Origin of the sequence: Acinetobacter sp. NIPH 284, assembly GCF_000369425.1 — a bacterium.
Lineage (GTDB): Bacteria > Pseudomonadota > Gammaproteobacteria > Pseudomonadales > Moraxellaceae > Acinetobacter.
On the sequence record NZ_KB850011.1, the window covers coordinates 115,220 to 172,890 of the forward strand.

Here is a 57,671-nt window from a genome sequence, read left to right on the forward strand (position 1 = left end):
CATTTTGATCTGTCGCATACAAGGTAATGAGATTAATACCCTTGACGGATCGGTGGTGTTTGCCTGACCAAAAATAGCTAACTAAGTCCATATGTTGACTATATGGTTTATCTAAAACAGTATCATCAATACTGACTATAAGTTTTTTATTATCAATATGTTGAATTGCTTCTTGATATAGGTCGTGAGGTGTGTAGTCTTCACGCTCCAGAAAGCGATTTACACTATCATGCGAGATATTATAAGTCTCGGCAAGTTGTGTGCAGCTAATAGAGTTCGGTTCTGTCATGAGAAAGCCCATATAAATGGGTAATGTACAAGTTGCTGTAGAAGCATGTTTAGTTCGTCTGATCACAGATACTTTATAAACTATTTTACTCTGTACACGACAAATTTCACAGAACTCTTATCCTATCAGGCATCTGCCTTCTTAAAATTGCCAGAATTTCCTTAAACTCTTCTTTTTTCCCAAAACCAATTAAATGCTGAATCGCCATTTGAACATAGTCTAAACCATAGCGAAATAAACTCATTGAGAGTCGTCCATGCTTCTTTATTTTTATCGCTTTTTTTTGATTATGTTGCCATTCACCCGTTAAGTAACACCAACAGAAGCTTATAGCTAACACCGCAATCAATTTTTTCACTCGTCTAGGGTCTGTCAAGCGCGTATTTTCAAGATTGAATCCTCGTCCTTTGAGACAACTGAATAAGGTTTCAATTTCCCAGCGTAATGCATAATCCTGAATAGCATTGGCATTAAACTGAGGAGAAACGACGAGTAAAAGCTCTCCATTTTCTAACTGTAGTGCACTTATATATAGTTTCACCCGACCAACCAAAATCCGTCGTTTACGACATTCAATTTGACCAACTTTAAGATGGCGAAATAAATCACTAATTTTATGATTCTTTCCTAAATGATTGGTGACAATGAAGTTTTTTTTACACGAATGCAGAAGTTGATGTCTTGTTCAATTAACCATGTAAACCACTGCTCACCGATAAACTCTCTGTCTGCGAACACATTCACAATACGGTCTTTACCAAAAATGGCTATAAAGCGTTGAATCAAAGCAATACGCTCTTTCGTATCTGAATTTCCACGTTTATTAAGCAATGTCCAAAGGATAGGTATCGCTATTCCACGATAAACGATTGCGAGCATCAGGATATTAATATTTCGTTTTCCCCATTTCCAATTGGTTCTATCTAAAGTCAGTTGCACTTTGTCGAATGAAAACATATTGAAAATCAACTGAGAAATTTGACGATAATCAAAATACTGACCTGCAAAGAAGCGCTGCATACGCCGATAAAATGATTGTGGTAAGCACTTGATGGGCAAGGCTTTAGATGCAGAAGAAAGATTGCACGTTTGCTTTAAAATGATCGCAAGCATGATGAGCGAAAAGCACTTTAAATGTGACTTGTTCCATTTTAGAGATTTGTTTAAGATAAGATATAACTCATTGAGATGTGTCATAGTATTCGTCGTTAGAAAACAATTATTGTGACATTATTTCAATGAGTTATCTATTTTTGTCGTGTACAGAGACTATTTTAATACTTTTTTGAATCCGTCAATGCGTAAGTCCTAATTAATGTTAAATATGTTTTAAAAATTGTAAATTACGTGATATATTTCACACAATTATATGTGGCTGCTTCATTAGGGCTAATTAAAACCTTAATTAGGTCAAAAATAAAGGTCAGATTGAAGTTATTCACTTTCATTATTGATGAAAAATGTCCCACCGATGGAGGAGAATTTTTGTGATAAAAGTTAATAAAATCTTTTATTTATTTATTTGTGCTATTGTTTTCTTATATACATCTATTTTACATGCTGCTGTTGATATTGTTGTCAATGAGAATGATAGTCCTGACCCAATCGCAGCAGGTGGGACATTAACTTATACTCTGAATGTAGCTAATAATGGTCCTGATGATTCGACAGGGGTTAGTTTGACGGCGGCGTTACCTGCAACAGTAAGTTTGCAAAGTGTCGTTTCTTCGCAGGGGACATGTACAGGTACAACAACAATTACTTGTAGTCTGGGTAATATTGATAATAATGCGGCAGTCAATATTGTGATTAAGGTGACTGTACCCACCACACCAGGGACATTAACCAGTACCTTCACAGGTTCAAGTGGTCAAATTGATACTAATTTAACCAATAATAGTAAGATTGAAACAACAACAGTGGTACAAAGTGCTGATTTGCAAATCACAAAAACGGATAGTGCTGATCCAGTATCAGAGGGGGCGACTTATAATTATGTGCTGGCGATTAAGAATTTAGGGCCTTTTGCTCATACTACAGCAGATACAGTGACTGTAACAGATAATATTCCATCCAGTATGCGTCTACAAAGTCTACCCAGTGGTACTAATTGGACTTGTAGTAGTTCTGGTGGTACAACATTTCCCCAAAATGGACCAGTTGTTGTAACGTGTCAGAGAAATATACAAGCCAATAATGCATTGGCAGTCAATGCAAGTTTTCAGAATATTACAGTACCCGTCAAGGCATTGGCTTATGGGACGGTAACCAATGAAGCCAGCGTGAGTTCAACGATGGCTGATAAAAACACTGCCAATAATACGGTTACAGAAAATACTTCGGTAAATCAGGCGGTTGATTTAAGTGTGGCAAAGGTACTTACCAATACGTCAAATACTACCATTGGGACGAGTACACAGATCGGTGCAGGTGCGACTTATCGGTATCGTCTAACACCGTCTTTAGTCATTGGGGATACAGCAGATGCAACGGTTCGAGTCACGGATCCATTACCGAATAATATACAGGTCACTACTTCACCAACAGTATCTGGTAATTCAGGGGTATGGAGTTGTGATTATAGTCCAAGCCAGACTTTACCTTTTACGGTATCAGCCAGTAACCCTGTGAGTGTCATTTGTGACTCTTCAACACCCTATGTGAATACCAGTACGACAACACAAAGTCTGGGGATTATCCAGTTTGATTTTATCCCAACTCAAGGGGGTACATTGACTAATGCGGCAACAGTAGGTTCTGTGGGTAATATCTTAACTGATATTGCAACCAGCAATAATACAGCTTCAGTGACACATACAGTGAACGGAAATGCCGATCTGAGAATTACTAAAACTGTCAATGGTTCTGGTGCTGTACGTGCTTTAAACTCTACAGCAACTTACACGCTTGCTTATCGTAATGCGGGTACATCTCCCATCCCTGCTGGAACAACAGTAACGATTACTGATACGTTGCCTAGTGGTGTTCAAATTACGGCGATTACTGCGCCAGCTGGCTGGAGTTGTCCAACTGCAAGCACAGCTTCTCCCATTAATGGACCTACAACCATTACATGTACACTGACCAATGGTCTGGTGGTATCAAGTAGTAATAATGGTAGCATCACACTGTCTGCAAAATTTACCAGTACTGGGGTGAAGCAAAATATTGGCAATATTAGCTCTGTCATATCCGATCCTGATCTGAGTAATAACCAGTCAGACAATACGCTGACGATTGTAGATACATCAGGAGGTGGTACTTATAGTGATTTGTCAATTGTTAAGGACGATACCGTATCAGGCAATACTACTTATGGACCTGATCCTGTGGCAGTAACAGGTAATGTACGCTATCGCTTGCGTGTAACCAATAATGGACCATCTAATATGCCAACGGGTCGTACAGTGACAGTAACGGATACCATTCCTGTCAATTCTACCATTGTGAGCTATGCACCCACTGTATCTACCCAAGGCTGGAGTTGTAGTGATACTGGCACGGTGATTACCTGTACCCGCACTGTGAGCGCTTCATCTACCTGGACGGTAAATACAACCAATGATATTGATGTGGTATTAAAAGCCAATAACGGCACAACAATGACTAACTACTCACAAGTAGTGACCACAAACGATCCAATAGGCAGCAATGATACTGCCCAACAGCAAACCACTATTCTGGATGATGCCAATTTAAAACTGGTTAAAACAGTGTCAGCCACTAGTGTTTATATGGGACAGAGCTATACCTATACTTTTGTGGTGACGAATCAGGGGCGAACTGCTGTACCAGTGGGAGCGTCAAATGCTATTCGTTTGGTTGATAGTATGAATCCTGATCCAGGGGCAACACTGGTGTCTACGACAGCGACAGCCAATGGCTGGACTTGTACCACAGCAGGAACAGGAAATGTCACTCCCTTGACTTGTGATTATGCAGGTGGTCTGGCAGTGGGGGCGAGTACTTCATTTACTGTGACTGTGACACCTAGGACGGTTGGGATGGCACGTTCAAATACAGCCAGTATCAGTTTTGTCAGTACTGCTGTTGTTGCTGATCCAGATTTTACAGATAATAGCAGTACTGTGACCTTAGATGTACTGCCAAGTGCTGATTTGCAGATCGGCAAAAGTGCTTCCTTAACAACGGTTGCTGCTGGTCAGAACCTGACCTATATTTTAACCGCCAGAAATAATGGTCCTAGTGTTGCTACCAATGTTACTGTTATTGATACTTTGCCGAGTAATGTGACAGTGATGTCAATCACACCAACAGGCGCTGGTACTTGTCAGCAGGACGTACCTACCGCAGGAAAAATTCAGTGCCAATGGGCAAGTTTAGCCAATAATACTACGCAATCAGTGACAGTTGTGGTGCGTCCCCAACAGGCAGCAGCAGGTACAAACATCATAAATACCGCCACTATTAGTTCCGATATTTATGATGCTGTGAGTACCAACAACACATCTTCAGTGTCTACAACAGTAACTTCTGCTGTCATTGATCTGGTGATCAATAAATCAGATCTGGTTGATCCTGTTGCGCAAAACGGCACTGTGGTTTATACGGTAACAGTAAATAATCTGGGGCCTTCGGTTGCAACCAATGTGATAGTCACTGAAAACTTGCCTTATACTTATCTTGAATTTATAGATGCCACTCCTCAGCAGGGAAGTTGCACAACACCAAATAGCAGTCATCAAATGCTCTGTAATCTGGGAAGTGTAGAGGCGGGTCAAACAATAACGATTACTATCCGTATGTTGGCAAAGTATATTGGTACCGATGTCAATCAGGTCAGTGTTCAGGCAAGTGAAACAGATAGTTTAACGACCAATAATAGTGATAGTGAAAATACCACAGTGCAACTTGGAACAGATGTTCAGGTCACCAAATTGGTCGATAGTACAAATATTTATGTTAATCAATCTTTTTGGTATACCATTAATATTTTCAATGAGGGGCCTGCAAACAGCAATGTGACTCTCACAGATACTATTCCTGTAGGAATTGATTATGTTTCCTATACCATAACAGGGGGAAGTTGTACTTACAATAGTAGCAATAAGACCCTGACTTGCAACATGGGGTTAATGACTCCAGCTACAACTAAGCAAGTCAGAGTACAGGCAGTTTCCAGACAATTAGGGACGATTATCAATACAGCAAATGTAAGTGGTTCGACACCTGAGCTTATTTTGGATAATAACCAGTCTAGCGTGAGTGTTAACTCACAACTGATTGTTTCAGGAAGGGTATTTAATGATAATGGCGGCACAGTAAATAATATTTTTGCTAATGCCTATAATGGTGTACAAGATACTGGCGAGAATGGGATTGCTGGTGCGAGGATTCAACTGACCAATTGTATTAGTAGTATTATTGCAGAAACCACAACCAATGCAGCAGGTGATTATCAGTTTATTCGTAATGCAAATCTGCCAAGTCCCTATTGTATTATAGAAACTAATACGCAAAATTTTACCTCAGTTAGCGGTGTTGCCAATTACACACGTAGTACCGATACCATTAGCGTGGCAAATAGTACTGTAGCCAGCTATACCACAGGAAATTTTGGCGATGCTAATCTGAGCGTGATACTCATAGAAGATGGGCAACATACCATTAAAGCAGGAGAAGTGGCTGACTATCCACATCGACTGATCAGCTACGCGCCTGTGAGCATTACCCAGATGGTACAAAATCTGGCACAACAGCCAGCTTCCAGTACAGATCAGGTATGGCAGGCTATTATCTATCAGGATATTAACTGTAATGGCAAAGTGGACGCGGGGGAAAGTGTATTTAACCCCACCACAGGTAGCCCAATCCTGTTACAGCCAGCAACCGACATCTGTCTGGTACAGCGTGTCCTGTCGCCAAGTAATGCCTATGCAGGCGCACAGCAAATGACCCGACTACAGGCCAGCTATCAGATTAGCCTGAGTAATCCATCGCAAACGATCACAGGACAAAGCAACCAGCGACAGGATACCACCCTGATTGGCAGTGCAGGACTTGATTTGCAGAAACGAGTACGTACCGTTGCCACGTGCCCATCAACAGTGAGTGACAGCACTTCTTTTGCGATCAACAATCAGGCGACCAGCCAACAAAAACTGGAGTATGAGATCACCTATAAGAACAATAGTGTGAAAGTGTTGCAAAATGTAAAGCTGAAAGACAGTGTGCCATTGGATACAACGTTTGGTAGCATCAATTGCCAGTCTACCCCTTCAGGCATTACAGGTTGTACAGCAACCCATAACAATGGCCAGCTAGAGTGGGTGTTGACAGGTAATCTGCCACCTTCTGCTACGGGTACAGTGAGGTTCTGTGTTTCACCGTGATGGGGTGGTTATTGCAAAATGCTCAGGAAGTCTGGCTGTTAGCTACTTGCTGGGTGTTTTGATAGGGGGAGGAGTTCTGAATTCTCAATTAAAGGATTCATATTGATGTCATAAAAGTGAAAGATTATTTATAGGATTTTAAGATGATAGGACTTACGCATTGACGGATTCAAAAAAGTATTAAAATAGTTTATAAAGTATCTGTGATCAGACGAACTAAACATGCTTCTACAGCAACTTGTACATTACCCATTTATATGGGCTTTCTCATGACAGAACCGAACTCTATTAGCTGCACACAACTTGCCGAGACTTATAATATCTCGCATGATAGTGTAAATCGCTTTCTGGAGCGTGAAGACTACACACCTCACGACCTATATCAAGAAGCAATTCAACATATTGATAATAATAAACTTATAGTCAGTATTGATGATACTGTTTTAGATAAACCATATAGTCAACATATGGACTTGGTTAGCTATTTTTGGTCAGGCAAACACCACCGATCCGTCAAGGGGATTAATCTCATTACCCTGTATGCGACAGATCAGAATGGTCAAAATATTCCAATTAATTTCCGAATTTATGACAAATCTGAGGGTAAAACCAAGAATGATTACTTTATGGATATGTTAAGTGAAGTACTTAGTTGGGGTGCAAAGATTCAATTTATTACAGGTGATAGTTGGTATTCATCGACTGGAAATCTAAAAACCATAAGAAAATATGGTATTCGATTTATGTTTGGTATCGACTGTAACCGTAAGGTTTCCCCAGAAAAAGGACAATGGTTTCAACTGCGTTTATTGCCAGATTTTCATCAGGGTCAAGTGGTCTGGCTCAAAGATTTTGGCTTTGTACAATTATTTAAGACTCAGTTAAAAGAACAGCAGAGGTTTTATATTGTGCATCAAGATGAAGATGATTTATTGTCCTTTGAGGGTTTTCATGAATTACATTCAAGTCATTGGAAAATAGAGCAATATCACCGAGTGATTAAACAGGTTTGTCATATTGAAAAGTTTCAAGTAAGACGATCTAAACTGATTTTGAATCATATTTTTGCAGCCTTGATGGCCTACGTCGAGATACAAAAGAACCAGTTTGAGCGGATCTTTGAAAATGTATATCGTTGGCAGAAGAAATTATTTAGACCAATCATCAAAGACTTCATTGATGACTTTATTCTCGATAAAAATCATCTCCTACCACAGAGAATCTATAAATAATAGTGCGTAAGTCCTATAAAAAAAGGTTCAATTACTTTACTGAATATTTAGGGTCTGTTGACACTTACTGTTCATAATTAACCCTATAAAGGTAGCCATAAAAATATACAGGCTATAGCAACAGAACTTTGATAATTTCTTTTGCTTTAGCTTGCATATACATTTGGTTACCAGGATGAAATGTCAATAGACCCTAATCATTTCATAAGTATTATTTATAAATAACAGGCATCTACAGGTTTTTTTACAAATGATAGTCTGTAAGAAAAAAATCACCTTTTTGTTAATTTGCGTGTTCAAGTCGATATTTTTGTAGTATTCTTTCGTGAAGATTGTCAATAAAACCGTACAATTTATCAATAAAAAATCAATTTTACATTTTTTGTGGGTTCTGAAACATGATAAGCCGATTCAAGAAAAGTGCTGTCTCAAAAACTTCATTTATCGCTTTATTAGGCTTATTTATTGGATTTCATAGTTCTATTGCATTTGCTCAACCGAAAGCAGGAAGTAACATCACAAACATTGCCAGTGGTGATTTTGAAGATGAACAGGGCAATCTACAAACCATTAACTCTAACCCTGTGATTCTGACCGTTCAGGCGATTTATTCACTGAGTCTACAAAGCAATCAGCAAAATATTGGTACGATTGGCAGTAAATTAAATTTTCCTCATGTGCTGACCAATACGGGGAATATTGCAGATAACTACAAGCTTGCTTTGACACAACTCACAAATGACCAATTTGATCTGGAAAATATCGCAGTTTATGTAGATCGGGATCAAAATGGTGAACCTGATGATAATAACAATTTACTGAATAATGCTGTTCTGCATGTGGAAGCAGAGGAGTCAGTTGCTTTGGTGGTCGTGGGAAGTATTCCCAAGAATGTTAGCACAGGAAATATAGCGAACTTTAGTCTAACTTCAACCAGCCAACTTGACCCAAATCACGTTTCTGCGACGGTTTCAGATGTTGCAAAAGTGGTTGATGATGCGGTTATTCAGGTCACAAAATCTCAAAATATCAGTACTGGTAAAACAGGCACAGAAATTACCTATACGTTCACCTATAGCAATACAGGAACTGCACTAGGTCAGTTACTGGTTCATGATACTTTACCGAGCGGTGTTAGCTACCAGACAGGAACAGCCGAATGGAGTAGTGGGACAGGTCCACTCACCGAAGCAGATAGTAATAATGAGGCTGGCAGTACCACTGATACCGTGTTGACCTATAAATATGCAACTGGTGAAGTTGAATTTGGACTAACAGGGATTGCAGCATTAAGTAAAGGAACAGTGAGTTTTAAGGTAAAAGTTAATCCAAATGCAGCGGAAAAGATCAATAACACTGCGAACTATAAACAGTATAAAAACAATACAACTACTTTATTGAAAGACACCAACACCAATACTGTTATTTTTAATGTAGAACAAACTCTGGGTGTTATTCTAAATAAAATGGCAACGAGTACTGCTGATGGAGGCACGAATGACTTGTTCTCCAAACCAAACACATTTACTGGTACTGCCAAAGAGGTTCAGTTTGAAAATTATGTCTGGAATACGGGGCAGGCAACAGATAGCTATAATCTTACAATTGATAAAAGTGTAAATGTGCCAAGTTGTGCGATAACCCGTTTATATCACTCTGATGGAAAAACTTTGCTGACCGATAGTAATGCTGACGGTGTGGTAGATACAGGTTCGATGGCAGCAGGCGCATCGAAAAAAATTGTGCTTGGTGTTTATTTTCCTGCGAATTGTGTCACTACAGAGACGTTGAATTTTGACATCACAGCAATTTCTACTACAGATACGGCAATTAAGAATACGACTCGTGATCAATTAACCAATACTAATTCTGTCGGTTCTAGCGACTTGTACAATAATGACGGTTCAGGAAATGGTATAGGTGCTGTTACATCAGCTGGTGGACAGGCATGGGTAAATAAATCAGCAGTTAGGGGGGGAACAGCCGTATTTCCTTTGGTTGTAGAGAATAAGAGTACGGTAACCAATAGCTATAATTTATATGCTTCGGCTGCTGAAATTGATGTCAATAGTATCAATACCAGTTTGCCTGCCCAGTGGACAGTGAAATTCTATGATACGAGTAATGATTGCCAAACCCTAGGGAATGTAATCAGCAGTACTGGCAATGTAGCAGCAGGTGCAACCAAAAAATATTGTGCTGTGGTCAGTGTTCCCACTAATACAGACTTGGCCAATCTTCCTATTTGGTTTGCGATAAAATCACCAATGAATGCACAGGCGGATAGTATTAAGGACCAAGTTGATATTATTCAGAGACAAATGACACTGGCAAATGATCGGCAGGGTCGGGTCAATATTGGTGGGACAGTTGTCTATTTACATACCTTAAAGAATACAGGGACTGTGGTTGAGGGGAATGCAGCAGGCCAGATCACGTTTAGTGTTATTCCGCAAAACCCAAATGATACCTTTACTTATACTTTGTATCATGATGCCAATAATAATGGCGTGATTGATGCGACTGATCCAATGATCAATGATTTATCCATCATTACAGGTGGCTTGGCACCCCAAGCCTCAATTCAACTTCTCTTAAAAGTTCAGGCACCAACAACGGCAACCAATGGTATGTCTAGTGTGGCGAATATTGTGGTGAAAGCAAACAATACCATTCAGGGGTTGGCCTTGGCTGATATACAAAATACTGATTTAACTACAGTTGATCCAACACAACTACGCTTAACAAAAGAACAAACTAAAGATGAAAATTGTGCCTTAACTTCGGTAACTGTAATAAATGCAGTGTATGGAAGTACGCCGCTTCAAGTAAAACCAAATCAGTGTGTGACCTACCGTTTAACCCTTAAAAATGAAGGGGCAACTTCTGCCAGCAATGTCGTAATCAATGACGTTGTGCCTGCTTATAGCAATTTACGTACAGGTTTACCTCCTTCAATCACGCAGGGGACAGTGACTGTAAATACAGATCAAATTGCAGGGAATGTGGGTACGCTTGCACCGCAGGGGCAGGCTGCCATGTATTTCTCCATTCGGGTAAGCCCATAAAACAGAGCGGATATTAGAGCATGAAGATGATCAATACACTCAATCATAACCGCCCAAAACTGTTTAATTGGGTCTTGACCTTGCTGTGCATGTTGATGATCCAGCAATCGGCTTGGGCTGCAACCAACTCGATCATCAGTAACATGGCAGTTGGTGAGTACAGCGAAGAGGGTTCAACAGTTGTACAGGTAGCACGTTCCAACTTGGTGCAAACCACAATTTTACCTGTGTACTCATTAAATTTGGAGGCGGCAAATAATAAGAAAGCTGTAGCTGGGCAAACGATTTATTTTAATCATATTCTAACCAACACCAGTAATGAGACAGACCAATATACTTTCGCTGTAAACAATAACCTCACTGGTGATGATTTTGATTTTGTGAGTAGTAGCTTGACTGTTTATTTGGATGCCAATAATGATGGTGTCCCAGATGGATCGCCAATTACAGGTTATACATTGGGTGCAGGTCAGTCCGTTGGACTGGTTGTTGCAGCAAGCATACCGAATACGATTGCCACAGAAAAATTTGCAAATTTAACTTTGGCGGTGACATCTGCGAATGGTGCGAGTGGAACAAATAGCAATGTTGACAAGGCAACTGTAACTGACCAGTCAACTCTGGTGGTGCGTAAAAAATTCTCTCAAATCACTGCTGCAAATGGTGATGTGGTCACTATACGTCTGGATTATCAAAATCCAAGTAATGTTGCTACAGGTAATATCACTTTAACGGATACTCTGGATTCAACCTTAACGTATCAATCCAATAGTGGTGAAAACTGGAATGGCACAACCGTCGACCCTGCAACAGGAGCAAATGATCCTACTGGTATTAATTATTATGTAAGTTCTAATGTTGTGACTGCTGTATTGACCAGTATTCCTGCAAATTCGATTGGTTATATTGAATTTAAGGTAAAAATTAATAAAAGTATTGCAGGAAAGATTGAGAATTTTGTCAATGTGACAGGAACAACGACCGACAAAACAAATACTGCAATTGTAAATGTTGCTCCAGTCTATGCGGTCACAATCAATGGTAACGTTAGTAATATTAATGATAGTAATCCTGTGACTGCAAGCACTGTTCAAGGCGGTGAACTTAAATTTACCAACTATGTCTGGAATACAGGGAATACCGCAGATCGTTTTAATCTGACTTTGACCAATAATAATTTTCCAGTTGGAAGCCAAATTGAGTTATATCGTGCCGATGGTGTGACACCATTATTAGACAGTAATGGTGATGGTATTCCTGACACGGGCCTGTTGGCAGCTAATACCAGTATCCCAGTTGTGGTCAAAGTTCGTTTCCCAAGTAGTTATACGGTAAGCACACCTACAGCCTTTGCGGTTTCTCCTCGAGCACAATCTGTAGGTGATGGTAGTAAAACCAGTACCATTCAAGATCAGGGTACTTTAACACCTGTTTCACAATTGGTGGATTTAACCAATAGTCCTGAAAATACAGGTTTGGGTAATGGTGCAGTTGAGAATAATAATGGTTCTGCATGGAAAACAATACTTGCTGTGAAATCCAGTAGTAATTCTGTTGCAGGTGGACAGGCAATTTTCCCATTAAAAATCAGCCATACAGGTGTTGGAACAGAATATTTACTCAGTGCCAATGCTAGCAGTGATTTTTCCAGTCTAACTTTACCCGCTGGTGTTAATCGTGTGCGTTTTTATACGTCAAGCAATGGAACAGATTGTAGTGTTTTAGGCAATGAAATTGGCAAAACCCGTTACTTAAATGATGGGGAAACCCAACTGGTTTGTGCGGTTGTTGAAGTGGATAAAGTCAATAAAGACGTGACTGTACCAATTTATTTTCGTGTGATCTCAACCAGCTTTGTTGGTACGGATAACCCTGCTCAGGATACAATCAAAAACGCAGTGGAGATTCAAAGTGTAAATGCCAAGCCTCAATTGGAATTTACACCAGATTTACATGGTCAGGTCGCACCATTAGGCACTGTGGTCTATCGTCATTTACTAACGAACCCTGCTGCTACAGACTTTACGGGGAGCTATGGTTTTATCATCAACAATAGTGAGTCTAGCTTTAACAGTGTACTATTTCTGGATGTCGATGGGGATGGTAAGTTCAGCAGTGGGGATTTAAATATTCGTACATTGGCGGACTTACCTAATGGCAAAGTGGCAGCTCATGAGCAAATTCAACTCTTACTACAGGTCACGAATGTTGTAAATAACAATGTCAATCAGGCGAATACAACGGTTGTGAACTTAACAGATAGTAGCAATCAGGTTATTGCTTCTATTAAAGATGTGACCACAGTCAAGCAGTCACAATTAACCCTGACAAAATTGCAGGCACGAGATTTTAATTGTGATGGTACAGCCGATGAAACATACACAACAAATGCTTTAACTATTGGTAAGCAAAGCAATGGTCAAGGCCAATGTGTCTTATACAAGGTTATTTTAAATAATTCAGGCGCCACAGTGAATAACTCGTTTACCTTTAGGGATATGACACCAGCGTATACCGTGTTATCAAAAGTTCCAACCTGTACAGCATGTAGTGGCACAACAGCTCCTGCTTTAAATAATGCAGGTGAGCTAACAGGAACTTTAAATAGTGTGGTGGGCGGTCAAAGTTACGAATTCAGTTTCGGGGTGCGCTATGTGGGGCAGTAATTCAATGGAAAAATTCAAGATGATGAAACTGGCTAATCATGCTGTTCTAAAACTTTTGATTTTGTTTTTTTCACTGGTCAGTAGCATCAGTATTGCTCAGGCTGCTTATCAGCGTAGTTTTATTAACCTGAGTTTTGAAAGTCCTAAGATTGCAAATACGGGTAACGCCTGTCGTGTTTATATTGACAGTACCAAAGTTCCTGGTTGGTTAACCACACATCCTTATTATCAAGAAGAAGTCAATGGAACATGTACTTATACTGCAAGTGGTAGTGGTCAGATTATGGAACTGTGGTCAGGACCTCGGGGTATTGGGGGGGGAGGCACAGGCAACCTGGTTGCTAAAGAAGGAACGCAGTTCGCTGAATTAAATGCCGAACGTCTTTCAGAAATATCCCAAAATATTTGTTTGGTCAATGGCGAGCAAGTCAATTGGAGATTTAGCCATAATGGACGAAATACCAATCCTGATACCATGAATTTTCGTGCAGGTACGCAACCAGTAGTATCAGTCGCAACTGGTACAACAGGGACGGGTAATATAACGTCATGTAGTGCTGGTACATGTAATCCTGTGCAAAGTAATACTGTACCTGTGGGAAGTACAACTCGATGGGCCGATTATAGCGGAAGCTTTATTTATACTGGTGCAACAGGACAAACAACCATTGGTTTTCAGTCCACTTCGGGTTCAGGAACCTCAGGGAATTTTTTGGATGGTATCCAGATTGAAGTCAAGCCGATTATTGAATTTACATCTGCTAATTATTCTGTACCCGAAAATGGCGGTAATGTTCAGCCCATACAGGTAATTGTGGTTGGAACTGTGCCACCAGCAGGCATTCCACTGGCCTTTACAGTTAATGATGGTACAGCACAGCTAGGTACAGACTATAAAATTAATGGTGGGGTGGCCAATACTTTTACCATCACAATACCCGCAGGTAACTATGGAAGTGGTACACCTTATATCCTGAATGTCCCTGTAGAGATTATCAGTGATACCGTTCCTGAGCCTGATGAAACTTTTACAGTTACAATCAATCAAAGTAATGCATACCATGTCATGTCTTCAAGTGGTTGTGGTGCATCAGGTAATGGCACGGCAACCTATAAAATTATTGATGATGATGAACCTCAGGATGTGGATGTAAAAATTGAAAAAACTCAGCGTAAAGGAACGAGTGGATCATTTCAATCACAACCTCTAATGGTAAAAACTAATGATACAGTTCAGTATCAGTTAGTGATTACCAATAAAGGAGAACGTGCAATTAGTTCTACAGGGGTAGCTAATTTTCAGGATGTCGTTCCAAATAATTTTAATTCAGTTTCTATTGCTGTAGCTGCCACTAAAGGTGGAACAGCAACTGCTTCTGATAAATGTACAGCAAGTTTATCAGGAAACACCTTGTCAGGTACTTTTAGTGGTCCTAAAGGAGCGACTTGTAGCGTTACTATCTCTGCAACAGCAGTGTCAGGCGTTGCCACAAACACGGCAACAGTGGAAGCTACTGCAAATAATGATATTTTTCGTGACGACAACACCAGTAGTGTACAAACTACCATTGCCAGAGCTTTGATTTATTTAACTAAATCTAGTGTGGGGGGGACAGGTTCATTTGATTTTTCTTTAACAGGCACAAATAAAACCAGTGCGACCGTTGTTACACAAACACCAATTGATCAATATCAGGTTGACGGTGGAACAATATTTACAGGTCAGCCTTTTGCAGTCACCTCGTCATCAGAGGGTGTAAATATTTCAGAAACAAATGTGGCTGGTTGGTCATTACTGGGTGCAACATGTCGTGTTCGAAATGATGATGGCACGTCTGGTGCGCTTGTTGGCACTCCACCAAGCTCAGGAACGGGTACAAAAACTTATTCCTTTACCTCCAATCAAATTAACAATAACCCAAATATAAACTGCAATTTTACCAATATTAAAGTGCCAATTGTCAAGATTGCAAAAGAATCTCGTGGTGGTATAGGTACATTTACTTTTACCAATAGTAATTTATCCAGTGCATCGACAAATGTGGCAACCTCCTCCTCAAGTTCTTCCACTAATATTGGTAAAGGTACTTCTGCTGCTTTAACGGTGAATGACACCTTTTCAAATGTGACGATTAGTGAACCAACTGTATTGACGGGTTATGTATTAAAGGATGCGAAATGTACTGATGCCAATAGCTCTATTACAGGAAATATTGGTGAGTTTGGGGATTTAAGCGGGTCAACGCTGACCATTTCATCTGGTCGACTAATTACTGGTGGAGCAGATATTACCTGTACATTTGTTAATAGTACGCCAAGTTTAACAATTAAAAAAATTAGCCGTGGTGGGGTTGGGAAATTTGATTTTACTGCAACTGCAAATAGTGGCATCTTAAATCACTCCGTGACCACAACAGTTCCAGAAGCTGCCACATCAGGTACAACCCAATATTTTTCTCCAAGTTTATCAACTGATGTGGTTCTAACTGAATCGAATATGCCGACAGGATATCGGTTGACCGATGCTGTATGTACGGGTATAGGAGCAAGTTCAGTCACTGTTAATAAAACAAATGGGACAGTCACTTTATCCAGAACGGGAATTGCAGCAGGGGCAGATATTGTATGTACTTTAACCAATACCCTTACGACGCTCACTTTAATCAAAAAATGGGAGAATGCCTTAGCTGGTGATAGTGCAACCGTGAACAGTGTTGGCTTTACCACAAATGCAACAACAGGACTCTCAGTTGCGGATGCCACGGGAGCAAACTCTACAGCAGGTGCACCAATTATTGTTCCGCTGGGCATGCTTGGAACAACAGGAAGTATCATTGAGGCATTTAGCAAAGGCGATGAAAATGAGTATGTGGGGAATCTCGTCTGTACTGGCAACACTACGCCTTTAAATGGCAATAAATTAACGATTAATACAAACGATGCAGCCATTATTTGTACCTTAACCAATAGCCGTAAAGACTTGGTTCTAATATCAGGCAAAGTCTTTAATGATAATGGCGGCAGCGTCAGCAATATATTAAGCAATGCCTATAATGGAATCATTGATGCAAATGAGCAGGGCATTGCTGGCAGTTCGCTTAAACTTGCCAATTGTTCTGGTGTTGACCTCAATGTTGTATCAATAAGCAATGACAATGGGGATTATCGTTTTAAAGTTGAGAAAACTGTTCTAAGTAACCCATTCTGCATTGTGCAAACCAATTTACCTGAATACACCTCAGTTAGCGGGGTAAGTCCAACAGGAACGTACAGTCGCAATACGGATACGATTACTGTTCCAAAAACCACAGCCACAAGTTATCCAAACAATAATTTTGGTGATGCCAATCTCAATGTGGTTTTAACAGAAGATGGACAACATACCATTACCGCAGGTGAAGTGACTGATTATCCACACCGTTTAAGTACCCAGGCCCCTGTTTGGGTAACACAGTTGAAACAAACCCAACCAAGCTCAAACAATGATCAACCTTGGCAGGCATTGGTTTATCGAGATACGAACTGTAATGGTACTGTTGATGCTGGTGAGACAGTATTTGATCCAACACCATCTGGCACTGTTTTATTACAACCAAATACCGATATCTGTCTTGTTCAACGAGTACTTTCGCCAACTAATATTTTTGCTGGTGCACAGCATATTGGAACACTACAGGCAAGCTATGCAGTGGCTGCATTAAGTCTAACAGATCAAAAAACCCAACAGCGTCAGGATGTGACACTAATTGGCAGTGCAGGCCTTACATTGACAAAAAAAGTACGTGCAGTAAGCAGTTGTTCATCAACTCCGTCTGATTCTTTAGGCTTTTTAGTGAATAATCAGGCCACAAAACAGCAAAATCTGGAGTATGAGATCACCTATAAAAATAATAGTGTGAAGAACCTACAGAATGTCAAAGTAAAAGATAGTTTACCAACTGGTACTAATTTTGGCAGTGTAAGTTGCCGCCTAACACCAAGTGGAAATACTTGTAATGCAACACGTTCTGGAGAAGTTCTTGAATGGACTTTAACAGGTTTGCTAAAACCATCAGCCACAGGAACTTTAAGATTTTGTGTTAGTCAGTAAGCAGAACCTATCACAGATCGGTAGGTTGAAAAACATGCAAAGGTCTTGGGTGAGGAAAGATGGTATGGAAGTTGCTTTGGCTTGAGGTAATGTAATGTTTTTTGTAAAAGTGTGAAATAAATCAAATAAATTTGTTGATTATTGATATACTTTCATAGAAATGGTTAACGTTTTTTTTGGATGGTAAATGTACTGTTCAAAAATAAAAAAAAGACGAGGAATAATTGAATGTCGTATTTGAACAATATGTACAAGAAATGTTTGCTTGGTACTGCGGTTCTTGTTTTGGCTGGAAGTGTATTCGCTGAGACTAAAACAACAAAAGAGCCCGTTTCAGTAGAACTCAAAACTTTCCTGATCAGTGCAGGCACTGATGGGAAACCAACCTCAAAGCTGGTGACCAAGGTAAAACCCAATGATGTGATTGAGTATCGGGCAACCTATACCAATAACACCACTGGAAAAATCAAGAATCTGGCAGCGACTTTACCGATACCTGTAGAAACTCAATTTTTGGCAAAGTCTCAGCCAGAAAATGCTGAAGCAAGTACTGATGGTACACATTTTGCCCCAATGCCTTTAAAACGCAAAGAGGGTAATCAAATGGTGAATGTACCACTGAAAGATTATCGTGCATTGCGTTGGACCATTGCGGAACTTCCAGCTGGAAAGTCTGTAACGGTTTCGGCTCAAACACGCGTAAATAGTGAAAAAACTAACTAATTGGCATTTTACATATAAGGGGTAAAATAATGTCAAACCGTCTACAACTTACACAACTTGCGGCTTCTATTGCTTTGGTCGCTGGTAGTGCTGCTTTCATTTCATCTGCACATGCCGCTGCACCAGCAGCAGGTACAAATATCAGTAACGTTGCATCTGCAACCTATACCGATAGTACGGGTGCAAGTAAGACAGTAAACTCAAACATTGTGACCACCACAGTTTCACCTGTTGGAAGTATCACGTTGGTTGCAAACCGTACTGCAACTGCCAATGCGAACGCCTTGGTCTCTTTATCACATACCTTAACCAACAATGGTAATAGTAGCGATACCATTACTTTAAGCGTGGCGAATATTGCTAATGGTTCTGGTGATGACTATGACTTTAGTGGCCTTAAAGTCTATCTGGATACCAATAATGATGGTACGCCTGATGGTGCACCAGTTGTCATTGGTAATGCAACGGGTACAATAACCCTGGCGGCAGGTCAGTCGGTTAACTTGATTGTTGAGGGTACCACAAGTGCAACGGCAGCCGCGAGTAACACAGGTCAATGGACGTTAAATGCGGTCAGTGGTCGGACTGATGTTGTGACTGGTGGAGCACTCACTGCCAGCAATACCGATACCGTGACTATTATCAATGGTGCTGTCATTAGCTTGACGAAATCGGCCAGTGTCAGCTTGATTGATGCAACCAAAGCTACTGCTGCTGATCGTGAAGTGACCTATACCCTGGTGTATAAAAACACGGGGAACAGTACAGCAACCAATGTTCTGGTGACTGATAAACTAGATTCTAGATTAGAATATGTGCCAGGTACTGCCAAGCTGATGAATGTTAGTCAAACAGATGCCGTTGATGATACGGCTGGTCCTGGTTTTGTTGATAACTATAAGATTGTTGGCGATACTTTAACCTTAAAGATTCCATCTTTAGCACCAAATACCACAGGTACATTGACCTTTAAAGCACGTGTGGTGCAAAACACTGATCCAGCCTTGATTAGAAACACTGCGGAAGTTGATCCTGGTACAGGAACCAAGACACCATCTAACGACAACTATGTTGAAGTTGCAAAGATTTTCAAAGGTACCATTAACGATAGTGATACCAATAACTATGCCGATGGTGCAAACCCTGGTGCTCCTTTAGATAACCAGATTACCATTGCTGATCTACTTCAGGGTCAAGTTGCTGTGTTTGGTACAGCAGCAACTGAAAAGATCGTAATCCATAACACAGGTAATTTCGCCGACGAATTTACGGTTTCAACTAGTAATGGCACCTTGCCTCCTAATAGTGTAATTACGTTGTATCAGGCAGATGGAGTAACACCATTTGTTTCAACAGGTACCCTTGCCAAAGGTGGAAAGTATGAGCTGGTGGCAAAAATCACCTTGCCTGCATCCTATGCAAACGCAGCAAATCCAAACCTTACAGCAACTTTATTGGTAAAACCGAAGTCAAACCCAGCTCAGACTGCCGATACTTTGGATTTGATTATTACCAAAGTCACCCCTGCAACTGTGGACTTACATAACGGTAATGCGACCAATCAAGATGGTTCTGGTGCAGCTGTTGGTTCAGGTAAGGATGCTAATAAATATGCGAATGAAGTATCAGTTCTACCAGGTAACTCGGTAACATTCCCATTACAGGTAGACAACCTCGGTTCAGTAAGCGATAACTTTAATTTATCCCATAACTTGCCAGCAGGTTGGGATGTGAAGTTCTATGTTGCAGATGCAGCAGGTACTGGTCCAACAGGTTCACCAATTACCAATACAGGTAATCTTGACGCCCAGACAGGTACTAAAAAACTGGTAGCTGTGATCACACCGCCATTAGGTGAAACAGCAGGCGATCAAGAGGTACTGTTAACGGTAACGTCGCCAGCAACAGGTTTGAGCGACACCATCGCAGAAAAACTGACTGTTCAGGCAGACCGTAAACTGGTTCTAAATCAGGATCGTATTGGTCAGGTTGCACCAGGGGGTACAGTTGTTTATAAACACACTTTAACCAACAATAGTAACTTGGTTGAAGGTGCAACCGCAGCGGGTATACCATTTACTTTAACTAGTTTAAATACTGACTGGGCAGCCAGTTTGTATATTGACAACAACAATGACGGCTTGATCGATGCGAATGATACGCTAGTCACAGGAGCTGCTCTTACATTCCCTGGTAATGCTGGTATTGCTAAGGGTGCTACAGTCAACTTACTCGTTAAGGTTCAGGCACCAGTCAATGCAACTGTGGGTACACAAAACCCAGTAGTCTTGACCTTTAATCCAGTTGATTACAATGGAATTAGCCATGCTGCATTGAAAAATACTGACTTGACCACAGTTACTGAGGGTCAGGTACGTTTGGTGAAAGATCAGTATCTTGCAAACTGTACAACAGGTGCTGCGGTATCTGGAACATATACACAAATGACTGTATCGGCAAAACCAGGCGAATGTGTGAAATACCGTATTGTTGCGACCAATGAAGGTAATGCGACAGTAACCAATGTTGTGATTAGCGATAATACGCCGTCATACACTACCTTGAAAGCAATCTCAGGTGTGTCTCCAAAAGCAACCAACGCAACACTTGGTGGTATTTCTGCTGATGGTGCAACAGGTACTGTTTCAGCAGCACAAGCAAGTTTTGCACCAAATGCAACAGCATCATTAGAGTTCGTAATCAAAGTTGATGAGTAATACTCATTAACATGATCTAATGTAAATCAATAATTAAAGATGTGAACATTTGCCTAGGCAGGTGTTCACCTCAAATAAATTTTAAAATTTTTTAGACTATTTAGTTGAAGGGTAAGCGCTGTGCTACAACAGAAGCAATCTAACGCATTCCATAACATGACATTCATGTTATCAACGTTGACAGTATCAATATTGTCAGCGCAGTATGGTTATGCAGCGAATATGCCTGAAGTGGGTAGCTCTATCCAAAATATCGCCTATGCAACTTATGTTGCACCCGATGGTAAATCCCAACAATCAGTTTCTAATTCAGTCGAAGTTAATGTTTCAGCTTTGTATGCTATTACTTTAACTACCCCACCAGTACTCGATGTTGAACCTAGTGTGCGAGTAATATGGGCCAATACTTTATCGAATAATAGTAATGCACCTGTTAATGTTCAGCTAGAAGCATTAACAATTAATGAATTAAATAATATTAAAATCTACATAGATAGCAACAAAGATGGTCAATTTGACACGAATGATCAACAGTTAACAACTAATGTAGCTTTACAAATTGGCCAAAGTGTCAATTTGTGGGTTGTTGCTACCACAAGTTCAAATTTAACAGAAGGTCAGCAATTTAATTTACCAATTAAAGCAACAGTTGTTGAAGATACAACAGCAATTGCAATCGCTACAGATAGTGCAATTAGCTATGGTGCAAAATTAGTTGCAACTAAAGAAGTACAACAAAAAACTTTTGAGCCTTCTGCAAGTGCAAATTATGACTTAAATTACACGCTCAATATTAGCAACGAAGGTAAGCAGCCAGCTAGACCAACCGATGTCATGGTGGATGGTCAAACAAAAAAAATGGTTTTGTTGGTTGATGATTTACCACCTAATACAACATTTAAATCTGCTTTAGTAAAAAATACTCAAGCAAAAATTTTATACAAGCTTGCCAATAATAGTTATAGCACTATTGCTCCAAGTGACATTACACAGATCAACCAGCTTGTTGTCGGTTTTCCACAAATTGCTGCAAATACATCTGAGCAAGTTGATCTTGTTGTTAGTATGAACCGCAATATTGCAAAAACCACAGTAAAAAATACTTATAAAGTTTCGTATGCTGTCACTGATAGTCAGAAAGATGTGTTATCAAACGTTGCATCTACTTTAGTTAGCGGCTCATCAGATATTACAAATAATTCGAGTGATTTTAAAAATATTTTGGCAACTGGTAGTGTAAATAAGCCACTGAATATAGAAGCTAAAAATGCAAGTTGTAATGCTGATCGTTATATTCCAGATCGTGTGAAAATTCGAATTAAATCTACAAAAACAGATGATTTAGAAGAAGTTATTGGTATTGAAACTGGACCAAATACAGGTGTATTCCACTATACATTACCAACAACTCTTTCAGATAAAGGCATTCGATATGATGCAGTTTTGCAGACACTTAAACGTGATAAAGTTGATATTAGTTTAACGGATTGTTTGGATGCGCAAGGCCAGTCAACAGGAACGATTACCGACATTAATACAAGTGTGTTAATGGATCCTTATGGTACAGTATTTGATGCTAAAACGGGTTTACCTGTAGCCGGTGCTACAGTTACTTTATTGGATCAAAATGGTCAACCAATTGGTGACAATGTAGCATTTGAAATTAATCCTCAAACAGGTGATAAGATTTCTATTCCTGCAAAACAAGTGACTAATAGTGCTGGTGAATTTATCTACCCACTGGTGAAAGCAGGTACATATAGTTTTATTGTAGACACAAACACTATCCCAGGTGACAAACGTTATACTTTTATTAGTGATCGCAAGGTATATTCAAGTTTCCCAGCAGATAAAGCAGTTGATTTAAAGTGGTCTTATGCAGGGCAATTCACATTAAATAATGGTGACCCTGCACTCAATATTGATATTCCAATTGACCCTGAAGTGGATAATACGAATTCATCTTTATTTGTAAAAAAAGTTGCTTCAAATAAAACTGCTGAAATTGGTGAATTCGAAGAATATACAGTTAATGTTGCAAATCGTGGAACGGCAGATTCAACGAATGTTTCAATTACAGATACACTTCCTCGAGGCTTTATTTATGTTCAAGGCTCAATGCGTGTTGATGGTAAAAAGGTAGAAGATCCATTAGGCGGTAAGGGACCTTATTTAACACTTGGACTAGGTACACTCACTCCAAATAAAGAAGTTAAAGTACAGTATCGCGTTTATATTGGACCAAATGCACTCAATGGTGATGGTATCAACCGTGTTCGTGCCAAAGATGCGAAAGGTGTTGAGTCTAATGAAGCATCAGCAAAAGTAGAAGTTACGCCTGGTATGATGATTTCTGACGGTTTTATTGTTGGTAAAATATTTACTGACTGTAATCGGAATGGCGTCCAAGATGCTGGTGAAATAGGTGTTCCTGGTGTTCGTATTTATCTTGAAGATGGTAGTTATGTTATTACTGATAGCGAAGGTAAGTATGATTTCTATGGAATTAGTGCAAAAACGCATGTTTTAAAAGTCGATCGTACAAGTTTACCAATTGGTTCTGAATTAGTATTAATGAATAATCGCCAAGCAGGTGATCCAAATAGTCGTTTTGTCGATTTAAAACGTGGTGAATTGCATCGTGCCGATTTTACGATAGCTGAAGGTGTTGGTCAATGTTCAGGATCTTTAATTGAACGGGTGCTAGAGCGTAAAAAACGTATTGAACAAGAGAATACAAATTTAGAGCAAATATTACGTTCTGATTTAACGATTGATCCAATTTTTTCTAAAGTTACGGATGTTCGTGGACAGCCATCGAGTGGCTGTATTTCAGCCGTTGGAGTTCAGGCGAATTGTAATCTTGATTTTTCAAAAGAACAAATTAAAGAAATCAAGCAAATACAATTTGAACCCGAAAAGTCTGGTGTTCAAGCATCTAGCGCTTTACCAAGTTCTTCAACTCTTGCTATGCCAAAGGAAGAGTCTGTAGATACTGTTAATTCTGCCAAAATGATTAATCTTGAAGCAGCTTTAGAAAAAGCTGTGAATAATCAACTAGAAATTTTAAATCTTAAAGATGGGCAAGTATTGCCTTATCCTCAGACCTTCATTCAAGTTAAAGGTGCAGCAGGCACTCAGCTTGAGCTCTGGGTAAATGGCACACAGGTTTCTGAGAAACGCATTGGTAAACGTGCAATTTTGCCTGATTTACAGGTTGCAGGTCTGGACTTTATCGGTGTCGATCTTGCTGTGGGTAAGAACAGTATTGAAGTTCGTCAAGTCGATATGATGGGCAATATTCGCGATACCAAAAAGGTCAATGTGGTTGTGCCTGACCAAATGGATAAGCTGTTACTTGAGTCAGCCAAAGTACAACCGCAAGCCAACGGTCGTGATTATTTCAATGTAACCATGAAAATTGTTGACCGTAATGGCACATTGGTTTCTAGCCGTACACCTATTACGCTGGATAGCTCGATTGGTAAAATTGGTTTGACGGACCTTGACCCGAAACAAGCTGGTATTCAGGTATTTGTTGAAGGTGGTACGCTTGTTGTTCCAATTCAAGCGCCAATTGAAGCAGGTGAAGGAACACTGTCGGTTGAAAGTGGTATTTTCCATAGCAGTACACCAATACGTTTCTTACCTGATTTACGTCCGATCATCGCAGTTGGTCTGGTTGAAGGTTCTTTTAATTTCAAAAAGTTTGACCCTAAAGAATTGAGTGGTATTAATTCAAATGATGGTTTTGAAGAAGAATTAAATGAGATTTCAGCTTCAAAAGACGGTAAGCGCAATATAACGGGTCGTGCTGCATTATTTTTGAAAGGTAAGGTAAAAGGTGAATACCTGCTTACACTTGCATATGATTCAGATAAAGATAAAAACCAAAGATTATTCCGTGATATTCGTCCAGATGAATATTACCCAGTTTATGGTGACTCTGCTGCCAAAGGCTTTGATGCTCAATCTACTAGTAAATTGTATGTTCGTGTCGATAAAGGACGTTCATATGCAATGTATGGTGACTACGTAACACGTACTGAAAATGATGAGGGCTTATCTTTAGGTCAATACAACCGTTCATTGACAGGTGTTCGTAGTACAGTAGAAGCTGATAAATATAAAGTTACTGCGTTTGCTGCACAGACAAATACACAACAAGTTGTGAATGAACAACGTGCCATGGGGATTTCGGGTCCTTATAGCATGGGCAATATCAATACCGATGATGTGCTTGCTAATAGTGAAAAAGTTGAGGTGGTTACCCGTGACCGCAATAATCCAGGCCTGATCATTTCGCGTAGCACTTTGACTCGTTTTACTGATTATGAGATTGATACTTTCAGTAATAGTATTTATTTGAAAGATCCAGTTCCAAGTGTTGATGCTGACTTAAACCCAGTATATTTACGAATTACAGTTGAATCTGATCAAGGTGGTGAAGAATATACGGTTGGTGGTGTGTCTGGTTCTGTAAAAGTCACCGATAAAGTTAAAGTAGGTGGTTCTTATGTGAAGAGTAATAACCCGCTAACTCAAGATCAGTTAGCAAGTGTGAATACTGTCGTTAAATTTGCCAATGATAAAGGTAAATTCATTGCTGAGTTTGCTCGTTCAGAGAATATTAATGATGACTTAAATTCATCGACGTCAGGAAATGTGAAACCAGATGCAACTGGTAAGTTATCGGGTGATGCTGCACGAGTTGAATTAAACTATTCTTATAAAGACTTGGAGATGAAAGTTTATCATAACCAAGCTGATAGAGAATTTTATAATACAGCGGCACCTATTACTGCTGGTCGTAAGGAAAGTGGTATAAAAGGGCGTGCGCAACTGGGTAAGATCGGTTTGGCAAAACTGGAGGCCATCCGTACTGAAGATTTGCAGAGTGGTTTCAATCAGGGTGTTTCTGCCAGTATCGAACGTGCGATCAGCCGTATTGTCGCGGTTGAGCTGGGTCTCAAGTATTACGATGAGTCTAAGAATCCAGCACTGTTGGGTGCTTCACAAACAGCGCCGTATCATGGTTTAACCGCACGTACAAAAATCACCACACAGCTTCCTTGGCAGGGTTCAAATGTTTTTGCTGAATATGAGCAGGATGTTTCCGAAGCTGAGCGCCGTATTTTTGCCTTGGGTGCGAATTACCAGATTAATTCAAAACTCCGTGCTTATGGTCGTCACGAATTAGTTTCAAGCATTGGTGGTCTTTATGATCTGAATAGTAATCAACGCCGCAATGTAACAGTATTCGGTCTTGATAGTAAATATAACAATAATGGAACAGCCTTCAGTGAATATCGTGTTCGGGATGGTATTAGTGCGAGAGAGGCTGAGGCAGCAATTGGTTTACGTAATCGATGGGAACTTGAAAAAGGTTTTTATGCCAATACGAGTTTTGAGCAAACTAAATCATTATCAAATGCCAATAACTCAAATTCTGATAGCACAGCAGCATCTTTAGGTATTGAATATTTAAAGAACCCTAACTGGAAAGCTGTTGCTCGCATTGAAGCACGTTGGACAGATCAATCAGATACGATATTGAACAATTTAGGCGTTGCTTATAAATATTCGGATGATGTGACATTATTGGCAAAAAATGTTGTTAGCCTAACAGATAGCAAAAATGAGAGTAGCGGTGATCGTTTAGTGGATCGCTTCCAATTAGGATTGGCTTATCGTGATACAGAACACAATCGTTTTGATGCACTAGCTAAAGTTGAATATCGTTATGATGATAATAAAACTGATTTAAACAATCCGTATCTTAAACATGTTTATATTTTCTCGAACCATTTAAATTATCATCCAACACGTGATTTTACCTTGTCGGGTCAATATGCGGTGAAAAATGTGCAGGCTACATTCTCTGGTTTAGAGTCTACAGGTATGACACACATGTTCAGTGCAAGAGCTATATATGACATCAATGAAAGATGGGATGCAGGAATACACACAGGTGTATTATGGTCTGATATGAGTTCAGGGCGTCGAGTTCTCGTGGGTGGTGAGGTTGGGTATCTCGTTGCAGCAAATCTATGGTTGTCAGGTGGCTATAACTTCTCAGGTTATAAAGATGATGATCTGGTAGATAGTGATACTACAATTCAGGGCGCTTATGTTCGTTTTAGATTCAAATTCGATGAGAATCTATTTGCTGGTAATAACGCTGGAATAAATGCTTCGAGAGAACCATAAACATGAAATATCTTCACAATAATTTATATAAAATGTGTTCTTATTTTTATATAGGGGTTTCTGCTAGTTTGCTTGCAGTAAGCACTTCTGTATTTGCTGAGTCTGCATCTGAGCAAATTATTGTTGGAGAGCAATCTAGTTCTTTGGTACAAGATGTCAATCAACAGAAGCCTTATAATCCTAAAGATAAGCAAGTTGCGGCATTACAAACACGTCTGATACCTTATTTAAAACCATCTGAAAATATTGCATATTATCAAGCGATAAAAGCCTTAACATGGTTAAGTTACGCTGCCCACGAAGGAAGTGAAAAGAGTCTAAGTTCTGCGAGAACTGAAGCACTTCAACAAGCAAAATATATTATTGATGCTTTAGAACAAGGACAAATTGAAAAATTTACGCTGACAACGGCTATTCTTTCTGATTCAAGTGTCATGCGCAGAGACCTTTGGGCAAATGCTGAATTATTAAAGCAAACTGAAGGTTTTTCATGTGCTCAGGCTGAGATTGCTCAAGCAGAAGTGATGTTGGTTTGGGCAGCAGCAGAGCATTGTGAACTTGGATGGAGACACTCAAGAGAACTGTTTCTATCCGCTCAAAGTTTAATTGATCAATCAAATCTTAAAGCATCGGCGTGCAAGTCTGCAACAACATTAGAATTACCTAAAATTAATTATCCATCTTTACAAGAATTGAATGGTGATGCTAAAGGTTGTCATGGAGTGAAAGGCAAGTGGCCAATTTGGTCGCCTGAACAGAAAGTTGTTACTGAACCACTGGTAGCTAAAGTTCCATCCAATGCGCCAAATGTCGTACACTTTGCTTTAGATCAATCAAACTTGTCAAAAGAATCGATTGATGTGTTAAATCAAGTTGTAACGTTCTTAAAAGACAATCCAACCTACACCTTGACTCTGTATGGTTTTACTGATGCTCGTGCAAGCGAACAGTATAATTTGAAACTTTCCATGAGACGAGCGCAGAGTGTGCTTGCATATCTTCAACAACAAGGGATTCATTTAGATCGAGTTGCTGTTGAGGCAAAAGGTAAAAATCAAACAATTAACGATGAAAATCAGAAGTTTGGTCATGCATTAAGTCGTAGAGTCGAATTAGTCTATGTTGATCCAGAAGGTAAAGAGGTATCAACTTTCAAGCAACGTCAGGATCTCCAAGTAGAAAAATAACACTCTGTTGAAAACAGTGAAAGTACGTTAAAAGAGAGCTTTAAAGCTCTTTTTTAACGTTCAGCTTTAGCTAATTCTGCGTAAGCCTCCAGTGAATCACCACTATTTTTAGTGGATCAATCCCCCGATAGTGTCCACTAACCAATAAGTGGACACCTATTTATGGATTTAAAGACAGTTATAGACAGTGCACCAACGCAAAAAAAGCCTCGCCGAACTTTCACAGCCGAATTCAAACATCAGCTTATTCAACAATGCCAGCAGCCAGACACATCAGTGGCTAACGTGGCAATGCAACATCAGATCAATGCTAATCTACTGCATAAATGGATTCGCCAGTCCGAATCAATGCCCCCTCCATTAAAAAACCTGCCTATCCCACAGACCGACTTTCTTCCTGTCATTGTTCACTCGATGCCAGTCAAACAAGAGACATCTCCATCACCTGTGCCTGAGAAGAAAGCTCCTGCTCATATCAGGATTCCACTGCATGAGGGACCAGGTTCCGAAAGAGATCAAATGATTGAAATCGAATGGCCTGTGGAATCAACAACTGAATTACTATTTCTGCTGCAAGGTTTGATCAAATGATCCGCATTGATGAAATCTGGCTCTCTACCCAACCCATGGATATGCGAGCAGGTACAGATACTGCACTTGCTCAAGTCCTGAAAGCCTTTGGTGGTGTTAAACCCCATTGCGCCTATCTGTTCTGTAATAAACGAGGCCATCGTATGAAAGTGTTGGTACATGATGGTCTAGGGATTTGGCTGTGTGCCCGACGATTGGAACAAGGGAAGTTCCACTGGGCGCAGGTTCATCAGGGTGAAACAATGAGTATCAATGCGGAACAATTACAGGCATTAATTCAAGGTTTAGCTTGGCAGAGAATTGGGCAACAGCACGTGGTCACAATGATCTAAACCAGATACCTTTATTTTACCATCCTCCAAACGACCTATTTCATCCCTAACCTGATCTCAGGCATACTGCGGTCATGAATATGCTGCCTCATTTAAGCCAACTGACCCATGAACAATTGCTGGAATTTACCCAGCAGTTGGCAATGCAGAATCAGCAACTTGTAGAAGATAAACAACAACTCGAACAATCCAATCAACACCTCGATGCCAAAGTTCAGCACCTATCTGTACTCACACAAAAATACGAGCATGAACTTGCGCTGTTTAAACGGCATAAATTTGCTCAGAAGAATGAACACCTCACTGCCAAACAAATCAGCTTGTTAGATGAAGCAGTTGAAGAAGATATCGCAGCCGTTGATTTAGAACTGGAACGACTGAATGCGGATCAACCCAAATCGGCTGAAACCAAAGCAATAAAACCGAAACGCCGACCGCTGCCAGATCATCTAGCCATCATTCGTATAGAGCATGAGCCTGCATCGACACAATGCAGTTGTGGCTGCACGCTTCGTCGTATTGGTGAAGACCTGAGCGAGAAACTCAATTTCAGACCAGCACAGTTCTACAAGGAACAGCATATCCGTGGCAAATGGGTCTGTGATCAGTGTGATACCTTGATTCAAGAACCGATGCCTGCTTATGTGATTGATAAAGGCATTGCTACACCTGAATTGCTCAGCCATGTGCTGGTTTCAAAATATGCGGATCATTTACCTTTATATCGTCAACGTCTGATCTATCAGCGTGTCGGGGTTGATCTTGCTTGCTCAACCTTATCGGAATGGGTTGGTCAATGTGGTGTACAGTTAGAACCACTAGCAGAAGCCTTAAAACAGATCATATTACAACAACAGGTGATTCATGCAGATGAAACACCAGTGACCGTGATGCAGATTGCCGAGAAGAAACCCAAGAAAGGTTATGTCTGGGCCTATGCCACCACACAGTACAACTCTATTCAGGCGGTGATCTATGACTTTCAACCGAGTCGATCAGGTCAACATGCCGAAGATTTCCTAAAAGGCTGGCAAGGTCAACTGATCTGTGATGATTACAGTGGTTATAAGGCACGTTTTGCCTCAGGTCAGATGATTGAAGTGGGTTGTATGGCCCATGCCCGTCGTAAATTCCATGAGCTGCATGTGACGGGTAAAAGTCTCATTGCCGAACAAGCTCTGCAATTGATTCAACAGCTTTACCAAATTGAGGCAGAATTACGAGAGATACCAGACTGTAGTGCCGAACAACGCCACCAGCGAAGGCAGCAGGACAGTCAACCGATCATGCGTCAACTGTATGTCTGGCTGAAAGAATATCAAGATAAAGTACCAAAGAGTTCGCCTACAGCGAAAGCAATCAATTACAGCCTAAAACGCTGGTCTGCCTTAAGCCGTTATCTGGATGATGGCAATTTGCCAATAGACAATAATTGGATAGAAAACCAGATGCGTCCGTGGGCATTAGGCAGAAAAAACTGGCTATTTGCAGGATCACTGCGTAGTGGTCAACGGGCAGCGAACATCATGACTTTAATCCAGTCAGCCAAGCTGAATGGTCTTGATCCGTATGCCTATCTCAGTGATGTGTTGAAAAGGCTGCCAACACATAAAATGAAAGATATCGAAGCGCTGCTGCCGCATAATTGGAAGCCTGCTTGAGTTCAAGTGGGCTTCACTGGATGCTTACAATTCTGCATCAATATAGCTAATGATCATGGTACTTAGACCTTTGACCATTTCATCGAAACTAATTTGTGGATTAGGCAAAATGAGATGTCGTGCCACATTAAAAATACTACTATTGATGCTGATATAGGCCGTAACACTCAAATTGCTCACTTTCAAATATTTAGGGTGGCGCATCATGTATTTCATCAGAACTTCCATCAATGCCATTTCAATTTGCCCAATATAGCGTTCATATTTAAGTTCAGTTGCATATCGTAGACAGATCAGGTAACGGTCATTGTCACGGGTCAACAAGTCACGGAACGTATAGAAAATCATTTCAAATAATGGTTCTAACTCCATTTCGACTATAATAGGTGTTAGTTCTTTAACCATGTCTAGAACTTCTTTGACAAATGATTTTGCCATTGCATCGTAGATTTCTTCTTTATTTTTAAAATATTCGTATAAAGAGCCGACGCTGACGCCTGCAATATCTGCGATGTGACGTGTTGTGGTTCCACTCGTACCATTTGTTGCAACAGCGATAAAGCCTGCTTCAATAATCGTATCTACTGTTACTTTTGATCGAGTTTGACGTGGTTTTCGAGTACCCATAAATATTGTTATATAAATCCGAACATAATGTCAGATTAGCATGCTCCACATGGAAGTAAAAGATCAGCCTACATAATCCGAACAAACAAAATTACATACTTTTGAATATCAAGTTATGCAGTGTAATAAAAATAATAATTTCTTTTATATCAATGAAACATAAAGATGACTTAAAGTATTTTAAATAAAATAAATAATTGATATATATTGCATTATTTCAAATTTAGTCAATTTGATATTTTAATTTTAAATAAAAATGTCTAACTTTTTGTGTTGATCATTACCTTATTTAATTGATTGTTTTACCCGAATTGAATCCGAACATAAGATCGGTTTACATTGTTTCTAGTAGGAAATTAGGTTCACAAAAATCTCCCGAATGTTTTTTCGTAACTCAAAGAATATGTAGCTATACAAAAAGAGATGAACCTGATTCAAAGAATGTAAAGGGCAAGTGACGCTCAAGTGAAGTAGGTAGGTGTAGCCATGATTAGCAACACATTAAAGAAAGGTTTAAGTTTATTTAAATCTAACCCGATAACTGAGCAAATTGATTTTGCAAGTAAAAAAAGTATTCCAATCCGCCATCTGGCAATTGGGTTTGAAGGCAAACAGGTTGATCTTTCGTTTTATATGAATAATCAGTTTGCGACACTTTTCTTTGCGACACTTTCAGTATTCCTGACTTATGGTGAAGATTTAGTGATTGAAACTGCACGTCACCATCGTGATTTACTCAAAGATCCTATTTTAAGACAGCGAGTGACGTCATTGATTGGTCAGGAGGCGATTCACTCAAAACTTCACAATGAGTTTAACGATGCGATTGTTGAACTGGATTATCCGGTAAAGCTCTATCGTTTTCTGGGAGAAAAATTCTTTGATCATATTTTCTTAAAGTTTCCACAACCATTGAAACTTTCATTAATGGCTGGAATTGAGCATTTTACTGCTGTGCTGGCGGAATACATGATGGCCCATGAAGAGAACTTCTATTTCTCCGATGATACCAAAACACGTGCTTTGTGGATGTGGCACATGCTGGAAGAATCTGAGCATAAAGATGTGGCTTATGACGTTTACCAAACATTGAATGGTAACTATGCATTGCGTATTGCTGGTTTCTTCCTTGCGTATTTTACCATTCTAGGCCTTATTCCAATGACCACAACATGGGTGCCTTTACTGCGTAAACCACAGGAAATGTTGACTCCAAAATTCTGGAAAGATGCGGCACGTGGCGTGAAACTGGTATTCAGTCCAAAAGATGGTGTGTTTGGTAGTACGCAAAGTCGAATTTTTGATTATTTACGTCCAGATTTCCATCCAAATGATCATGATGCGTCTGCTTATTTTGCATATTACGAAAAGAAATTATTATCAGAAGGTGGAGCACTACATCCATTTTTTGTGAAGGAATTTACGCCAAAAGTGCAAGCTGCTTAAAACAGTTTTGAGATGGAAATAAATTTGTATTGATCAATACATTGGTTAATTATGGAATTACGATGAGACTATTTGGTAAGAAAAAAAATAAACCAAGCCAACAAGCCTTTGCTGTGGTGACAGGTGCAGGCAGTGGCATTGGGCGTAGCTTTGCCCTTGAACTGGCAAAACGTGGCGGCACAGTGGTGTGTTCAGACATCAATCTGGATGCAGCAAAAGAAACGGTGGCTTTGATTGAAGCACAAGGGGAAAGGGCCTTTGCGGTGCAATGTGATGTTGCGAAAGAAGAGCAGGTTAATCATTTGGCTGAGCAAGCTGAACAATTGATGCGGAGCCCTGTTACTTTGGTGATTAATAATGCAGGTATTGGTCTTGGTGGTAAGTTTGATGAAATGTCATCAGAAGACTGGAAATGGTGTATGGATATCAACCTATGGGGGGTTATCTATGGTTGTCGTGCTTTTGTACCTAAATTCAAACAATTAGGTTATGGTGCAATCATTAATGTTGCTTCAGCAGCATCCTTTACCGCAGCACCAGAGATGACTGTTTATAACGTTTCCAAAGCGGGTGTACGTGCATTATCTGAAACGCTGTCAGCAGAACTTAAAAAGTCGAACATTAAGGTTAATGTACTTTGTCCAACGTTAGTCCCGACCAATATCATCAAAAATGGCAAAGTACCACATAAGGGTCTTTTAGATTATGCCTTGACCAATCTTGCGTTTACGACCAGTGATAAAGTCGCAAAGTTGACATTGGATCGTTTAGACAAAGGTGAGCTTTATACCATCCCACAAATTGATGCCAAATTATTCTGGTTGATGAAACGTACTGCACCAAATTTATATGCAAAATTTTTGGGCACATCGTACCGATTAATGAAGTAAATCCTATCGGGTAAAAGATTTTGATGACTGAAATAAGATTAAAGATACGCTTATTTCAGAGCAATAAATGAAAGGAAATTTTAATGACAGCTCAAGCAAAAAAATTAAATTCTGCTGACAAAAAAGCATTGCCTCCACACATTTACGATACATTTATCGTAGGTGCAGGTATTTCAGGTATTGCAACTGCAATCCGTCTTGATCAAGTGGGTTATACCAACTATAAGATTATTGAAAAAGCGACGCGTGTCGGCGGCACATGGCGTGAAAACACCTATCCAGGTTGTGGTTGTGATGTTCCATCAGCATTATATTCATACTCATTTGCGCCAAGCGCTAAATGGAGTCATTTATTTGCTCGTCAGCCTGAGATCTTAAGTTATTTAGAAGAAGTTAGCGAAAAATTCAATGTAAGTTCGAAAATTGAATTCGGTACAGAGTTGTTGGGCGCTAAATGGGACAATGAACGTAATTTATGGGTGATGGACACCAATAAAGGGCAATTCTTGTCGCGTACTGCGATTTTTGCCACAGGTCCAATTACTGAGGCACAAATTCCAAAACTGGATGGTCTGAAAACCTTTAAGGGTGAAATGTTCCATTCAGCAAAATGGAATCATGACTATGATCTAACGGGTAAACGTATTGCGGTGATTGGAACTGGCGCATCAGCCATTCAGTTTGTGCCACAAATCCAGCCAAAAGCTAAAGAACTCTATGTATTCCAACGTACTGCGCCGTGGGTCGTACCAAAGCCTGATACTGACTTGGGCGATATCAGCAAAAAATTAATTGAAAAATTTCCATTGATTCAAAAAACTTGGCGTCAAGCGGTTGCTCAATCATTGAATGCAATCAACTTTGGTTTGCGTAATCCAGCCGTATTAAAGCCTGTCGGTGAGTTAGCGAAACTGATTCTACGTTTCCAGATTGAGGATCCTGAATTACGCAAAAATGTAACGCCAAACTTTACCATTGGTTGTAAGCGTTTATTGTTCGCTAACAACTATTATCCAGCCTTACAACAACCAAATACTAAACTCATTCCACATGGATTGGTCAAGGTTGAAGACAATACTGTGGTGTCTGCCAATGGTGAACGTCATGAAGTGGATGTGATCATTTGGGGGACAGGCTTTGAAGTTTCACATCCACCTATTGGTAAGCGTGTTTCAAACGAGAAAGGTGAATGCTTGAATGATTTATGGAAAAGTAGTTCTCCAGAAGCATATTTAGGTACAAGTATTGAAAATGTACCAAACGCATTCTTGGTATTAGGTCCAAACGTACTGGTCTATGACTCATTCATTGGTTTGGCAGAAGCGCAACTGGATTATATTGTTGATGGTTTATTGAAAATCAGAGACCAAGGCATTGCCAAGTTGAACATCAAGCCTGAAGTGATCAAGCATCATAATGAGCTGGTGCAAAAACATCTTAAAACCACAGTATTTAATGCGGGTGGCTGTAAGAGTTATTATTTAGATGCAAATGGCCGTAACTTTGCTGCATGGCCGTGGTCGTTGAAGAAGTTGAAGCAACGTTTAAAACGTATGGACTTGAATGATTACCAAGTGACATACCAGACTGAAAAAACCAACTAATTTTTAAATAAATCGTGAAAGGGCAGTAAATTTTATCTTAGGATGGAATTTGCTGCTTATTTTTTGCCAAATATAAAGAACTTGGGAAAAAGATATGAAAGAAGGACAATCCAGCCGAACGGCTGAGGCTGCGGCGGCATTAAGAGCAAATCACTTTCAGAATGCTGAAAATCCAGTATTTTCTGATCCGTTTGCATTTGAGTTGACTAGTCAGGGCTGGAAAAAATTACTAACGACACCACTGACCGTTAAAGTAATGAACTCATCCACGTTTAACCGAAGCTTGGGATTGTTGACAGGGCAGGTGGTTGGGCGTTCACGTTATGCCGAAGATGCTTTGCAGCAAGCAATTCAACACGGTATTCAGCAATATGTCTTGGTTGGGGCTGGGCTGGATTCGTTTATTTTACGCCAAGCTCAACACTATCCTGATCTCAAAATTTTTGAAGTGGACCATCCTGATACTCAGGCAGCAAAACAAAAAAAGCTGAAAGAGTTTGGAGAAATCCCGACCAATGTTGAATTTGTGCCAATTGATTTTGAAAAAGAGTCTATTGATAATGCTTTAGCTCGAAGTGGCTTTCAACAAAATCAACCTGCATTTTTCTCATGGTTAGGTACAACCCATTATCTTGAACCGCAAACGATACTCCATACTTTAAAAATTATTAGCAGTATTGCTGCTGCAAAAAGTGAAGTGGTGATGGATTATTCAATTGATTATCGTGAATTATCTGGAGTAGAACGTTTTGGAAGTATGTTCGTTTCTCAATTCACACGTTTCTTAAAAGAGCCGTTAAAAGGACAATTTAGACCTAAAGCTTTACATCAAGCTGTAAATCAAATGGGCTATCAAGTGGCTGAAGATCTGTCGGGATATGGTTTAAGCGAACGATATTTTAAAAATCGGGCAGATCATATTCGTCATACCATAGCGACACATATGTTGCATTTACGTTTAAAGGTATAAGTTGGCATCACAAACTGCTTTATCATCTTTGCTAGAGCAGAGTTAGGTTATTGAAACAAAACCAATTTATTTAGTTGTCGAATTGTTGGTTGGCAAACCGGCCATCGAATAGACCGTCAATTGGTGTTTGACACATTTAATTATGTGCTTGCACCTCAATATCCAACGAATATCATGGTCCATTCAGACCAAGGCAGTCAATACTGCAGTCGTGATTTTAGAGCACTATTATTAACGAATAACTGTCTTGAAAGTATGTCGCGCAGCCTTGCGCAGTATACTGCTCATGCTGGGGTAACGCAGTAACAGAAAGTTTTTTTCATACATCAAAAGGACATGTGGTACATGACAGTGTATTTTCTACAAAAAAAGAGGCAAACTCTGTCTTGTTTGAATATATTGAAGTTTACTACAATCGCGTCAGAAGGCATTCCGCAAACGGCTGGTTAATCCCAGAAGCCTTTGAACAGAAACATTTTAAGAGTTTTGAGGGCACCGACTATCCACAATACTGTGTAGGATCAAACAAAGCCCATTTCTATTTAGGCTCTTGTCTCTGAGCAGAATTCATTTCATGTCTGACGATACTTATATTTTCGTATATTACTTTACGTAATCTATTTATCGCACCTAATGGTTTATGTTCAGGTAGAGAATGCCAAGGCGTAAATGAAAGGTTTTCACAAAATTTATTCTGATCAGGCGTACTAAAAACCTGTTGAGGAATATGAATGGTTGCAACTTTATAAAAAGGAGCCTTGTCTTCTTTCCATTCATTCATCGAAGTTTCTACAAGCATTTTATTTGATGTTCTTGGTTGTATAAGAAATTCCATACATACATCTTTCTTATTTAAGGTATTTTGTAGAGCTGCCCTCAAAAAGTTAGGATCTGATTGATTAAGCATAGTATCTGCACTTAGGGAGCAAGGTCTTGCTGAATACTTTACTGCTTGACGATCAGCACCTAATCCTAATTGATAGGGAACCATTGACCAATAGCGAGCTTGAACTGGATTCGATATTTTTGAATTGCTTGCTCCCAATGCGTTGAGTGTTCCTTTAAAACCTAATGCGAAAGGGATATGCAATTTTTTTAAAGTACTTTTGCTATTTGTATCTTCTATAAAAGATAAATAACGTAAAGGTTCATCTACGAAAAATACAGGGTGGTTGATCATGATAAAATCTTGAGTCAGCGCTTGCTCATCATTTTCCAAGATTTTTTTACCTTGGACACCTAACAATTTTATTGCCATACCACGCGCGTCTTTTGTATCATCTGCTCTTGTGGCATCACCAGAAGCATTAGAAAAACGAATCCATGCTGAATAGGTCTTATCAGGAACAAAAATTCCTTGGGCTAAGTTTTTGGGTATAGATTTTGATACATGAAACTCTGCACGTACGCAGCCATGCGCTTTTGGGTGCGCATCTCTCAATGCATTGCCAGAGGAGTATTGACTTCGAATTGATTGAACAATTTGCTCTGTAATTTGATTCGCTATTATTTCTTCATCAGGCTGTAATTTTTCACCGAGTTCTCTATCAATGGTTGGATAGGGAAGTTGATGCATATTTGTTATGGTTTTTTTTTGCTGAAGGTTGTTAGAACAACCGCTTATGTTTATCAAAATAGGAGTCATGGCAAATAACAACAAACTGAAACGTATCGATGGCATATAATTTGACATTTACTTGCTCCTTATCCCATCGCAGTTATTGTTGAGTGCGATGGATCGATACACTGTGTGGTAAAAGATGTTGTTATCGGAATTATTGCTATCCTGTATTTTAGTACATCAAAACTTGAGTAAGAATACAAGCTGTTCTTAGTTATTGATTTTATATTTAACTTTTATCGAAATGTGGGTGTTTATAGATGATGTTTATGTCTGACTTTTAAAATATGCGCCTCTGTACACGACAAATTTCATAGAGCCCTTGTCCTATCAGGCTTTTTCTTTCTTAAAATTGCGAGCACTTTCTTAAATTCTTCTTTTTTTCCAAAACCAATCAAACGTAGAATAGCCATCTGAACATAGTCTAAACCGTATCGAAATAAACTGACTGAAAGTCGTCCATGCTTCTTTATTTTTATCGCTTTTTTTCGATCATGTTGCCATTCACCTGTTAAATAGCACCAACAGAAACCGATGGCTAGCACTGCTATCAATTTCTTGACTCGTCTAGGGTCTGTTAAACGAGTATTTTCAAGATTGAATCCACGTCCTTTGAGACAACTAAATAAGGTTTCGATTTCCCAGCGTAATGCATAATCACGAATAGCAGAAGCATTAAACCTAGGAGAAACAACAAGTAAAAGTTCTCCATCTTCTAATCGTAACGCACTAATATACAGTTTCACTCGACCAACCCAAATACGTCGTTTACGACATTCTGTTTGACCAACTTGAAGATGACGAAATAAATCACTAATTTTATGATTCTTAGCTAAGTGATTGGTCACAATAAAGTTTTTTTAACACGTATACAGAAGTTAATGTCATTTTCAATTAACCATGTAAACCATTTCTCACCGATAAATTCTCTATCTGCAAACACATTCACAATACGGTCTTTACCAAAAATGGAGATAAAGCGTTGAATCAAAGCAATACGCTCTTTTGTATCTGAATTTCCACGTTTATTGAGCAATGTCCAAACAATATAGTCAACACGTCAAAAAACCAATACAATACCAATATGAGTTATCCAATACATTTTAGAAAGAAAATATTAGCCAAGCTTGAAGAAGGTCAATCTATCCGAGCGGTTGCTCAGCACTTCGAAATTAATAAAAATACAATTGTCGAATGGAAAAAGCGAATCGAAATAAAAAGAACTCGACCAAGAAAACCATCTAAAGTTGATGATGATGCCTTACGTGCAGATGTTGAGCAATATCCTGATGATTATCAATATGAACGCGCTGCTCGTTTTGGTTGTGGTACTTCTACAATTGGAGATGCGCTCAAGCGTCTAAATATCACAGTTAAAAAAAGACCTTACGGCACCCGAAAGCAAAAACAGAACTCAGAGAACAGTATTTAAAAGATTTAAACCGATTAAGGTATCAACACCAGATTATCTATCTTGATGAAAGTGGATTTAAATCTCATGAACATAGACCTCATGGTTATTCAAAACAGGGAACTCCTTGTTATGGAACATATAATTGGCAATTAAAAAATCAAACTAATGCAATAGGAGCAATCCATGAGGGTAAGTTATTTGCAGTGGGTTTATTTGATAGCAAAGTAAATTCGGATGTATTTCATTTTTGGGTAGATAAGTTTTTATTACCAGAATTACCCTCGAATAGTGTAATTGTCATGGACAATGCAGCCTTCCATAAACGACAAGATATACAAGATCTATTAGCCCAACATGGGCATCAAATACTTTGGTTACCACCTTATAGTCCTGACCTTAATCCTATTGAAAAAATGTGGGCATGGGTTAAAGCAAAAAGGAAAAAATGGTTGGTTAACTCAATAGATAAGCTTTTTAGTCGTTTCTTTAACGAGTGTATGGGTAATTAAGCGGTTTTACTATAGGTATCGCTATTCCACGATAGACGATGGCTAACATCAAGATATTGATATCTCGTTTTCCCCATTTCCAGTTGGTTCTATCCAAAGTTAATTGGACTTTATCGAATGAAAATATATTGAAAATTAACTGAGAAATTTGACGATAATCGAAGTACTGATCTGCAAAGAAGCGTTGTATACGTCGATAAAATGATTGTGGTAAGCACTTGATGGGTAAGGCTTTAGATGCAGAAGAAAGATTACATGTCTGTTTTACAATTAATGCAAGCATAATCAGTGTAAAACATTTTACACGTGACTTGTTCCACTTTAGATATTTGTTTAAGATGAGATGTAACTCATTGAAATGTGTCATCATATTCGTCGTCAGAAAACAAGTATTATGCCATTATTTCAATGAGTTGTCTTTTTTTGTCGTGTACAAAGAATATGCGCATAAAATCTTCGTTCATAACTGCATAATCAAGTTGTTTTGCTACGGTTTGATGTGCTTGCCAAAAAGGGTTGTCGGTCCACCTTTGTTCTTGCTTGTATAGGAGGTAACGACGATTTTCATAAGTATTGATAATTTTATTAGGGTGTATTGACACTTTTAGCTTAAAAAATAGCGAAGTAATAAAATCAAATCTCCAAACCCAATTTTACTATTCGCTATGCCTCGTACCATGTTGACAGATCAACATTGGCAAAAGTTGAAAGTTATTCTGCGTAATTTATCCATTCACCACAACTCAAATTTACGCAATTTTATTGAAGCTATTCTCTATAGAATTAGAACAGGCTGTCCGTGGCGAGATATTCCTTCTTGTTTTGGTCATTCAAACTCTATTTTCAAACGTTTTAATCGTTGCTCAAGCAGCTGTAAGTTACTTAGATTATTCAAATTACTAGCCTCATACCTCGATATGGAGTGGATTTTTATTGATGGCTCTCATGTACGTGCTCATCAACATTCTGCCGGCATAGCGAATCAATCTATTTCTAAAAGTGTAGGAGGTAACTCCTCAAAAATACATTTGATTGTTGATGCCCATGGCAATCCTATTGATTTCATGATTAGCGATGGAACCACACATGATGTTAAAGTTGCACCTGATTTAATATCAACATTAGATTTAAAAGAGACAAAAGTGGTATGCGCAGATAAAGGCTATGATTCAGAACCACTTAGTTGAAAATATGTTTTGTAGATTAAAGCAATTCAGAGGAATAGCTACTCGATATGACAAGCTCAAAAGAAATTATCAAAGTTCTGTTGCTTTAGACTGTATATTTTTATGGCTACCTTTATAGGGTTAATTATGAACAGTAAGTGTCAACAGACCCTACTTTTTCAGTTAGTTATTGCGCTGAATAAGTAACATATTGAATATATCATTTAAATTAAAAAGCGCAAACTGTGTCACATTTTTGTGTTTTTGCTTGATGCTAAAAATTTAGAAAAAATAACTCATTGTTTATTTTATAGTTCTTTTTTAAAACGATTTTTGTTTTGTGAATTTTAGATAAATTACGTGAAATTTAATGTCTTATTTTGTAAGTAATAATGCACTATTTGTTTATTTTTTATTCAAAATAGCCATTTTTTTATATTAATTTTTTATTACAGCTTCAAAATAACGAATGAAAAATGAGCACTAGAATTACATTCTTAACAAAAACGCCAAACTTTCTTTAAGAATTTTTTAAGGTTGAATCCTTAGTTTTTTAGTCATGATTAGATGAAAAATACATCGAAAAGAGCTACTCATGAATATGCTTTATACACATAAACCAAACTACTATTTCTTTGCTCATAAGTTTGTTCTCTTCTTGGAAAGTTATCTAAAAGCGCATCCTTTTGAACAGCAAACAAGTTTTAACTTACATACAATTTACGATTTGTTTAGTCATGATCGTGCATCCAGCACTACGAATTTAGAAGGTATTTTAAATATTGCTGATGAATATGTACTTGAAACTGATGAAGGTTCACAGCCATTGATTCGTAGCTATCATTTGCATTTGGATAATCATGTATTAACACTCGAATTTAATCCTAAAGCGGTTGGAAGCTTAAAGGCAGGTCAAATTATTGTGAGTCCTTTGGCAGCTTAATTAATCTATTATCATTTCCTCTTTTATACACTTAGCTATTAATCTCCTTTGGCTAAGTGTTTTTTTTACAAGCTGCATAAAAGCTATTGATTGTTTATGATAAATAGATCAAGCAAAGATATTTGAATAGTATGGATAAAGATTTTAAGTCAGAAACTTATAAGGTAGATGAAAGTACGACTGATACCATTCTATGGTTGATGCAGCATCAGGATATTTTTGATTCTTTCCATTTTGATGTACATACTCAAGAGTTGTCAGTCACACATGCAGCAGGTGTGGATATCATTCGTGTAGGAATGTTTTTAAATGCCAAATACGGCATTTTAGTGACATCAATTTAATATGATCGAAAAAAAGCCTTGTCAAATAACAAGGCTTTTTTTATTTATGCACTCATAGCATCTACGGAGAGTTCAGCAACAGTTGGTTTCGGTTTTTCTGCTGTTAAACCTAATTTAGCAAATAGGATTTGATCTTTACCTTCTCCAGCATTAGGCGTAGTCAATAACTTATCACCAGAGAAAAGCGAGTTTGCACCTGCCATGAATGCAAGCGCTTGATCTGAATCACTGAGTGATTCGCGTCCTGCCGATAATCGAATATAACTATGAGGCATAATAATGCGAGCAACAGCAATAGTACGAATCCATTCGGTCACATCTAACTTTTCAACTTCAGCAAGCGGTGTACCTTCGATCGGTACAAGCATATTGATTGGCACTGATTCAGGATGTACAGGCATAGTTGCAAGTTCTTGTAATAAACCAATACGGTCATTACGACTTTCACCTAAGCCAACGATACCACCACTACATACTTTCATACCCGCTTGACGTACATGATCTAATGTATCTAAACGATCATCAAAAGTACGCGTACTAATAATATGTGAATAGTATTCACGAGAGGTGTCAAGGTTATGGTTGTAATAATCTAAACCTGCATCTTTTAAGCGTTCAGCTTGTGACTGATTCAGCATACCTAAAGTCATACAAGTTTCTAAACCGAGTGCTTTTACTTCACGAACCATTTCTAATACATAGGGCATATCTCGTTCGTGTGGATTGCGCCAAGCAGCGCCCATACAGAAACGTGAAGAACCAGAATCTTTTGCTGTTTGAGCTTCACGAATGACTTTATCTACTGCAATACGCTTTTCTGCTTCTAGTTTTGAGTCGTAATGTGCAGATTGCGAGCAATACTTACAATCTTCTGGGCATTTACCTGTTTTGATTGAAAGCAGTGTGCTGACTTGAATGGTATTTGGCTGAAAATGCTCACGATGAACACTTTGTGCTTTGAATACTAAGTCTAGAAAAGGTTGATCATATAAAGCTTGGATTTCATCACGAGTCCAGTCATTACGTAAAGTCATTGTTATATCCATGATGATTGATTACAAACATTGAGATTAATCATACAGAAATCGTGCCAAAGCCAAAGGGCAAAAAACATCATTTTTCTATTCAGGTATGTTTATTTGCTGCAATTGTTGTTGAATTGCCCACTCAATATGTACATTGACAATCTCATCGTGTAGAGCTTTTGCTTCTTGCAATTGGCTCACGATTTCAGCCGAGTATGGAGCATTTCCCAAGCCGATTGCAATATTCCGTTTAAAGGATTGATAGCCTGTGCGGCGAATTGGACTACCTTCTGTTTTTGCAAGAAAAGTTACTTCATCCCATTGCCAGATCTCTAACAAGCTAATGTCATCTAAACTATGTCTTGGGTCAAAGTCTGGAATTGATGCAGTTTTAGCAAAGCTGTTCCACGGGCAAATTAGCTGACAGTCATCACAACCAAAAATACGATTACCTATACCTGAACGTAACTCTTCAGGAATGATTCCTTTATATTCAATAGTTAAGTAAGCAATACATTTCCTTGCATCCAACATATAAGGTTCAACAATCGCTTGGGTTGGGCAAATCTCGATGCAAGCAGTACATGAGCCACAATGGGCTGTTGCGGGTTGATCAAAGGGTAATTCAAGAGAAGTAAATAGTTCACCTAAAATGAAGAAAGAACCTGATTTTTTATGAATGAGTAAGGTATGTTTTCCTGTCCATCCCATGCCCGCACTTTCGGCAAGTGATTTTTCAAAAATAGGTGCTGAGTCCGCAAACGGGCGTGATTCGAAATCGCCCACTTTTTCTTTAATACGACTGGCTAAGGTTTTAAGTCGACCACGCATAACTTTATGATAGTCACGTCCACGCGCGTAGCGTGCAATAATGGCTGAATTTGGTTCAAATGGTACATAACGGGGCTTAGGTGATGCCACAAGATAATTCATTCGCACACAAATAATGCTTTTAGTTCCAGGTACAAGCAATGTTGGATCAGCACGTTTTTCTAGGTTTTCCTCTAAATAGTGCATATCAGCATGGTAACCCCGTTTTAAATATTCTTTAAAACGTGGCATTTGATCTTGAGCATCAGGTTTGGCAATGACACAATCAGAAAAGCCCAAGTCTAAAGCTTGAGTTTTTATCCATGTTTTAAGTTCTTGAGGATCAAGCTGCTGAAGCTCAATTTTATCAAGTGATTTTCCAGAGGATGTGGTTGAAGCCATAAACCAATAATTAGGGGATAACATGCAACGTTCAGTTTACCATAGCCAAAGCATTCAAGCATGGGAGCAGCGTTGGTTTGCGCAGCAAAATTCATCTTTAGGACTGATGCAACAAGCAGCTTGGATAATCTCACAGCAGTTAATTGAACCATTTAATAAAAATAAAATTCAAAAGATCGCGATTTGGTGTGGACAAGGTAATAACGCAGGTGACGGTTACTATATCGCTGCTTTTCTAAAGCAACATGGATTTCACATCACGGTTTATGCAGCTGAACTCGGTCAATCTTTAGATTTAAAACAAGCTGTACAATATGCACTGTTAAATCGAGTTGATATTCAAAGTATCGATTATTTATTGTCGGAAAATGCGAATCACCAAGAAATTCCAACTTTTGATTGTCATATTGATGCTCTGTTTGGCATAGGTCTCAATCGAATGCTAGATCAAAAATGGCAGTCGATCATCCAGTTGTTTAACTCACAGATTGGTTTAAAGATTGCTATCGATATTCCGAGTGGGCTACATGCCAATACAGGTCAGGCTTTGCCATGTGTAATACAAGCAGATCAAACTTTTACCCTATTGGGATACAAAGCTGGATTGTTTACAGGTCAAGGCAAGGAGTATGTGGGAAAACTGCATTTAGTCAGCTTGATCCCAATTGATGCAGAATTAAAACCAATCGCCTATCTTTCCCCTGAAAAAATTGTATTACCGAAACGCCAAGCTTTTGGACATAAAGGAAGTTATGGGCATGTGCTTGTCGTTGGTGGTCATGTGGATATGGGCGGAGCGGTGATTATGTCTGCTGAAGCTGCGTTTCATGCTGGAGCAGGGAAAGTTAGTGTGGTCTGTCATGCCAAACACCATCAGGCCATTCTGTCGCGTTCACCAAACATTATGGTGCGAGATATTAATTCGTTGGATCAAGATGCAACCCAAACCTTATTAAACCATGTGGATGCTGTCTGTTTTGGGATGGGCTTAGGGAGAGATCAATGGGCAGAGCAGATTTATCAGCAATGGTTCGATTTACTCAACCAAAATTCGCATTTAGAAGTGGTATTGGATGCAGATGGGCTTTGGTTTTTAGCAAAGCATCCGAAAAAATTGAATCCTCATCTCTATGCAACGCCGCATTCAGGTGAAGCTGCGACTTTGTTAGGTTGCAAGCCTGCTGATATTGAACAAGATCGAATCGTTGCAATTCAGCAACTGCAACAAAAATATACAGGACAATGGGTGCTTAAAGGTGCAGGCAGCCTGATTTTAGAAGATGAATTATTTATCTGTACACAGGGTAATGCAGGGATGGGAACAGGGGGCATGGGTGATGTGTTGGCAGGGATGATTGCCAGTTTAAAGGCTCAGTTTCATCAACAGATTGCATTGCATGAAATTGTGAGCCTACATGCACAGGCAGGAGACTTACTCGCTGAGAATGGCATGAGAGGTTTACAGGCGCATAACATGGGGAAAATGATTTATACACTGGTAAATCAAGAAAACTAACGCCTTCTACTACTTGAACGACTCCGTCCCCGAGCCATACCACCGAGCGCATTTAACACCGCCATTTTGCTCATGCTGCCTGAAGCATGGGCATGACAGATTGCAGCAGCTAACGCATCGGCTGCATCAGCTTGTGGTTGAATGCTTAGGTTCAATAAACGCATTACCATCATTTGTACTTGCTCTTTTTCAGCAGCGCCGTAACCCACCACTGACTGTTTGATTTGACGAGCAGTATATTCCGCGACTTGTAGGTCTAAATTGACTAACGCCGCAATTGCCGCACCACGGGCTTGTCCAAGTTTTAACGCAGAATCAGGGTTCTGCGCCATGAAAACTTGTTCAACGGCAGCCTCAGTAGGCCCGTGAAATTTAACAATACGTTCAACACCTGCAAAAATACGTTTTAGTCGTTCAGGCATTGCTTGCGTTTCAGTACGAATGGTTCCTGCATCGACAAAACGTAGTTTATTGCCATCTTTTTCGATAATTCCATAACCTGTTAAGCGTGAACCAGGATCAATACCAATAATTAATGACATGTCGAACTATAAAAATGAAAGATTGTTGATATTGTTACATAGCAGGCTTTTCGCTGCATAATATTTTTGTAGGATTTTGAATTATAAGAAAATAGTGGATTTATTAAACAGAGTTAGTTTTATTAAGTACATATTCCAAAGTTCGGTCTCTTTTGAATAGATCAACTAATAAGGCTTATTTTGATTTGTTTTTAATCAATTTGTATTTAATTTGAGCGTTAGGCAGTAAATTATGTGATTTTTCTAAAAAAAAATTGCATTGTGGGGGAGATGGGCGTATAAAGCATCTCATTGATCAAACATATTGATCAAGATGTTGATGCGGGATGGAGCAGTCTGGTAGCTCGTCGGGCTCATAACCCGAAGGTCGTTGGTTCAAATCCAGCTCCCGCTACCACTTTAAAGTTAATTGAATATTAGCTCTGTGATTATTGAATTGTTGTTATCTGAAAGATTAGACGGCAATTAAGTTAGCTGAAATAACCCTAAAGAAAGCTAAAAATTATTAGATTCTAGAATTGTAGTTTACCTCTCTCCATATATCTAGCGTTATAGTAAATCCAAATCGATCACTTGAGCTCAGAAATGAGTGATTTTGTGTTGAAAATTATTAATGAATGGCGTGTAGCCAAAGCCAGCAATGGCAATGAAATTTGTGTGCAAATTATCCCGCTGAAACGTCAACAAAATACGTTGGATGGTTTCAAATGGGTAGAGGTTGGAAAGAAAATCCAGCTAGAGTCGGGTCGAGAAGTCGATTTTAATCTAGATGGGAAAAGCTTCTATACCGATGTTAATCAGCTTTATCGATTAATATAGATAATTTAAGCACTTGAAGTATCTATTGGTTAAAGATAGATTGGGTTAAATCAATATTCATAATTTGATTTAATTCATAAATGAACAAAGTTTAAAGGTTTAAAAGTATGTCTGATACAGTTACTGGTACTGTTAAGTGGTTTAACGAAACTAAAGGTTTTGGTTTCATTCAAGCTGATTCTGGTCAAGATGTTTTTGCTCACTTCAGTGAAATCCAAAGCAATGGATTCAAAGTATTAAACGAAGGCCAACGCGTTTCGTTTGTACTTGGTCAAGGTAAAAAAGGACCACAAGCAACTACAATTAAAGTTATCTAATAAGATTGCTTGAAAAAAAAAGCTCACTTTATGTGGGCTTTTTGTTATATCCAAAAACTATCTTTTGATTTCTAGTTGTGTTTTGCATGAGATTCTAAGCTTTATAGAGGTTGATCTTCTGACTAAAAGCCGAATTTTGTATAAGAAAGCAATCAGTAAATTTGTATATAAGAAAATCTTAAATGGGAAAGATAAAATATTTTTTATGATCTCTTTTCAGTAAATCTTAAGTTTTATAAGTTGTGTAACTACACTATCAAAGCTAATTTTTGATTTAGCAAAGAATGTTATTTTTACATGATTTGGTTTATTAAAGCTCAACCTTTTTCATTCAAGAGATAAAACTTTCAATACTTTCATAGATGCACTATCTCGTATGACTTAAAATTTGCTATGCTTGCAGTATCTTTCAAATAAAGATAGATTAAGTTAAATCAGAATGAAAATTTTGATTTAATTTATAAATGAACAAATTTTAAAAGGTTTAAAAGTATGTCTGATACAGTTACTGGTACTGTTAAGTGGTTTAACGAAACTAAAGGTTTTGGTTTCATTCAAGCTGATTCTGGTCAAGATGTTTTTGCTCACTTCAGCGAAATCCAAAGCAAAGGTTTTAAAGTATTACAAGAAGGCCAACGCGTTTCTTTCGTACTTGGTCAAGGTAAGAAAGGACCACAAGCAACGCTCATCACTGTTATCTAATTTTTAGACCAGTAAAAAAAGCCCACATATGTGGGCTTTTTTGATGTTTTTTATGTGCGAGAAAAGCATCAAAATAATTTTTAAATATAATTATTTGATTGAGATAAATGAAATTTTACAATTTTTGAAATGCTAAAAGCGATTGTTTTTTAATAGGATTTTTTAGTAATACAACTATTCGCCCCCAATTTTTCATCTACAGTTAGATAATGTTTGTGCCGAAAAAGTAAAGTGGTGTATATTAAATAATAACTAGAAGAATAACACTGTTGATTCAGAAAATCTTTCATCTCGTAGTTTAGATAAACCTTTCGTGTTATCAGATTTAATCTCAGAGTTTATGATTCCAAGTTACTTGCTGCTAAGCATTCCAAATATTTCTAATAGGTTAAATATATGTCTAACACTGTGACTGGTACAGTTAAATGGTTCAATGAAACTAAAGGTTTTGGCTTTATTCATGCGGATTCTGGGCAAGATGTATTTGCTCATTTTAGTGAAATCCAAAGTAACGGTTTTAAGGTTTTACATGAAGGACAACGTGTCTCATTCACTATTGCTGATGGTAAAAAAGGACCTCAAGCAACTGATATTACAGTAATTGCTCAAAACTAAACATCTGAATTAAAAAAGCTCACAATAGTGAGCTTTTTTAATTTTCGGATAGTATCTATAAATTTTAATCATCATTATTTCTTGTAATGTACTTATTTTTGTCACAATTTAACCTATTGGTTAAAAAATTGCTCTAGCATATTATTAGACTTTTTGCTAATTTTAACTGGTGGATTATTTAGGCAAATTAACAATTGCCGTACATTAAATGAGCGCAAAGTTATGGAAAACTTAGAGCAATTGACTCAAGGGCTTGAGCAAGAAGTTCATGTACATTGTAAACGATCTATAGGTACGTTGTTGTTTAGTTTCCTAGTTTTGATCGCAACGAGCTTCTAGTGAAAAAAGCACCTTAGGGGACTGCTGTCTCACAAATATAACAAAAAGAACCTCAACTGAGGTTCTTCTTGTTTATTACACTTTTTGTCAGGTAAAAACAAAGCCTTCAATGGTTTCCTTTCAAATAAATTCACCTGAATAATTCTTAATAATCTTTGAACACTCCATCCTTCTTGTGCCATATGTTTCGCAAAACTCACCAGTAAATACGCGATTAGTGCAATCCATATTTGTGTTTGTATCGCATTGCGGCTACGGCCTGGAAACGATTTCAATTTTAGGTTTTGCTTGATCGCTTTAAAAAATAGTTCTACTTTCCACAGATCTTTATAAATTGCAGCAATGGTAGATGTAGCTAAATGAAAGTTATTACTTAAAAACTTAAACGTTCTTTTCTTTTTTTCATCATAAAACTTTAAACGTCTTAATCGCTTAGGTGCACCACGCTTTTTAGCATGATCACTACTCAACTCAATATATTCATCCGCAAGAATCCCCTTACTAGCGAACACATCTTGTTTTGATTTCACCTCATAAACTGTCTTTGATCTCAACCGAGTAACAAAGCTGAAATTTTGGTTGGTCATTTCTGCAAACCATTGATAATCAACATACCCTTTATCAAATACAACGATACTTCCAGGCGGGAATTTAAGTGTTCTGCCTTGAACCATGTCATTTTCAATACCATCACCAAGCGCAACAAACTCAGGAATAGTGTTGCTATGATTTAATCCAACTGTAAGTTTTATGCTTGCTTTGGACTCATGTACTTTTGCCCATTCACACAATGACAGTGAAAGATCAATATGACTCGCATCAATTGAATAGAGTTGATTTTTAAATCGAAATTTATGAGCAATCTTGGAATTTTCACGATGTTGAAGTAGTTGGATAAACAATTGTTGATACAAGCGAGCGGGTTGTTCTTGATTGATTCTTGCTAACGTACTTCGTGCAATTCTTTGGGTACCAAGGTGATAAAGCTTTTCCTGTTGTGATTCGAGATTAGATTCAATATCCCTCAAGCTTTGACGGCATGATGGTTGGGACATTAATATTGCAATAAATTGATCCCATCGTGTTGCTGATCTTAATTTTTGTCCTTGATGGTATTGTTTTGCAAGACGTTCAAAATCTTGTCTCAAAATGGGCTTGAGTAATTGATGACATACCGTATTCTGATGTGAAAAAACCTGAATCCTTGTAGTTGAAGTGTTTGTTCGCACTTATATTTTAACTACTTTGGACTCAGGTTTTTTTATTTAAGTCTAACTATGGGATAGCAGTACCTAAGGTGCTTTTTAGAATGATTAATGATGACGATGTTTTTTCTTTTTCCAATGACGTTTGTTATCTTGGCGATTGTCATAATCACGATCTTGACCAACTTGACGACCTAATGCTGCACCGCCCGCTGCACCAGCTGCCGCTCCGATATATCCACCTGTGGTTCCACCTACATTTTTACCTACAGTGTAGCCACCAACACCACCTAGACCACCGCCAATCGCAGCTTCAGTACGAGTACGTTTGCTACTTGCAGCCGCCGCACCGCCAGCACCACCGACAGCAGAGCCAATCATCGCACCATTATTACCACCAATTTCTTTACCAATTGCTGTACCAACAACACTACCTAAAGCAGAAGTTGCTGCAACACGTGTTGCATTATCAGCATACACGCTGGTTGCTAGAGTTGAGCTTGCTAAAATGGCGCTCAATAACAAAATATTCGCTTTCATTTTGACTCCATGTTCCCAGTAATGGGACATCTTTTTAATGACTGCAAATGTAACAAAGTTTGAGAAAGAAAATATGGAGATGCCGACAGAAATTATTACTACTTAGTAAGGAGAATGTAGTGTTTTGTTAATAACAATCCTGAATAAGGTGAAATAAATATTTGTAATCAATCAAATACTGATTTAATTCACAAAAAGAGGCTTAAACGACAAGCACTCTTTAATGGCTTGTAATTAATCTAATGGAACTTTCTTACTCGACTCTTCTTCTAATTTGTGTTGATGAGAATTTATTTCTTGTTGATGACGTAAATGATCGAGATCACGAATGTTCTTTTGGGTCGCTGTGACGCCAAACAAACTGAGCAAGAAAGACATAATGTAGTACCCTTTTTCACTTAAAGTGAGCGTAGCGTTAGTTAAACTAAATAGTAATAATCCAATGCAAATACCAACTGATGCCCAACAAAGCGCAACATAAATCATAGTTACAGGTATTTCTTCTAATTGATCCCGTAATGTTTTTTGTAGTGAGATCGTGGAGAACAGTCCATATAATAGAATGATCAAATAATAGCCTTTTTCATGCAGAGGCATTTCTGCATTCCACAATCCAATCATAAAACCAACAACACCAATAAGAACCGCAAGCCAGCTTGCGGCTGTGAAGGCGAGTGTAGGGCGGTTTATTAAATTACTCATGGTTTATCCTATTGTTTTATCATTCTAATTTATCTTTGATTATTTATATCGAAGCTCAGGGAAGAGAACAACCTATACATACTAAAAAAACGCAGAATTTGTGATGAAATAATAGGGGATTGGTAAGTTAACCAGTTTCTCTATGTCTTTTAAGCCCTAGAATCTGTAAACTATGCGCAATTTTTTGATTTTGCTCGTGCTTCATTATTTTGATCGGCACTGAGTCTTTAGTTTTGAGATATTCCGCCCATGAAAGCATCACTCCGTTTAAGACTGGATCAGCTTTGTGATCGTCACGAAGAGCTGACTGCATTGCTCGCTGATGTAGAAGTAATTTCGGACAATAAACGTTTTCGTAAATTGTCTCGCGAACATAATGATTTAACAGAAATCACTGAGGTTTGGAGCAAATATCGTCAAGCTGAAGAAGATATTGAAACGGCTGAAATAATGAAATCAGATCCCGATTTCAAAGATATGGCTGAAGAAGAAATTAAAGAAAATAAAGCGCTTCTCGTTAATCTCGAAGAACAATTAAATGTTCTAATGATTCCGAAAGATCCAAATGATGCCAATGCAGCCTATCTTGAGGTGCGTGCGGGTACAGGTGGTGATGAAGCTGCGATCTTCTCGGGTGATTTATTCCGTATGTATAGCAAATATGCTGAAACACAAAGTTGGCGTATTGAAGTACTTTCTGAAAATGAAGGTGAGCATGGCGGTTATAAAGAAATCATTTGCCGTATTGACGGCGAAGGCGTCTATGGTCGTTTGAAATTTGAGAGTGGTGCACACCGTGTTCAACGTGTACCTGCGACTGAATCTCAAGGTCGTGTACACACTTCTGCGTGTACTGTTGCAATTCTGCCGGAAGTGGATGTGGATACCACAGTTGAAATCAATCCCGCCGATCTGCGCATTGATACCTATCGGGCATCAGGTGCAGGTGGTCAGCATATTAACAAAACCGATTCTGCGGTGCGTATTACCCATATTCCATCGGGTGTGGTAGTGGAATGTCAGGAAGAGCGTTCGCAACATAAGAATAAAGCCAAAGCGATGGCATTGTTAGTCTCACGTTTAGAAAATGCTAAACGTGCAGCCGCTGATGCAGCAACTTCAGAAATGCGCCGTGACCTCGTCGGTTCAGGTGATCGTTCTGAACGTATTCGTACCTATAACTACCCTCAAGGTCGTATGACTGATCACCGTATTAACCTGACTTTATATAAGTTAGATGCAATTATGGAAGGTGATTTAACCGAACTGTTAGATAGCTTACATCGTGAATATCAGGCGGATCAGTTGGCGATGCTTGCACAGGAAAATGGCGGCTAATGAATATTGCTCAAGCCTTAGAAATCAAAGGTGAAATTGATAGCTATGAACGTCAAGAGGCGGCATGGCTACTTGAACACCTACTAGGTATCAATGCTTTAGAACTCAAATTAAGACTTGAGCAAGAGTTGACTGAAATACAGGAACAGGCTTTTTTAGAAGGGCTTGCACGTATCGAACAGGGTGAGCCTTTGGCTTATGTCACAGGTTCACAACCTTTTTGGACGTTGGATTTAAAAGTCACCCATGACACTCTAGTGCCACGCCCAGATACCGAAATTTTGGTTGAAACGGTGCTCAAACTGCCACTCGATCAACATGCGAATATTGTTGACCTAGGCACAGGAACAGGCGCAATTGCTTTGGCGCTCGCAAGTGAGCGTCCGCAATGGCAAGTCACTGCAACTGATATATACGCACCAACTTTAGACGTGGCGCAGGACAATGCAGTTCGACACGGGCTGATGCAAGTGAAGTTCGCTTGTGGGGCTTGGTTCGAGGCTTTAGAGCAGCAACAGTTTGATTTGATTGTCTCCAATCCGCCGTATATTGATCCTGAAGATGTACATATGCAAAAGCTCAAATCTGAACCTGAGCGTGCTTTGATTGCTGATAAGCAGGGTATCGCGGATATTGAAACCATTATTACCCAAGGCAAAGATTGGCTTAAACCCAATGGTTGGATTGTGCTTGAGCATGGTTATGATCAAGGCCAAGCGGTACGAGATATTTTTGAACAACAAGGTTTTAAGCAGATTCAGACTATCAAGGATTATGGTGGCAATGATCGTGTCAGCCTAGGACAAAAAACTATTTAAGCTTCTATTTTGCTAAATAGTGTTTTCGCACGATACGCACCGGGACTAACTCCTGTCCATTTTTTAAAAGCGCGATGAAATGCACTTGGATCATGAAAACTTAGATCATCACTAATACTTTGGATAGAGTCATTAGTTTTGCTGAGTCGTTCAATTGCAATATCACAGCGAATATCATTTTTAAGCTGCTGATAACTGACACCTTCTTGTTTTAAACGGCGTTGAATTGTTGCCGTTGACATATTCAGTTGTTGGGCAATTTCTTTGAGTTCATCCCACTCTGAGGGTGGTTGTAAAAGCAGTTGACGACGTATTTGCAAGCTTAAAGAGTTTTCATTTTTAAAGCGAACAATTAGGTTGTAAGGCGTTTGTCTGAGAAAGTCATTTAAAGCCTGTTTATCTTTTTTGATTTTGTGTTTGAGGTAATTTGCATCAAATTCAATAAGATTTTGATCAGCATTAAATTGAATATCTTCGCAAAAACGAACACGATAATCCTGTATTTCGACAGGTTGATGACATTTAAAGGTCATTTTCTGAAAAGGAATACGCTGGTCGCTCAACCAGCACATTAAGCTATGGACTAACATCAAATAGGTCGAATAAGTAAACATTCGTTTAGGATGTTCACGGTCATGCAGAATTAAGTATGCTTTTGCACCTTGTTGAATCAATTCACCTTGAATGTCATCTAACACTAAACTCAGAAACTTTAAGATTTCTTGAATAGCTTGTTCTAATGTTTCGGCACTGAATGCTAATTTTGCTAATAGGCTATAGCTCCCTCTGCGCATTGGATGGCGATCCATCCCTAGAAACTCATCATTCATATGCTCTGCTAGCTCAATCCACAATCGTGCACATTGCATCACTGGAACACGGGCTTTAGTTGAACTGAGCAGTTCGACTGAAACGCCTGCTTGATTAGCGATATGAAGAATATCTAAACCTCGACTTGCGGCAACACTCAATGCTTCACGAATTAAAGCAATTGAAATTGTATCCTTAGCAGAATTAAGATCGAGATCGGTGCTTTTGCTCATACAGAAATGAAATATAGAAGAGTAAATAGGTTGAATGCTCAAAAGTCGCATCACTTTTGCTACTTTTAGGAATTGTATCGGAAAAAACTTGGCTTTACTCTCGCTTATAAAAATTTATATCTTTAATTTACGAGGAAATTTAGATGAAAATTCAAGGAAAACATTTTGTTATTACTGGTGGTGGCTCTGGTTTAGGGGCTGCAACAGCAGAGGTTCTCGTTAAACAAGGTGCGACGGTTACCTTAGTCGATATGAACACTGAAGCGGGTGAACAACAGGCACAGGTATTAGGTACACAAGCTGAATTTGTAAAATTAGATGTAACTGATGAACAAGCTGCAGAGCAACTCTTTAAAGATGTTGTTGCAAAACATGGTGCGGTATATGGACTAGTCAACTGTGCAGGGATTGGACCCTCAGCAAAAGTTGTGGGCAAAGAATCTGTACATGATTTAGCTATGTTCTCAAAAACCTTACATATCAACGTGATGGGTACATTTAACATGTTGCGTTTCGCAGCAGATGCAATGAGTAAAAATATTGTTGCTGAAGGCGATGAAGATCGTGGGGTGATTGTAAATACAGCTTCAGTTGCTGCTTTTGATGGGCAAATTGGACAAGCGGCTTATTCTGCATCAAAAGGTGCTGTAGTTGCGATGACGCTTCCGATTGCGCGCGAGTTAGCACGTCATCAAATTCGTGTTTTAACCATTGCACCAGGGATTATGGAAACTCCAATGCTGAAAGGCTTACCGCAAAATGTACAAGATGCCTTAGGGCAAATGGTGCCTTATCCATCACGTTTGGGACGTCCTGAAGAGTTTGGTCGTTTGGTTGCACATATTGCTGAAAATTCATATTTAAATGGTGAAGTGATCCGCTTAGATGGCGGTATTCGTATGGCTGCGAAATAAATTTATTTAAACCATTTATAGATTTATTTATAAAACAGTTGTGAATGAAAATTTACAACTGTTTTTGTTTTGATATGGTTTATTCATAAACTAGCTTTGAGTTTTAGTCATTTCTGCTGGTTTTTGTACAATTTTGCAAATCATTCATTCACTCAATAGGGGGTGTATAGATGAAATATCCAATTTTGATCTGTTCTGCATCTAGCTTGTTTTTAAATGGTTGTGTTGGAAATATGAATCCAACAGGCGGCAACTCAAATCCTCATTCTTCCAACTGTACGTTCACTTATGCAGTAACCTAAATCATGCATGTCATGCGTCAATGAAGGTGCTCCTAAGCGAGCATAGTGCTGCCAATAAATAGCTTTTAAATCAGTATATTTCTGATGTACATACATCTGTCGCTTTCGCCAAGCATAGTATCCAGAAGTGCTAACACTTAGACATTTACAGGCACAAGAAACCGTAACCTTAGTCACAGCTATAAGCTGTTAAAGTCGATAAAATATGTGATTTTGTAATCACTTCGAATATATTACTTAATTATCGGATCATAAAATCAGCATTAGGTTTATATATGCATATTGATTTAAACAGCGACTTAGGCGAAAGCTATGGTGCTTGGAAAATGGGAAATGATGAGCAGATTCTTGCGATTGTGAGTAGCGCCAATATTGCATGCGGTTTTCATGCAGGTGATCCTGTCAATATGTTAAATACCTTAAAACAAGCGGCCGCTCAAAATGTTAGTGTGGGAGCGCATGTTTCGTATCCAGATCGGGTTGGTTTTGGTCGCCGTAATATGGATGTATCTTATGATGAATTATACGCAGACGTGCTTTATCAAATCTCAGCGCTGCAAGGGTTGGCTCAAGTCGCTGGAACAAAAGTGACTTACGTCAAACCACATGGTGCTTTATATAACACTATTGCCACCAATTTAACTCAAGCTCAAGCAGTGATTGATGCAATACAGCATTCAGATAAAAAATTAGTGTTAGTTGCATTGGCGGGTTCGCCTTTAATTAATTTTGCTCGTAAGCAGGGAGTTGGCGTTATTTCTGAAGCGTTTGCTGATCGTGCTTATCATCGTAATGGTGAACTAGTTTCACGCCGTTTAGATGGTGCTGTTTTACATGATGCAGAAGTCGTAGCTCAACGTGTACTGAGCATGATTCAGAACGGAGGTATTGAGTCGATTGAAGGGGATTTCACTACAATTCAGGCAGATACCATTTGTTTGCATGGTGATACCTTTGGGGCGGTACAAATGGCAGAAAAGATTCGCCAAGTATTGTTAGAAAATAAAATTGAAGTTCGTGCTTTTAGTCTTTGAATGAGTTTTAAACATTTTAAAAGAGCTGTTTTATG

General features: G+C 38.9%; 40 protein-coding genes, 1 tRNA gene and 7 pseudogenes (1 of these 48 cut by a window edge). 34 read left to right on the forward strand and 14 right to left on the reverse strand.

The window, feature by feature from the left end; genetic code table 11:
• Together F908_RS06585 and F908_RS15475 are read right to left on the reverse strand one after the other, a co-directional pair.
• A pseudogene (locus F908_RS06585) lies at positions 1-355 on the reverse strand (IS701 family transposase); the annotation flags it as partial.
• Positions 356-395: 40 nt separating this feature from the next.
• A protein-coding gene (locus F908_RS15475) for an IS4 family transposase (protein ID WP_155756600.1) occupies positions 396-1,486 on the reverse strand; the annotation gives its coding sequence in 2 pieces (ribosomal slippage) (positions 396-949 and positions 949-1,486; 1,092 coding nt in all).
• Positions 1,487-1,776: 290 nt separating this feature from the next.
• Here F908_RS15475 and F908_RS06600 point away from each other — a divergent pair.
• The 12 genes from F908_RS06600 (at position 1,777) to tnpC (ending at position 31,119) form a co-directional block, all read left to right on the forward strand.
• The gene (locus F908_RS06600) at positions 1,777-6,642 is read left to right on the forward strand and encodes an SdrD B-like domain-containing protein (RefSeq protein ID WP_005159531.1); all 4,866 of its coding nucleotides are present in this window, start codon (positions 1,777-1,779) and stop codon (positions 6,640-6,642) included.
• A 203-nt stretch (positions 6,643-6,845) separates the two neighbouring features.
• Positions 6,846-7,874: an IS701 family transposase gene (locus F908_RS06605; RefSeq protein ID WP_081399852.1), complete on the forward strand. Its 1,029-nt coding sequence runs from the start codon at positions 6,846-6,848 to the stop codon at positions 7,872-7,874.
• A gap of 398 nt (positions 7,875-8,272) precedes the next feature.
• Entirely contained in the window at positions 8,273-10,942 is a 2,670-nt protein-coding gene (locus F908_RS06610) for a DUF11 domain-containing protein (protein ID WP_005159535.1), read from the forward strand.
• A 20-nt stretch (positions 10,943-10,962) separates the two neighbouring features.
• Complete coding sequence (locus F908_RS06615) at positions 10,963-13,608, forward strand: autotransporter outer membrane beta-barrel domain-containing protein (protein ID WP_005159538.1); 2,646 nt, start codon at positions 10,963-10,965, stop codon at positions 13,606-13,608.
• A 19-nt stretch (positions 13,609-13,627) separates the two neighbouring features.
• Positions 13,628-17,698 carry a prealbumin-like fold domain-containing protein gene (locus F908_RS06620; RefSeq protein ID WP_005159540.1) on the forward strand — a complete coding sequence of 1,357 codons (4,071 nt, stop codon included), beginning with the start codon at positions 13,628-13,630 and terminating at the stop codon, positions 17,696-17,698.
• Positions 17,699-17,926: 228 nt separating this feature from the next.
• Positions 17,927-18,421 carry a hypothetical protein gene (locus F908_RS06625; protein ID WP_005159541.1) on the forward strand — a complete coding sequence of 165 codons (495 nt, stop codon included), beginning with the start codon at positions 17,927-17,929 and terminating at the stop codon, positions 18,419-18,421.
• Between the two features lie 29 nt (positions 18,422-18,450).
• Positions 18,451-21,138 (forward strand): beta strand repeat-containing protein, encoded by a 2,688-nt coding sequence (locus tag F908_RS06630; RefSeq protein WP_005159542.1) that lies wholly within the window; start codon positions 18,451-18,453, stop codon positions 21,136-21,138.
• 120 nt (positions 21,139-21,258) lie between these two features.
• Positions 21,259-27,348 (forward strand): SdrD B-like domain-containing protein, encoded by a 6,090-nt coding sequence (locus F908_RS06635; RefSeq protein ID WP_005159546.1) that lies wholly within the window; start codon positions 21,259-21,261, stop codon positions 27,346-27,348.
• A 68-nt stretch (positions 27,349-27,416) separates the two neighbouring features.
• Positions 27,417-28,535: an OmpA family protein gene (locus F908_RS06640; RefSeq protein WP_228127621.1), complete on the forward strand. Its 1,119-nt coding sequence runs from the start codon at positions 27,417-27,419 to the stop codon at positions 28,533-28,535.
• A gap of 162 nt (positions 28,536-28,697) precedes the next feature.
• Positions 28,698-29,126, forward strand: a complete 429-nt coding sequence (gene tnpA / locus F908_RS06645) for an IS66-like element accessory protein TnpA (protein WP_005157149.1) — start codon at positions 28,698-28,700, stop codon at positions 29,124-29,126.
• Positions 29,123-29,458, forward strand: coding sequence for an IS66 family insertion sequence element accessory protein TnpB (gene tnpB, locus F908_RS06650; RefSeq protein WP_005157151.1), 336 nt, complete (start codon positions 29,123-29,125; stop codon positions 29,456-29,458). Before tnpA ends, tnpB begins: the two co-directional genes overlap by 4 nt.
• A 74-nt stretch (positions 29,459-29,532) precedes the next feature.
• The gene (gene tnpC / locus F908_RS06655; RefSeq protein ID WP_005159552.1) at positions 29,533-31,119 is read left to right on the forward strand and encodes an IS66 family transposase; all 1,587 of its coding nucleotides are present in this window, start codon (positions 29,533-29,535) and stop codon (positions 31,117-31,119) included.
• A gap of 24 nt (positions 31,120-31,143) precedes the next feature.
• Here the strand turns inward: tnpC and F908_RS06660 are convergent, their stop codons facing one another.
• Positions 31,144-31,746, reverse strand: coding sequence for a TetR/AcrR family transcriptional regulator (locus tag F908_RS06660; protein WP_005159556.1), 603 nt, complete (start codon positions 31,744-31,746; stop codon positions 31,144-31,146).
• A gap of 486 nt (positions 31,747-32,232) precedes the next feature.
• Here F908_RS06660 and F908_RS06665 point away from each other — a divergent pair, with 486 nt between their 5' ends.
• The 5 genes and pseudogenes from F908_RS06665 to F908_RS15480 all read left to right on the forward strand — a co-directional run.
• Positions 32,233-33,192, forward strand: a complete 960-nt coding sequence (locus tag F908_RS06665) for a metal-dependent hydrolase (RefSeq protein WP_005159558.1) — start codon at positions 32,233-32,235, stop codon at positions 33,190-33,192.
• Between the two features lie 62 nt (positions 33,193-33,254).
• A complete protein-coding gene (locus F908_RS06670; RefSeq protein WP_005159559.1) occupies positions 33,255-34,082 on the forward strand; it encodes an SDR family NAD(P)-dependent oxidoreductase in 828 nt (275 codons plus the stop codon).
• A gap of 83 nt (positions 34,083-34,165) precedes the next feature.
• Positions 34,166-35,686 carry a flavin-containing monooxygenase gene (locus F908_RS06675; RefSeq protein WP_005159561.1) on the forward strand — a complete coding sequence of 507 codons (1,521 nt, stop codon included), beginning with the start codon at positions 34,166-34,168 and terminating at the stop codon, positions 35,684-35,686.
• Positions 35,687-35,780: 94 nt separating this feature from the next.
• Positions 35,781-36,656 (forward strand): class I SAM-dependent methyltransferase, encoded by an 876-nt coding sequence (locus F908_RS06680; protein WP_005159562.1) that lies wholly within the window; start codon positions 35,781-35,783, stop codon positions 36,654-36,656.
• Between the two features lie 63 nt (positions 36,657-36,719).
• Positions 36,720-37,175: pseudogene (locus F908_RS15480) on the forward strand (DDE-type integrase/transposase/recombinase); the annotation flags it as partial.
• A 19-nt stretch (positions 37,176-37,194) separates the two neighbouring features.
• On the opposite strand, the gene F908_RS06685 reads toward F908_RS15480, so the two are convergent.
• Entirely contained in the window at positions 37,195-38,349 is a 1,155-nt protein-coding gene (locus F908_RS06685; RefSeq protein WP_005159565.1) for a catalase family protein, read from the reverse strand.
• A gap of 239 nt (positions 38,350-38,588) precedes the next feature.
• A pseudogene (locus tag F908_RS06690) lies at positions 38,589-39,325 on the reverse strand (IS4-like element ISAba33 family transposase); the annotation flags it as partial.
• 36 nt (positions 39,326-39,361) lie between these two features.
• Between F908_RS06690 and F908_RS06700 the strand changes: the two are divergent.
• Together F908_RS06700 and F908_RS16085 are read left to right on the forward strand one after the other, a co-directional pair.
• Positions 39,362-39,709: an IS630 transposase-related protein gene (locus tag F908_RS06700; RefSeq protein ID WP_005156618.1), complete on the forward strand. Its 348-nt coding sequence runs from the start codon at positions 39,362-39,364 to the stop codon at positions 39,707-39,709.
• Between the two features lie 17 nt (positions 39,710-39,726).
• Positions 39,727-40,200: pseudogene (locus F908_RS16085) on the forward strand (IS630 family transposase); the annotation flags it as partial.
• A gap of 7 nt (positions 40,201-40,207) precedes the next feature.
• Here F908_RS16085 and F908_RS15485 read toward each other — a convergent pair.
• Positions 40,208-40,567: pseudogene (locus tag F908_RS15485) on the reverse strand (IS4 family transposase); the annotation flags it as partial.
• A 298-nt stretch (positions 40,568-40,865) separates the two neighbouring features.
• Between F908_RS15485 and F908_RS06715 the strand changes: the two are divergent.
• From F908_RS06715 to F908_RS06725, 3 genes and pseudogenes are all read left to right on the forward strand, one after another.
• Positions 40,866-41,524: pseudogene (locus tag F908_RS06715) on the forward strand (IS5 family transposase).
• Between the two features lie 437 nt (positions 41,525-41,961).
• A complete protein-coding gene (locus tag F908_RS06720; RefSeq protein WP_005159573.1) occupies positions 41,962-42,309 on the forward strand; it encodes a hypothetical protein in 348 nt (115 codons plus the stop codon).
• Positions 42,310-42,440: 131 nt separating this feature from the next.
• The gene (locus tag F908_RS06725) at positions 42,441-42,653 is read left to right on the forward strand and encodes a hypothetical protein (protein WP_004661803.1); all 213 of its coding nucleotides are present in this window, start codon (positions 42,441-42,443) and stop codon (positions 42,651-42,653) included.
• A 44-nt stretch (positions 42,654-42,697) separates the two neighbouring features.
• Here the strand turns inward: F908_RS06725 and bioB are convergent, their stop codons facing one another.
• Together bioB and queG are read right to left on the reverse strand one after the other, a co-directional pair.
• Positions 42,698-43,687, reverse strand: coding sequence for a biotin synthase BioB (gene bioB, locus F908_RS06730; RefSeq protein ID WP_005159575.1), 990 nt, complete (start codon positions 43,685-43,687; stop codon positions 42,698-42,700).
• An 87-nt stretch (positions 43,688-43,774) separates the two neighbouring features.
• The gene (gene queG, locus F908_RS06735; protein WP_005159576.1) at positions 43,775-44,890 is read right to left on the reverse strand and encodes a tRNA epoxyqueuosine(34) reductase QueG; all 1,116 of its coding nucleotides are present in this window, start codon (positions 44,888-44,890) and stop codon (positions 43,775-43,777) included.
• A 22-nt stretch (positions 44,891-44,912) separates the two neighbouring features.
• On the opposite strand from queG, the gene F908_RS06740 reads away from it, so the two are divergent.
• Positions 44,913-46,406, forward strand: coding sequence for a bifunctional ADP-dependent NAD(P)H-hydrate dehydratase/NAD(P)H-hydrate epimerase (locus F908_RS06740; protein ID WP_005159578.1), 1,494 nt, complete (start codon positions 44,913-44,915; stop codon positions 46,404-46,406).
• Here F908_RS06740 and ruvC read toward each other — a convergent pair.
• Positions 46,403-46,948, reverse strand: coding sequence for a crossover junction endodeoxyribonuclease RuvC (gene ruvC / locus F908_RS06745; RefSeq protein ID WP_005159580.1), 546 nt, complete (start codon positions 46,946-46,948; stop codon positions 46,403-46,405). The two genes, F908_RS06740 and ruvC, sit on opposite strands and share 4 nt — an antisense overlap.
• A gap of 320 nt (positions 46,949-47,268) precedes the next feature.
• Between ruvC and F908_RS06750 the strand changes: the two genes are divergently transcribed.
• The 5 genes from F908_RS06750 (at position 47,269) to F908_RS06770 (ending at position 49,401) form a co-directional block, all read left to right on the forward strand.
• Positions 47,269-47,345, forward strand: a tRNA-Met gene (locus F908_RS06750).
• A 188-nt stretch (positions 47,346-47,533) separates the two neighbouring features.
• Positions 47,534-47,767 carry a hypothetical protein gene (locus F908_RS06755; protein ID WP_005159582.1) on the forward strand — a complete coding sequence of 78 codons (234 nt, stop codon included), beginning with the start codon at positions 47,534-47,536 and terminating at the stop codon, positions 47,765-47,767.
• A gap of 107 nt (positions 47,768-47,874) precedes the next feature.
• Positions 47,875-48,084 (forward strand): cold-shock protein, encoded by a 210-nt coding sequence (locus F908_RS06760; RefSeq protein WP_004661816.1) that lies wholly within the window; start codon positions 47,875-47,877, stop codon positions 48,082-48,084.
• A 492-nt stretch (positions 48,085-48,576) separates the two neighbouring features.
• Positions 48,577-48,786, forward strand: a complete 210-nt coding sequence (locus F908_RS06765; RefSeq protein WP_004661817.1) for a cold-shock protein — start codon at positions 48,577-48,579, stop codon at positions 48,784-48,786.
• Between the two features lie 396 nt (positions 48,787-49,182).
• Positions 49,183-49,401 carry a cold-shock protein gene (locus tag F908_RS06770; protein ID WP_005159584.1) on the forward strand — a complete coding sequence of 73 codons (219 nt, stop codon included), beginning with the start codon at positions 49,183-49,185 and terminating at the stop codon, positions 49,399-49,401.
• 368 nt (positions 49,402-49,769) lie between these two features.
• Here the strand turns inward: F908_RS06770 and F908_RS06775 are convergent, their stop codons facing one another.
• From F908_RS06775 to yiaA, 3 genes are all read right to left on the reverse strand, one after another.
• Positions 49,770-50,942, reverse strand: coding sequence for an IS4 family transposase (locus tag F908_RS06775; RefSeq protein ID WP_034602824.1), 1,173 nt, complete (start codon positions 50,940-50,942; stop codon positions 49,770-49,772).
• Between the two features lie 111 nt (positions 50,943-51,053).
• Entirely contained in the window at positions 51,054-51,485 is a 432-nt protein-coding gene (locus tag F908_RS06780) for a hypothetical protein (RefSeq protein WP_005159589.1), read from the reverse strand.
• Positions 51,486-51,719: 234 nt separating this feature from the next.
• Positions 51,720-52,187: an inner membrane protein YiaA gene (yiaA, locus tag F908_RS06785; protein WP_005159592.1), complete on the reverse strand. Its 468-nt coding sequence runs from the start codon at positions 52,185-52,187 to the stop codon at positions 51,720-51,722.
• Positions 52,188-52,436: 249 nt separating this feature from the next.
• On the opposite strand from yiaA, the gene prfA reads away from it, so the two are divergent.
• Both prfA and prmC read left to right on the forward strand, forming a co-directional pair.
• Entirely contained in the window at positions 52,437-53,525 is a 1,089-nt protein-coding gene (gene prfA / locus F908_RS06790) for a peptide chain release factor 1 (protein WP_005159595.1), read from the forward strand.
• On the forward strand, positions 53,525-54,343 hold the full coding sequence (gene prmC, locus F908_RS06795) for a peptide chain release factor N(5)-glutamine methyltransferase (protein WP_005159596.1): 819 nt from the start codon (positions 53,525-53,527) through the stop codon (positions 54,341-54,343). Before prfA ends, prmC begins: the two co-directional genes overlap by 1 nt.
• Here prmC and F908_RS06800 read toward each other — a convergent pair.
• Positions 54,340-55,437 carry an AraC family transcriptional regulator gene (locus F908_RS06800; protein ID WP_005159597.1) on the reverse strand — a complete coding sequence of 366 codons (1,098 nt, stop codon included), beginning with the start codon at positions 55,435-55,437 and terminating at the stop codon, positions 54,340-54,342. The genes prmC and F908_RS06800 overlap by 4 nt on opposite strands.
• A gap of 92 nt (positions 55,438-55,529) precedes the next feature.
• On the opposite strand from F908_RS06800, the gene F908_RS06805 reads away from it, so the two are divergent.
• Both F908_RS06805 and F908_RS16405 read left to right on the forward strand, forming a co-directional pair.
• Positions 55,530-56,300, forward strand: coding sequence for an SDR family NAD(P)-dependent oxidoreductase (locus F908_RS06805; protein ID WP_005159598.1), 771 nt, complete (start codon positions 55,530-55,532; stop codon positions 56,298-56,300).
• Positions 56,301-56,470: 170 nt separating this feature from the next.
• A complete protein-coding gene (locus F908_RS16405; protein WP_256415116.1) occupies positions 56,471-56,602 on the forward strand; it encodes a hypothetical protein in 132 nt (43 codons plus the stop codon).
• Here the strand turns inward: F908_RS16405 and F908_RS15490 are convergent.
• Positions 56,564-56,770 (reverse strand): annotated as a pseudogene (locus F908_RS15490) (IS3 family transposase); the annotation flags it as partial. The gene F908_RS16405 and the pseudogene F908_RS15490 overlap by 39 nt on opposite strands.
• A gap of 107 nt (positions 56,771-56,877) precedes the next feature.
• Between F908_RS15490 and F908_RS06810 the strand changes: the two are divergent.
• Positions 56,878-57,636, forward strand: a complete 759-nt coding sequence (locus F908_RS06810) for a LamB/YcsF family protein (protein ID WP_005159599.1) — start codon at positions 56,878-56,880, stop codon at positions 57,634-57,636.
• Positions 57,637-57,668: 32 nt separating this feature from the next.
• Positions 57,669-57,671: the 5' end (the start) of a 5-oxoprolinase subunit B/C family protein gene (locus F908_RS06815; RefSeq protein WP_005159601.1), read on the forward strand. The gene runs 1,581 nt beyond the window's last position; only the first 3 of its 1,584 coding nucleotides appear in the window; the start codon lies at positions 57,669-57,671; its stop codon lies off the right edge, out of view.

What these genes read in the sequence shown, in the direction of transcription:
- F908_RS06610 (WP_005159535.1), top strand. Translation starts at nt 8,273, where the DNA reads ATGATAAGCCGATTCAAGAAAAGTGCTGTCTCAAAAACTTCATTTATC.
- F908_RS06615 (WP_005159538.1), top strand. Translation starts at nt 10,963, where the DNA reads ATGAAGATGATCAATACACTCAATCATAACCGCCCAAAACTGTTTAAT.
- F908_RS06620 (WP_005159540.1), top strand. Translation starts at nt 13,628, where the DNA reads ATGATGAAACTGGCTAATCATGCTGTTCTAAAACTTTTGATTTTGTTT.
- F908_RS06625 (WP_005159541.1), top strand. Translation starts at nt 17,927, where the DNA reads ATGTCGTATTTGAACAATATGTACAAGAAATGTTTGCTTGGTACTGCG.
- F908_RS06630 (WP_005159542.1), top strand. Translation starts at nt 18,451, where the DNA reads ATGTCAAACCGTCTACAACTTACACAACTTGCGGCTTCTATTGCTTTG.
- tnpA (WP_005157149.1), top strand. Translation starts at nt 28,698, where the DNA reads ATGGATTTAAAGACAGTTATAGACAGTGCACCAACGCAAAAAAAGCCT.
- tnpB (WP_005157151.1), top strand. Translation starts at nt 29,123, where the DNA reads ATGATCCGCATTGATGAAATCTGGCTCTCTACCCAACCCATGGATATG.
- tnpC (WP_005159552.1), top strand. Translation starts at nt 29,533, where the DNA reads ATGAATATGCTGCCTCATTTAAGCCAACTGACCCATGAACAATTGCTG.
- F908_RS06660 (WP_005159556.1), bottom strand. Translation starts at nt 31,746, where the DNA reads ATGGGTACTCGAAAACCACGTCAAACTCGATCAAAAGTAACAGTAGAT.
- F908_RS06665 (WP_005159558.1), top strand. Translation starts at nt 32,233, where the DNA reads ATGATTAGCAACACATTAAAGAAAGGTTTAAGTTTATTTAAATCTAAC.
- F908_RS06670 (WP_005159559.1), top strand. Translation starts at nt 33,255, where the DNA reads ATGAGACTATTTGGTAAGAAAAAAAATAAACCAAGCCAACAAGCCTTT.
- F908_RS06675 (WP_005159561.1), top strand. Translation starts at nt 34,166, where the DNA reads ATGACAGCTCAAGCAAAAAAATTAAATTCTGCTGACAAAAAAGCATTG.
- F908_RS06680 (WP_005159562.1), top strand. Translation starts at nt 35,781, where the DNA reads ATGAAAGAAGGACAATCCAGCCGAACGGCTGAGGCTGCGGCGGCATTA.
- F908_RS06685 (WP_005159565.1), bottom strand. Translation starts at nt 38,349, where the DNA reads ATGTCAAATTATATGCCATCGATACGTTTCAGTTTGTTGTTATTTGCC.
- F908_RS06700 (WP_005156618.1), top strand. Translation starts at nt 39,362, where the DNA reads ATGAGTTATCCAATACATTTTAGAAAGAAAATATTAGCCAAGCTTGAA.
- F908_RS06720 (WP_005159573.1), top strand. Translation starts at nt 41,962, where the DNA reads ATGAATATGCTTTATACACATAAACCAAACTACTATTTCTTTGCTCAT.
- F908_RS06725 (WP_004661803.1), top strand. Translation starts at nt 42,441, where the DNA reads ATGGATAAAGATTTTAAGTCAGAAACTTATAAGGTAGATGAAAGTACG.
- bioB (WP_005159575.1), bottom strand. Translation starts at nt 43,687, where the DNA reads ATGACTTTACGTAATGACTGGACTCGTGATGAAATCCAAGCTTTATAT.
- queG (WP_005159576.1), bottom strand. Translation starts at nt 44,890, where the DNA reads ATGGCTTCAACCACATCCTCTGGAAAATCACTTGATAAAATTGAGCTT.
- F908_RS06740 (WP_005159578.1), top strand. Translation starts at nt 44,913, where the DNA reads ATGCAACGTTCAGTTTACCATAGCCAAAGCATTCAAGCATGGGAGCAG.
- ruvC (WP_005159580.1), bottom strand. Translation starts at nt 46,948, where the DNA reads ATGTCATTAATTATTGGTATTGATCCTGGTTCACGCTTAACAGGTTAT.
- F908_RS06755 (WP_005159582.1), top strand. Translation starts at nt 47,534, where the DNA reads ATGAGTGATTTTGTGTTGAAAATTATTAATGAATGGCGTGTAGCCAAA.
- F908_RS06760 (WP_004661816.1), top strand. Translation starts at nt 47,875, where the DNA reads ATGTCTGATACAGTTACTGGTACTGTTAAGTGGTTTAACGAAACTAAA.
- F908_RS06765 (WP_004661817.1), top strand. Translation starts at nt 48,577, where the DNA reads ATGTCTGATACAGTTACTGGTACTGTTAAGTGGTTTAACGAAACTAAA.
- F908_RS06770 (WP_005159584.1), top strand. Translation starts at nt 49,183, where the DNA reads ATGTCTAACACTGTGACTGGTACAGTTAAATGGTTCAATGAAACTAAA.
- F908_RS06780 (WP_005159589.1), bottom strand. Translation starts at nt 51,485, where the DNA reads ATGAAAGCGAATATTTTGTTATTGAGCGCCATTTTAGCAAGCTCAACT.
- yiaA (WP_005159592.1), bottom strand. Translation starts at nt 52,187, where the DNA reads ATGAGTAATTTAATAAACCGCCCTACACTCGCCTTCACAGCCGCAAGC.
- prfA (WP_005159595.1), top strand. Translation starts at nt 52,437, where the DNA reads ATGAAAGCATCACTCCGTTTAAGACTGGATCAGCTTTGTGATCGTCAC.
- prmC (WP_005159596.1), top strand. Translation starts at nt 53,525, where the DNA reads ATGAATATTGCTCAAGCCTTAGAAATCAAAGGTGAAATTGATAGCTAT.
- F908_RS06800 (WP_005159597.1), bottom strand. Translation starts at nt 55,437, where the DNA reads ATGCGACTTTTGAGCATTCAACCTATTTACTCTTCTATATTTCATTTC.
- F908_RS06805 (WP_005159598.1), top strand. Translation starts at nt 55,530, where the DNA reads ATGAAAATTCAAGGAAAACATTTTGTTATTACTGGTGGTGGCTCTGGT.
- F908_RS16405 (WP_256415116.1), top strand. Translation starts at nt 56,471, where the DNA reads ATGAAATATCCAATTTTGATCTGTTCTGCATCTAGCTTGTTTTTAAAT.
- F908_RS06810 (WP_005159599.1), top strand. Translation starts at nt 56,878, where the DNA reads ATGCATATTGATTTAAACAGCGACTTAGGCGAAAGCTATGGTGCTTGG.